58 protein-coding genes, 1 tRNA gene and 4 pseudogenes (1 of these 63 cut by a window edge) are annotated in these 55,768 nt (G+C 63.2%); 42 read left to right on the top strand and 21 right to left on the bottom strand.

The genetic code is table 11. From position 1 onward, the window contains the following. From E4P82_RS05705 to E4P82_RS05620, 18 genes are all read left to right on the top strand, one after another. Positions 1–195: the 3' portion of a hypothetical protein gene (locus E4P82_RS05705; RefSeq protein ID WP_169247996.1), read on the top strand. The gene continues 33 nt to the left of window position 1, outside the view; only the last 195 of its 228 coding nucleotides appear in the window; its start codon lies beyond the left edge, outside the window; its stop codon occupies positions 193–195. A gap of 115 nt (positions 196–310) precedes the next feature. Further along, positions 311–3,943, top strand: a complete 3,633-nt coding sequence (locus tag E4P82_RS05700) for a DUF927 domain-containing protein (RefSeq protein ID WP_169247995.1) — start codon at positions 311–313, stop codon at positions 3,941–3,943. Between the two features lie 16 nt (positions 3,944–3,959). Then, a complete protein-coding gene (locus E4P82_RS05695; protein ID WP_211203041.1) occupies positions 3,960–4,304 on the top strand; it encodes a hypothetical protein in 345 nt (114 codons plus the stop codon). A 57-nt stretch (positions 4,305–4,361) separates the two neighbouring features. Then, positions 4,362–4,892 (top strand): DUF3102 domain-containing protein, encoded by a 531-nt coding sequence (locus tag E4P82_RS05690; protein ID WP_169247993.1) that lies wholly within the window; start codon positions 4,362–4,364, stop codon positions 4,890–4,892. After that, positions 4,858–5,157: a hypothetical protein gene (locus E4P82_RS05685; RefSeq protein ID WP_169247992.1), complete on the top strand. Its 300-nt coding sequence runs from the start codon at positions 4,858–4,860 to the stop codon at positions 5,155–5,157. Before E4P82_RS05690 ends, E4P82_RS05685 begins: the two co-directional genes overlap by 35 nt. Before the next feature lie 83 nt (positions 5,158–5,240). Further along, a complete protein-coding gene (locus E4P82_RS05680) occupies positions 5,241–5,786 on the top strand; it encodes a hypothetical protein (RefSeq protein WP_169247991.1) in 546 nt (181 codons plus the stop codon). A 36-nt stretch (positions 5,787–5,822) separates the two neighbouring features. Then, positions 5,823–6,452, top strand: coding sequence for a hypothetical protein (locus E4P82_RS05675; protein WP_169247990.1), 630 nt, complete (start codon positions 5,823–5,825; stop codon positions 6,450–6,452). A 71-nt stretch (positions 6,453–6,523) separates the two neighbouring features. Next, complete coding sequence (locus tag E4P82_RS05670; protein ID WP_169247989.1) at positions 6,524–6,775, top strand: hypothetical protein; 252 nt, start codon at positions 6,524–6,526, stop codon at positions 6,773–6,775. A gap of 66 nt (positions 6,776–6,841) precedes the next feature. Further along, a complete protein-coding gene (locus E4P82_RS05665) occupies positions 6,842–7,096 on the top strand; it encodes a hypothetical protein (protein ID WP_169247988.1) in 255 nt (84 codons plus the stop codon). Next, positions 7,093–7,290: a hypothetical protein gene (locus E4P82_RS05660; RefSeq protein WP_169247987.1), complete on the top strand. Its 198-nt coding sequence runs from the start codon at positions 7,093–7,095 to the stop codon at positions 7,288–7,290. Before E4P82_RS05665 ends, E4P82_RS05660 begins: the two co-directional genes overlap by 4 nt. Continuing rightward, entirely contained in the window at positions 7,263–7,490 is a 228-nt protein-coding gene (locus E4P82_RS05655) for a hypothetical protein (protein ID WP_211203040.1), read from the top strand. The genes E4P82_RS05660 and E4P82_RS05655 overlap by 28 nt, the downstream gene beginning before the upstream one ends. A gap of 156 nt (positions 7,491–7,646) precedes the next feature. Next, positions 7,647–8,015, top strand: coding sequence for a hypothetical protein (locus E4P82_RS05650; protein WP_169247985.1), 369 nt, complete (start codon positions 7,647–7,649; stop codon positions 8,013–8,015). A 56-nt stretch (positions 8,016–8,071) separates the two neighbouring features. After that, positions 8,072–8,353, top strand: coding sequence for a hypothetical protein (locus tag E4P82_RS05645; RefSeq protein ID WP_169247984.1), 282 nt, complete (start codon positions 8,072–8,074; stop codon positions 8,351–8,353). A 14-nt stretch (positions 8,354–8,367) separates the two neighbouring features. Beyond that, positions 8,368–8,538, top strand: coding sequence for a hypothetical protein (locus tag E4P82_RS05640; RefSeq protein WP_169247983.1), 171 nt, complete (start codon positions 8,368–8,370; stop codon positions 8,536–8,538). 2 nt (positions 8,539–8,540) lie between these two features. After that, the gene (locus E4P82_RS22760; protein ID WP_281383651.1) at positions 8,541–8,663 is read left to right on the top strand and encodes a hypothetical protein; all 123 of its coding nucleotides are present in this window, start codon (positions 8,541–8,543) and stop codon (positions 8,661–8,663) included. 63 nt (positions 8,664–8,726) lie between these two features. Beyond that, entirely contained in the window at positions 8,727–8,948 is a 222-nt protein-coding gene (locus E4P82_RS05630; protein ID WP_169247982.1) for a DUF1902 domain-containing protein, read from the top strand. Continuing rightward, complete coding sequence (locus tag E4P82_RS05625) at positions 8,948–9,142, top strand: type II toxin-antitoxin system HicA family toxin (RefSeq protein ID WP_169247981.1); 195 nt, start codon at positions 8,948–8,950, stop codon at positions 9,140–9,142. Before E4P82_RS05630 ends, E4P82_RS05625 begins: the two co-directional genes overlap by 1 nt. A 96-nt stretch (positions 9,143–9,238) precedes the next feature. Then, positions 9,239–9,673 (top strand): hypothetical protein, encoded by a 435-nt coding sequence (locus E4P82_RS05620; protein ID WP_169247980.1) that lies wholly within the window; start codon positions 9,239–9,241, stop codon positions 9,671–9,673. Here the strand turns inward: E4P82_RS05620 and E4P82_RS05615 are convergent. Then, entirely contained in the window at positions 9,659–9,832 is a 174-nt protein-coding gene (locus E4P82_RS05615) for a hypothetical protein (protein ID WP_169247979.1), read from the bottom strand. The two genes, E4P82_RS05620 and E4P82_RS05615, sit on opposite strands and share 15 nt — an antisense overlap. A gap of 582 nt (positions 9,833–10,414) precedes the next feature. Then, a tRNA-Met gene (locus E4P82_RS05610) sits at positions 10,415–10,491 on the bottom strand. 313 nt (positions 10,492–10,804) lie between these two features. Between E4P82_RS05610 and glyQ the strand changes: the two genes are divergently transcribed. From glyQ to phoU, 5 genes and pseudogenes are all read left to right on the top strand, one after another. Next, positions 10,805–11,728 (top strand): glycine--tRNA ligase subunit alpha, encoded by a 924-nt coding sequence (gene glyQ, locus E4P82_RS05605; RefSeq protein ID WP_169247978.1) that lies wholly within the window; start codon positions 10,805–10,807, stop codon positions 11,726–11,728. Further along, positions 11,721–13,797: pseudogene (gene glyS / locus E4P82_RS05600) on the top strand (glycine--tRNA ligase subunit beta). The gene glyQ and the pseudogene glyS overlap by 8 nt, the downstream one beginning before the upstream one ends. A 188-nt stretch (positions 13,798–13,985) precedes the next feature. Further along, positions 13,986–14,600 (top strand): D-glycero-beta-D-manno-heptose 1,7-bisphosphate 7-phosphatase, encoded by a 615-nt coding sequence (gene gmhB, locus E4P82_RS05595; RefSeq protein ID WP_338140965.1) that lies wholly within the window; start codon positions 13,986–13,988, stop codon positions 14,598–14,600. Continuing rightward, positions 14,593–15,393 carry a lysophospholipid acyltransferase family protein gene (locus E4P82_RS05590; RefSeq protein ID WP_169247976.1) on the top strand — a complete coding sequence of 267 codons (801 nt, stop codon included), beginning with the start codon at positions 14,593–14,595 and terminating at the stop codon, positions 15,391–15,393. The genes gmhB and E4P82_RS05590 overlap by 8 nt, the downstream gene beginning before the upstream one ends. Before the next feature lie 23 nt (positions 15,394–15,416). Beyond that, entirely contained in the window at positions 15,417–16,106 is a 690-nt protein-coding gene (gene phoU / locus E4P82_RS05585; protein WP_169247975.1) for a phosphate signaling complex protein PhoU, read from the top strand. 85 nt (positions 16,107–16,191) lie between these two features. Here the strand turns inward: phoU and murU are convergent, their stop codons facing one another. Together murU and E4P82_RS05575 are read right to left on the bottom strand one after the other, a co-directional pair. Next, positions 16,192–16,899, bottom strand: coding sequence for an N-acetylmuramate alpha-1-phosphate uridylyltransferase MurU (gene murU, locus E4P82_RS05580; RefSeq protein WP_312914211.1), 708 nt, complete (start codon positions 16,897–16,899; stop codon positions 16,192–16,194). Next, complete coding sequence (locus tag E4P82_RS05575; protein ID WP_246327386.1) at positions 16,896–17,894, bottom strand: aminoglycoside phosphotransferase family protein; 999 nt, start codon at positions 17,892–17,894, stop codon at positions 16,896–16,898. Before E4P82_RS05575 ends, murU begins: the two co-directional genes overlap by 4 nt. A gap of 88 nt (positions 17,895–17,982) precedes the next feature. Between E4P82_RS05575 and E4P82_RS05570 the strand changes: the two genes are divergently transcribed. From E4P82_RS05570 to rsmA, 3 genes are read left to right on the top strand one after another with little or no spacing between them, the layout of a single operon-like run. After that, the gene (locus E4P82_RS05570; protein WP_169247973.1) at positions 17,983–20,256 is read left to right on the top strand and encodes an LPS-assembly protein LptD; all 2,274 of its coding nucleotides are present in this window, start codon (positions 17,983–17,985) and stop codon (positions 20,254–20,256) included. Positions 20,257–20,276: 20 nt separating this feature from the next. Next, positions 20,277–21,707 (top strand): peptidylprolyl isomerase, encoded by a 1,431-nt coding sequence (locus tag E4P82_RS05565; RefSeq protein ID WP_169247972.1) that lies wholly within the window; start codon positions 20,277–20,279, stop codon positions 21,705–21,707. An 8-nt stretch (positions 21,708–21,715) separates the two neighbouring features. After that, on the top strand, positions 21,716–22,534 hold the full coding sequence (gene rsmA / locus E4P82_RS05560) for a 16S rRNA (adenine(1518)-N(6)/adenine(1519)-N(6))-dimethyltransferase RsmA (protein ID WP_169247971.1): 819 nt from the start codon (positions 21,716–21,718) through the stop codon (positions 22,532–22,534). 59 nt (positions 22,535–22,593) lie between these two features. Here rsmA and E4P82_RS05555 read toward each other — a convergent pair whose 3' ends face one another. From E4P82_RS05555 to E4P82_RS05535, 5 genes are all read right to left on the bottom strand, one after another. After that, positions 22,594–22,884, bottom strand: coding sequence for a DUF167 family protein (locus tag E4P82_RS05555; RefSeq protein ID WP_169247970.1), 291 nt, complete (start codon positions 22,882–22,884; stop codon positions 22,594–22,596). A 4-nt stretch (positions 22,885–22,888) separates the two neighbouring features. Next, the gene (locus E4P82_RS05550) at positions 22,889–23,443 is read right to left on the bottom strand and encodes a YggT family protein (RefSeq protein WP_169247969.1); all 555 of its coding nucleotides are present in this window, start codon (positions 23,441–23,443) and stop codon (positions 22,889–22,891) included. Beyond that, complete coding sequence (proC, locus tag E4P82_RS05545; protein ID WP_169247968.1) at positions 23,440–24,345, bottom strand: pyrroline-5-carboxylate reductase; 906 nt, start codon at positions 24,343–24,345, stop codon at positions 23,440–23,442. Before proC ends, E4P82_RS05550 begins: the two co-directional genes overlap by 4 nt. A 77-nt stretch (positions 24,346–24,422) precedes the next feature. Beyond that, entirely contained in the window at positions 24,423–24,812 is a 390-nt protein-coding gene (locus tag E4P82_RS05540; RefSeq protein WP_169247967.1) for a hypothetical protein, read from the bottom strand. A gap of 95 nt (positions 24,813–24,907) precedes the next feature. Further along, the gene (locus tag E4P82_RS05535; protein WP_420887066.1) at positions 24,908–25,597 is read right to left on the bottom strand and encodes a YggS family pyridoxal phosphate-dependent enzyme; all 690 of its coding nucleotides are present in this window, start codon (positions 25,595–25,597) and stop codon (positions 24,908–24,910) included. A 138-nt stretch (positions 25,598–25,735) separates the two neighbouring features. Here E4P82_RS05535 and E4P82_RS05530 point away from each other — a divergent pair. Next, positions 25,736–26,781: pseudogene (locus E4P82_RS05530) on the top strand (type IV pilus twitching motility protein PilT). Between the two features lie 22 nt (positions 26,782–26,803). Here E4P82_RS05530 and E4P82_RS05525 read toward each other — a convergent pair. From E4P82_RS05525 to gshB, 8 genes and pseudogenes are all read right to left on the bottom strand, one after another. Further along, positions 26,804–27,313 carry a ferredoxin reductase domain-containing protein gene (locus E4P82_RS05525; RefSeq protein ID WP_169247966.1) on the bottom strand — a complete coding sequence of 170 codons (510 nt, stop codon included), beginning with the start codon at positions 27,311–27,313 and terminating at the stop codon, positions 26,804–26,806. Between the two features lie 2 nt (positions 27,314–27,315). Further along, positions 27,316–28,599: a dihydroorotase gene (locus E4P82_RS05520; RefSeq protein ID WP_169247965.1), complete on the bottom strand. Its 1,284-nt coding sequence runs from the start codon at positions 28,597–28,599 to the stop codon at positions 27,316–27,318. Then, a pseudogene (locus E4P82_RS05515) lies at positions 28,599–29,578 on the bottom strand (aspartate carbamoyltransferase catalytic subunit). The gene E4P82_RS05520 and the pseudogene E4P82_RS05515 overlap by 1 nt, the downstream one beginning before the upstream one ends. Beyond that, on the bottom strand, positions 29,575–30,042 hold the full coding sequence (gene pyrR / locus E4P82_RS05510) for a bifunctional pyr operon transcriptional regulator/uracil phosphoribosyltransferase PyrR (protein WP_211203045.1): 468 nt from the start codon (positions 30,040–30,042) through the stop codon (positions 29,575–29,577). The pseudogene E4P82_RS05515 and the gene pyrR overlap by 4 nt, the downstream one beginning before the upstream one ends. Positions 30,043–30,050: 8 nt before the next feature. After that, complete coding sequence (gene ruvX / locus E4P82_RS05505) at positions 30,051–30,563, bottom strand: Holliday junction resolvase RuvX (protein ID WP_169247964.1); 513 nt, start codon at positions 30,561–30,563, stop codon at positions 30,051–30,053. After that, positions 30,547–31,111, bottom strand: a pseudogene (locus E4P82_RS05500) (YqgE/AlgH family protein). Before E4P82_RS05500 ends, ruvX begins: the two are co-directional and overlap by 17 nt. Positions 31,112–31,156: 45 nt before the next feature. Beyond that, on the bottom strand, positions 31,157–31,420 hold the full coding sequence (locus tag E4P82_RS05495) for an energy transducer TonB (RefSeq protein WP_169247963.1): 264 nt from the start codon (positions 31,418–31,420) through the stop codon (positions 31,157–31,159). A gap of 832 nt (positions 31,421–32,252) precedes the next feature. Next, positions 32,253–33,203 carry a glutathione synthase gene (gene gshB, locus E4P82_RS05485; RefSeq protein WP_169247961.1) on the bottom strand — a complete coding sequence of 317 codons (951 nt, stop codon included), beginning with the start codon at positions 33,201–33,203 and terminating at the stop codon, positions 32,253–32,255. A 266-nt stretch (positions 33,204–33,469) separates the two neighbouring features. Between gshB and E4P82_RS22755 the strand changes: the two genes are divergently transcribed. The 8 genes from E4P82_RS22755 (at position 33,470) to ligA (ending at position 48,306) form a co-directional block, all read left to right on the top strand. Beyond that, the gene (locus E4P82_RS22755) at positions 33,470–34,045 is read left to right on the top strand and encodes a chemotaxis protein CheW (RefSeq protein ID WP_169247960.1); all 576 of its coding nucleotides are present in this window, start codon (positions 33,470–33,472) and stop codon (positions 34,043–34,045) included. 69 nt (positions 34,046–34,114) lie between these two features. Then, complete coding sequence (locus E4P82_RS05475; RefSeq protein ID WP_169247959.1) at positions 34,115–36,181, top strand: methyl-accepting chemotaxis protein; 2,067 nt, start codon at positions 34,115–34,117, stop codon at positions 36,179–36,181. Positions 36,182–36,294: 113 nt separating this feature from the next. After that, a complete protein-coding gene (locus E4P82_RS05470; protein WP_169247958.1) occupies positions 36,295–37,377 on the top strand; it encodes a hypothetical protein in 1,083 nt (360 codons plus the stop codon). Then, a complete protein-coding gene (locus tag E4P82_RS05465; RefSeq protein WP_169247957.1) occupies positions 37,271–41,173 on the top strand; it encodes a hybrid sensor histidine kinase/response regulator in 3,903 nt (1,300 codons plus the stop codon). Before E4P82_RS05470 ends, E4P82_RS05465 begins: the two co-directional genes overlap by 107 nt. A 49-nt stretch (positions 41,174–41,222) precedes the next feature. After that, positions 41,223–41,699 (top strand): chemotaxis protein CheW, encoded by a 477-nt coding sequence (locus E4P82_RS05460; protein ID WP_169247956.1) that lies wholly within the window; start codon positions 41,223–41,225, stop codon positions 41,697–41,699. Positions 41,700–41,728: 29 nt separating this feature from the next. Continuing rightward, positions 41,729–45,232, top strand: a complete 3,504-nt coding sequence (gene smc / locus E4P82_RS05455) for a chromosome segregation protein SMC (RefSeq protein WP_169247955.1) — start codon at positions 41,729–41,731, stop codon at positions 45,230–45,232. Between the two features lie 191 nt (positions 45,233–45,423). Next, a complete protein-coding gene (locus tag E4P82_RS05450) occupies positions 45,424–46,260 on the top strand; it encodes a cell division protein ZipA (protein WP_169247954.1) in 837 nt (278 codons plus the stop codon). A 15-nt stretch (positions 46,261–46,275) separates the two neighbouring features. Beyond that, positions 46,276–48,306 (top strand): NAD-dependent DNA ligase LigA, encoded by a 2,031-nt coding sequence (ligA, locus tag E4P82_RS05445; RefSeq protein ID WP_169247953.1) that lies wholly within the window; start codon positions 46,276–46,278, stop codon positions 48,304–48,306. Between the two features lie 41 nt (positions 48,307–48,347). On the opposite strand, the gene E4P82_RS22750 is transcribed toward ligA, so the two are convergent. The 4 genes from E4P82_RS22750 to E4P82_RS23975 form a co-directional block, all read right to left on the bottom strand. Continuing rightward, positions 48,348–49,112 carry a peptidylprolyl isomerase gene (locus E4P82_RS22750; protein WP_169247952.1) on the bottom strand — a complete coding sequence of 255 codons (765 nt, stop codon included), beginning with the start codon at positions 49,110–49,112 and terminating at the stop codon, positions 48,348–48,350. A gap of 262 nt (positions 49,113–49,374) precedes the next feature. After that, the gene (locus tag E4P82_RS05435; protein WP_169247951.1) at positions 49,375–49,653 is read right to left on the bottom strand and encodes a BolA family protein; all 279 of its coding nucleotides are present in this window, start codon (positions 49,651–49,653) and stop codon (positions 49,375–49,377) included. Next, positions 49,650–49,952 carry a YciI family protein gene (locus E4P82_RS05430; RefSeq protein ID WP_169247950.1) on the bottom strand — a complete coding sequence of 101 codons (303 nt, stop codon included), beginning with the start codon at positions 49,950–49,952 and terminating at the stop codon, positions 49,650–49,652. The genes E4P82_RS05435 and E4P82_RS05430 overlap by 4 nt, the downstream gene beginning before the upstream one ends. Beyond that, positions 49,927–50,508 (bottom strand): inner membrane-spanning protein YciB, encoded by a 582-nt coding sequence (locus E4P82_RS23975; RefSeq protein WP_478219227.1) that lies wholly within the window; start codon positions 50,506–50,508, stop codon positions 49,927–49,929. The genes E4P82_RS05430 and E4P82_RS23975 overlap by 26 nt, the downstream gene beginning before the upstream one ends. 146 nt (positions 50,509–50,654) lie before the next feature. On the opposite strand from E4P82_RS23975, the gene E4P82_RS05420 reads away from it, so the two are divergent. The 7 genes from E4P82_RS05420 to E4P82_RS05390 form a co-directional block, all read left to right on the top strand. Beyond that, positions 50,655–51,275, top strand: a complete 621-nt coding sequence (locus E4P82_RS05420; RefSeq protein WP_169247949.1) for an L-threonylcarbamoyladenylate synthase — start codon at positions 50,655–50,657, stop codon at positions 51,273–51,275. 33 nt (positions 51,276–51,308) lie between these two features. Next, positions 51,309–51,965 (top strand): site-2 protease family protein, encoded by a 657-nt coding sequence (locus E4P82_RS05415; RefSeq protein WP_169247948.1) that lies wholly within the window; start codon positions 51,309–51,311, stop codon positions 51,963–51,965. 27 nt (positions 51,966–51,992) lie between these two features. Further along, positions 51,993–53,003, top strand: coding sequence for a tryptophan--tRNA ligase (locus E4P82_RS05410; RefSeq protein WP_169247947.1), 1,011 nt, complete (start codon positions 51,993–51,995; stop codon positions 53,001–53,003). 48 nt (positions 53,004–53,051) lie between these two features. Next, on the top strand, positions 53,052–53,837 hold the full coding sequence (locus E4P82_RS05405) for a segregation and condensation protein A (RefSeq protein ID WP_169247946.1): 786 nt from the start codon (positions 53,052–53,054) through the stop codon (positions 53,835–53,837). Between the two features lie 9 nt (positions 53,838–53,846). Further along, positions 53,847–54,449: an SMC-Scp complex subunit ScpB gene (scpB, locus tag E4P82_RS05400; RefSeq protein WP_169247945.1), complete on the top strand. Its 603-nt coding sequence runs from the start codon at positions 53,847–53,849 to the stop codon at positions 54,447–54,449. Further along, positions 54,442–55,308 carry a 23S rRNA pseudouridine(2605) synthase RluB gene (rluB, locus tag E4P82_RS05395; RefSeq protein ID WP_169247944.1) on the top strand — a complete coding sequence of 289 codons (867 nt, stop codon included), beginning with the start codon at positions 54,442–54,444 and terminating at the stop codon, positions 55,306–55,308. Before scpB ends, rluB begins: the two co-directional genes overlap by 8 nt. A gap of 64 nt (positions 55,309–55,372) precedes the next feature. Beyond that, the coding region (locus E4P82_RS05390; RefSeq protein ID WP_246327384.1) for an IS630 transposase-related protein at positions 55,373–55,768 on the top strand (396 nt) is incomplete at its 3' end.

Below are 55,768 nucleotides of genomic sequence, written 5' to 3'. Positions count from 1 at the left end.
GCGTTCGAAGCTGGCTCGCTAGCTGCCCGTTCGAGCGACATTGACTGGATTTTGGCCAAATCGGACGACAGCGACATAGCTGTCGCCGACCCCGATGAACTCGCGGCCAAGGCAGGTATCACGCCCGAGCAGTCTGCCCGTTTGAAGCGCGCCGTTACCGAAGCGATGGACTACCGCGCGACCAAAAACGACTAAGGCCAGCCCCGAGTAACTCCGAGACTGGCCTCAGCGGTCATGCCGAAATGAAAGCGCAGCAGGATCTTATCACGGGCATGGTCGCGAGTCAGTCTCGCATTGCGAGCTTTGATCCATGCACGCCACTTTTACAATGATCACCGCTGCTCAGCCGCCACGGCTGAGCAAACTCTTCAACCTCGATCCGAAAACGAACCAACTCGGCAAATTCGCTGGCGGCCAGCTTGCCGAGGGTGAGGCCCGCAAAATGACCGCGACGGTCGCGGAATTCGCGGATCTGCTGACGCGGCTAAACCCGTCGCAAGCGCTGTGTTACGGGGTAAATGGTCATGAACGCGCCCGCGTTCTCAGCCGCGACCGACTGAAAAACGCCCCGCCCGTCGATGCGAACGAAGTCCCGATCATCAGTCGCACTCGGCAGCACATGGGGTTCCCGTCCGACACACCGGGCGTGCTGATGATCGACCACGATCCGAGCGAGCACGGCCCACGGTTCACGGCTGGTGACGGATCCGACCTGCTCGCCACGCTCGCGAAAGTCGCGCCCGGCATCGCCGACGCGCCCACACTGTGGCGCCCTTCGGCGTCTTCCTGTATCTGGCGAACCGACGCCGAAGGCAATCCAGTTGAAGAACTGAAAGGTATCGGCGGGCAGAGGCTTTATCTGTTCGTCCGTGACGCCAGCGATATAGCGCGCGCCGGCAGGGCATTGTTCGAACGCTTGTGGCTAACGCCGGACTTCGGCTGGATGCAGGTCGGTGGGGCGGGGCAACTGCTGATGCGCAGCATCGTGGATGCGTCGGTCTGGCAGCCCGAGCGCTTGGATTTCTGCGGTGGGGCTGCCTGCGGGGCAAGCCTTGTCCAGCGACTCCCCGACCCCATCGCTCGCAACGGCGATGCGGATTTTCTGGATACCCGGACCGCGATTCCGGATCTGGCTGTTTTCGAGCGTGAACGGTTCAAAAAACTGGTCCGCAGTAGAGAGTCGGAACTGCGGCAAGAATCCCAGCGCGTCCGTGAGGCTTGGGTGGCGGCCAAGGTCGATCAACGCACGGCGCAATGGATCGCCGACACCGAACGGACGGAGGAGCCCGACAACGGCGACGCGGCTACCGAAATCCTCATCGCCAAACGTAAGTTGCAGGCCACTTACGAGGCCGCGCTTGCCCAGCGCGGCCTTCTGCGCGCCGATTTCGACCTGACTGTGTTCGAAAACAGCGCGCCAGTGATGGTGACCGTGCGCGAGGTGCTGACCGACCCGCAGCGCTTCAACGAACGGGAAACCCTCGACCCGTTGGAACCCGACTACGACGGCGGCCGCGCCGTGGGCTGGCTCAACTTGAATGCGGACCCGCCCGAGTTGTTCAGTCAGGCCCACGGTGGGCAGCGGTTCGAACTGGTGGGTGATCCGCCCGTTGAGGTCCAGGGCGCGAAAGATCACCCCGCGTGGGAGAGTGCCCGCGAGCACATCGCCGGGTTGGAACTCGAACCGGTCGCGAGGGGTACCGCGCTGGACTTGCTGAAGATCGCCCGCGTCGTTCCGGCCGACGCGAAGCACGGCGAACGGTCGGCGGAGTGGCTAGTCGCGAGCGCCGTTAAAAATGAAATGAGCGGGGACGTCGCCGCGTGGGGGGGCGGATTGCCCGGCCTTCGACGCCGCCCGCGTCATCGTCGATGCTTGGGCGACCGCAAACCAACGACCGAAGGCCCTGGCGCTATTCAAGCGCGGAAAACCCACCACGCCCGGCGCCAGAGGCGGGAAGGCGTGGGTATCGGCTCGCTGCGTAGGGCAGCCCAAACGGAGAACGAAAATCAATCATATGAGGGGGGAGAGCCAGATTTTGCAGGTTACACGGGTTACGAGGATACAAAGCTGAATGGAAAGGAGAAAGCAAGTAACCCAGTATTAAAAGAAGAGGTTACAAGGTTACAAGATAGTAAGATTCCCTATTACTTCATGATTTTGCCCGATGGCTCCCAGATCGGGGGGTTGGGTCGCAAGGATGAATGCAAGCACGGCAAAGCCCCAAGGGGGCCAGGTCTTTGGTATGTCCACGTTGGGAACGTACCCACGCCCGACGGCGGCATGACGCGGCAATACTTTGCGCCGGAGTGGATCAGCGCCCCCTTCGAAGTGCTCGCCACGGCGGACGACGGACGCGGGCATGGCTACGCCGTGGCGCTCAAATTCACCGCTCTGCACGGACAAACCCACGTCTGGACACTGCCCCGCGCGCTGCTGGTTACCGATGGCCGCGAGATTCTCCAGCGCCTATACGACATGGGCTTCAGGGCGACGGATAACCCGGCCCACGCCAATAAACACATCCGCGCCTATCTGAATCGCGCGCGTCCCGAGAAGCGCGCGGTGGCCACGGTCAAGACCGGTTGGACTCAGGGAGTGTTCGTGCTCCCGGATGCCGTGTTCGGGCAGGGTGACGACGAGGTGTTCTATCGGTCCGACGATCCGAGCCCATCGCCCTATTCGCTCGCCGGAACCCTCGATGGCTGGCGCGATGAGGTGGCGCGCGCCGTCGAGGGTTTTGACGTCCCGGTGTTCGCATTGAGCGCGGCCTTTGCCCCGCCCTTGCTGGACCTGTTGAACGTGCAATCCGGAGGGCTGCACTTCATGGGTACTTCGACCACCGGTAAGACTACCTCGCAAAACTGGGCGCTGTCGGTCTGGGGCAAACCGCAAAATCTGCGGCGAAGCTGGCACGGCACGCGCGCCGGCTTCGAGATGACCGCCGCCACGCACTGCGATTCAGTGCTGATGCTGGACGAAATCGGGCAAGCCGATCCGCGCGAGATCGGCGATTTGATCTACATGATCTTCAACGAGGCCGGCCGGATGCGCGGAACCGCCCGTCTGACCGCGCGCGCTTTGCCGCGCTGGCAACTGATTCTGTTGTCTTCGGGCGAAAAATCCCTGCAGCAGATGATGCAGGATGCCGGCAAGGTGCCGATGGCTGGTCAAGAGTTGCGGCTGTTGCACATTCCGGTCGATGCCGGCGATGGCTGCGGGATTTTGAATGGGCTTGCCGATTCCGACGCCCGATCCGCCTTGATCAGGGAAGTCAACGTCGCTGTCTCCCGGCACCATGGTCACCCGATACGGGCGTTCCTTGATCGTTTGACCCGGCGCGAGACGGTGGCGACGACTCCCAACGCGGCGAACCACCTGACGCAATTCGTGGACGCCATGACGCGCGGCAGCATAAGCGACGAAGTCAAGCGCGGGGCGCAGCGTTTCGCCATGGTCGGTTACGCGGGCGAGCTGGCATCCGATTGGGGAATCACAGGCTGGGAGCCCGGTCGAGCCCGAAGCGCGGCGGAAACGCTGTTTCGGCGCTGGCTGGCGACTTGGGGCACGGCAGCGCGCCACGACGAAACCGTGTTTCTTGAGCATCTGGAGGTCTGGCTATCCGGTAATCGACCAGGCCGCTTTGCCGAAGTCGATCCGGTCACGCTCGCCACACTCCAGGCGGCCGAACGCGCCATGACTTCGATGCGCCCGTTCTTCGGTTACGTCGCCGCCACGCCCGAGGGCTGGCGGTATTTTCTGAACGCGGCCGGTTGGCAAGACCTCACCAAGGGCGTCTCGCGCGACCTGGCCATCGATACGCTCCTTGCCACCGGGCGCCTGGAAAAGGATCCACGAGGGACGAAGGGAAAGCTGGTTCGGGTTGGTGACCGATCGAGCCCTGGACGGTATTACATCGTTCGCGAGGGCGGCGACCATGCTTAGCGATCGATGGCTGAAATTGAGCCAACCCACAGAGTCACTCGATACCGCCGGTCAGGCCATGAAGGCGTCAAGACCGATTGAGCAAAACCTGTCTGTGCCCGCGCCCAAGAGCCGCCCGGACGCCCCGGCGGGCGATTGGCGGACCAACACCACCCCACCGCCCGCACCCGTGCCCGAGGTGCGCTGTTCCACCTGCCGCCACGCCCAGCCCGCCACGCCCGGCGATCCCTGGTCCTGGCACTTATGCACCGCCGGCGCTGACCGCGCGCATGGTTGGGGCATGGCGGCACGGCGCTGCGGACGGTGGGAGAGCCGAGAAAGCCATCCGCCAAGGCGTCGAGCAGAAACGATTGCGCCCTGAAATCAGAGAAAGCACCTATCAAATCTTCAAGGTGGTGGGCGGGCTATGAGCGATATAATGCAGGCGGGGTTCGATTACGAGGTACTGCCGGTTGAAATAGCAGTGAAGTCCAGGGCGGCAGCGGAACGGATCAAGCTCAGACTCAAGCGCACCGTGGAGGACATCATCGAAATTGGCCGGGAATTGATGGCGATCAAGGCCGAATTACCCCACGGCCAGTTCTTGCCCTGGATCGCGGCTGAATTTGAGATGAGCCGACAGACTGCCGACAACTTCACGTCTGTATATGAGCGCTTTGGAAATGGGAAATTGCCAATTTTTAGCAGTTTCAAGCCATCAATCCTCTACGCTCTTTCCGCCCCATCCACGCCAGAATCCGTCATTGACCGCGCCATCGAAAAAGCCGAAACCGGCGACAAGGTGACGGTTGCCGACGTGAAGCAGTGGAAGGAGGCAGCGCAAGCCGCATCCCAACGCGCCGAAGAATTCCGGCAAGAATCCAATGAGCGCCGCAAGACTATCCGCGAACTCGAAACGCAAATCGATCTGCGAATTGACCGGCGCCGAACGCAAGGCTTTTGCGGTTGAGGTGGGGCGGCTCATTCTCAAATTGAAAGAAAATTCCAACTGCGACCAAATTCCAGATTGGAATAGCACATGGCTGTTGGAATTAGCCGATAAGTCTGGAATGGGGAAATCCAGCATCTACAACTGGTGGTCCGCCTTCTGCCGAGAAACAGGCTTGTCAATCACACCCAGGCAGGCCAGTGACGAACATCGGAATGCCTTTTTTGCCTGGCTGGATGCGCAAAAGCAGGCCGCTCACCGTGGAATGAAAATCGCCCCGGCTTAAAATGAAACTTACTGAAAAAACGGTTGCAAATAAAAGTTCTCGGTGTTACACCGATAACCAATGTTAATGACGGGATTTTGCTTATGAAAACCCAATCTCATTCCGCCGACTCGGATCAGGACGAACCGGATGTTCGGCTCAACTTCCCGATTCCGGCCGACGTTCACGCCGCGCTCAAAGTCGAGGCGTTTCGAAAAAAAGACGACCTTGCGAGGGCTATTGGTCGCCAAGTTGAGCGAGGCCGCCGAACTCGAACGCATTCGAGGAATTTCGTGATGGATGCCGATTGCTGTCGCCTGTGCGGCGACGTGATCGATGCGAATGGCGGGGATGGTTTATGCAGCGAGTGCTACTTCAGCAATGCCGATGTTGAGTGGCTTGCCGAGCATTACCCCCACCTGCTCGCTGATGACGCCGACGATTCCGCCGACGATCCCAAACCGCGCCGCAATCCACATTCCCAGAGGTCACACCACCATGCCCAAAGGCCAAAATCAACCTACCACGCCGCCACTATGGTCGGGCCTCACCGTGACCAATCCGCCCACGACGCCCGAGGCGATGGACGCGATGTTGGTCAGCCTCATTCAGCAATTTGCCATGCAATTGGCGGCATGGCGGGGCAGTAGGTTGACCGACATAACTCTCAAAATGGAGCCGCTTCAATGATGGACATCCCTATCGAGTTCCAATGGTCACTCCATGCCGCCCAGCCGACCGCGCCGTTTAACTACCTCCGAGCGGGAATGAGCGCCCGCCAACTGAACGCCGCCGCCAAGACGGCGCGGCTGGCCAAGGAGCGGGAGCACGCGCGCTGGTCCCGCGAGTTGGAAGCGGCCGGCAAGGAGGCGGTCCAACTCGCTCAGATCGCTCACCTCAAGCGACCGGGCCAGCCGTGGGACCCGGACAAACTCATGGCGCGGCAAGCAACTCGCGTCAATGTGCTTCGCCATAAGGTCGGCCTGGCGTCAACCCCACCGCTGCCGGGGACCACGCTACGCCGCCGGGAACCGCCGCGTTCCCCGGAAAGCCGCGCGGTGCTGGCCAAGGTGCGTCTGTTCGAGGCGCGCATCGCCGAACGTGAGGCCGCCGCCACTTCGCGCCGTGCCGAGGCCGCGCTGGCGGCCAGCCGGGAACCGCCGCCCAAGGCGTGGCTCGTTGGAGTCGAGCCCTTCGATTTCATCGGGAAAGAGCCGTGCCAACTAAAGCTGACATGGGGCAATGGCGAGCGCATGTGGACCACCCACGAGCGGACCGAGTTCGGGGAGCGAATCTTGGCCGAAGGTCGGGCATAACCCTCTTGCCGGTCGAGCGCATCCTCTTCGCCGGCCGGCCCTTTTATCTCGTTATCTCGTCGGGAGACGACATGATGTTTACGTTTGAGAGTGAAGAGCACGCCCGCGAAATCCAGGCGTGGCTAACCGCCGAGGATCGGGACAGCCAGCCCATGCCCGAACCGTGCAAGACAACCTGGTGTAACTTTTGCCAGAACTGGTACGGCCGCGATTTCAGCCAGCGCCGCGCCGTGTGGGAGAGGCGCAATTCGGAACGTGACAAGCCCCGCCTGGCGGCCTTCCGCGCCACGCACCCGCGCCTGTTTCAGCAGGTCCAGGCATAACCCTTTTTGCTGGCCGGGTTCATCCTCTTGCCGCGCCGGCCCTTTTATCTCGTCGGGAGACGATACATGCCTACCAACAACAAGCCTTGGGACCTTGGCGGTTCTTGCTGGGATGATCACACCAGAGCGATTCACGCCTGGAACGGTTCAGATACGAATCCACTCCCCGCGCCCTGCGAGCGATCAGGTTGCGGTTTTTGTGAACCGTGGTACGGCGTGGAGATCGGCCCACCACGCATCGCCGCTTGGCGCCGCCGCAATGCCGAGCGCGGCACGCCCAAGACCGGCAAAGTCTCCGTCTTTGAGCGGCTCGTGGGATGAGCCCGCGTCCCGGTGTGCACCTGCCCACCCTGGCCCAACTGACCGGTGTGCCCGAATCCACCCTGCGGAACCGTCTTGCTCGAAACGGCGGCAACCTGGCCCAGGCTGTCAGTCAGCCGACCTGCTCGAAACAGGCGGCCGGGCGGATCGGCGCCAAGCGGAGTCCGTGGCGGTATCCGTCATGCGGCAACTGACGGGCGCCGAGCGCTTCCCGATCAAACGGGACGGCCGGTTGGTTCGTGTGCGGCTGGACCGAATGGGATGGTATGAGGTCCTGTGCCTGGCGAATGCTCACCGGCTGGCGGGCGACGAGGACACGGCTGAATCCCTGTTCGACTATCAAGCGCGCCTGCCGCGTGAACCGGTTGAACCGTCGGATCCGAGCGCCGCGTGAACGCCCGCCGGCCATGGGGGGAGGGGGGGTCTTCAATTTTTCACCCTCGCCCCCCTTGGAAGATGCCCGGTAGTCAAATTTTTTTGCCGACAGTTGAATGGTTTCAGGTTGTTTCATGCGTGATACGGGCTAAACCCAGCTAGAGCGTCAAATATCATGCCAAATCCTCGCAAACCCAAGATTGTCAGGCTTTCAGGCCGCCATTACGAAACGCCCCGTCCCGTGGACCGTCCCGAATGCCCGCCCGATCTATATGGCGATGCCAAGGCGGTGTTTGACGAACTGGTCAAGGCCATGCCGGACGGCGTGGCCGCCAAATCCGACAGCCTGTTCATCGGCCTGCTGGCACAGTTGATTGTTGAGTATCGCCGCGACCCGGCCAACTTTCCGGCCGTGCGCTTGAATGCCATGCGGGTGATGCTTTCCGAACTGGGCATGACGCCCAAGGCGCGGCGGCAACTCGAACTGGTGCCGGACCGGAAAGACAATCCGTTCGCTGAAATCGACCGGTTGCGTGGGGCGTAGCGCGGCCGTCTTCCCGCCCAGGTCGTTCACTGGTCACCGGTGCGCCGGCCCGCCGCGTGGCCGGCAACCTGGCTGGCCAGCGTGATTTGCCGTCGCTCAGGTCGGTCGCCAGCACCGTGCAAGCGCCACCCAGCGGGGCGTTCAAGCCGGCCGCCGTGATCAACCCTGCCCGCCGGCCCGCCGTGATCAACCGTCAAGGGCGTGCCCCAAGCGGTCACGGTAGCCGCCACGGTTGGCCCGCCGACCTGAGCGATGTCGAGGTGCCTGGCGCCGCTGGTGGTTCGAGCCCTGACCGGCTGTCCAGGCAAAACTGGATATTGTTTGTAACCGGTTACTAGGCTAGGATAGATACATGGCCAAGACCCGCAGTGAAATCACCGAAGATTACCGCTCGCGGATCCGCGAACGAGGCCACGCCCGCGTGGAAGTCCTTGTGCCCGCCGCCCGTGTTCCCGAACTGAAGGAACTGGCTCGCCAGTGGCGGGCCGAAGCGCGGCGAAAGACGCCAATCCAGGATCGCTAGCCATGACCGCCGACACCGAGAATCTGGTGCTCGACCACTTGCGCCATATCCGTGCCCGTGTCGATCAGATTGCCGACACGGCGACGAAACCGCTGCCCGGCAACAAATCACCATCGACCGGCTGACCGCCCGCGTGGAACGCGTCGAGCGCCGATTGGAGTTGAGCGAATCACCCAGGGGAACCGACCATGCTTGAGATTGCCGCGCAATGGGACGATGAGGCCGAGGTGTGGATAGCCACCAGTGAGGATGTGCCTGGCCTGTGCGTGGAAGCGAGTACCTTCGACGAGTTGGTGGACGTGGCAATGGAATTGACGCCGGAACTTCTTGAATTGAATCACGTAGAGATTTCAGGTCCGGTATCCCTCCACATTACCGCTGAACGGACGATGACGGCGAAGGCCGCTTGATGGCGGCAATGTATGCGGACCTCGTAAAGCACCTCAAGACCCATGGATGCTGGATGGTTCGCACCGGGAAAGGAAGCCACGAAATTTGGTACAGCCCAATCAATGGGAGGACGTTTACGGTTCCGCGCTCGCTGGCATCCGTGCCGCTGGCCAACGCGATACTGAAGCAAGCCGGTCTACCCAAGGCATTTTGAATTCCCCCGAATTCGGGGGGTTTGCGCCCGGCAAGGCGTCTTGCACACGCCTTGCCGGACTTCCCACGGCACACCCTTTGAAGAGGAGGGCACGCCATGAGCAACACCCATTCTATCCCGTCCGTCGCGTCTTTCGACGCCAACCCGCGCTGCATCCTGCCCGACGCAATCATCGATCCGGTATCGGACGAACTCCAAGCCATCGAGAACCTGGCGGAACGGTTGCGCGGCCATGCCGAGGGCCATGTTCATGCGAATGACCCCCGCACGCTGGACCAACTCGACTTGCTGGCCTGTTCCATCGGTATCGTTCGAATCGCGGAAGGCTTGGGGCGGCGCGTTGAATCACTGCGGGAACCGTACAGCCGGCGCAACGAAATCGCCCTGGAACTCACCCAAGCCGAGGCAAATAGCTTGAAGCGCATCGCCGCCGAATGGGGCGTGGACGAAGGAATCGCTGTCGGGCGCATTGTGATGGAGGAATTACAGCGCCGCTTCGGACTGTCGGGAGGGCCGTCAAAGGCTGCTTGACGGTAGCCGATCCGCGCGTTCGCCGGCTGGCGGTGCGATCCACACCACGGTGGCGCCGCTGGCGGTGAACGCGCGATGATCGAGCCCCGCCGGCATGTCCGGGGTTTTTTGTGTCTGGCGACGGGCGAAATCCACCCCTCCCAAGCCGCTTGCCGCCATGCCCTTGTGCGTATTTATTATTTATTTTCAATCTGTTAAGAGAAACACCCGGACTGGCGCCGTAACCCGCAAACAGGCTGGGTTACAGCCGTAACCTGTGTTTTTATGATAAAAATCAATAACGTAACGCTGTAACCGCTGTAACCTCAAAAAACAATAGGGAGACCCCCCTGCGATGGGATCGCCGGTGGCCAGCCAAGGTCCGCATGACCCGCCAAGGTTGGGATGGTTGCCATGGTTGGGATGTTTCGACCGGTCTGATGAATTTCGCACCACGGCCTATGCAAGGTTCTGGTTTCGAGCCACGCCATTCGGTGAAACCTCAAAAAATGTGCCCAAAATTGTGCCCATGCCTCAATTATTGAATGATTCAACCCAGTGGCCAAGCGGCTTATCGCCGATTCGCTAGATTCTGCATCGGACCATCAAACCGGGAATCGTGGATTCATCGATCGAGTCCATGTGATGTCCCCGAATGCCGGTGGATTTCCATGGGCATTTTCGAAAAACCAGGACGGTTATGCTATTGAAACCAGTGCTTGAGATGGAAGCCGGATATCCTCGGATTCCGGAAACTTGATATGGTGGCTATGGGTGGACTCGAACCACCGACCCCGGCATTATGAGTGCCGTGCTCTAACCGGCTGAGCTACATAGCCATTACGGAAAGGATTCAGACAAGGGCCAGTGATTATCCAGACTCGACACAACAGTGTCAATAGCTGGGATTGTCTCAACGTTCAGGTAGCGGGTGCTGGAAGCCTGTTCGTCACTTGCGCCACCGAGCAAGGGATTTTCCGAAATCAATCACTATAACCACATGGCTCAGAAAGATCGGCACTGCCCGAACGCTTGAGACTGGGTCTGGGCGATGAATCCCATCTTGCGTCCAAGCTATACTTGGCATCATTCATTCTCATCAAGCAACACCTGGGGACGGCCTACCGTCCCTTTCGAATTTTGGAGGCGCTTGTGCGCGATGTCTCGACCTTCCAGGGGCTGATCCTGGCTCTGCAAGATTACTGGGCCCACCAGGGCTGCGTGCTGCTGCAACCCTATGACATGGAAGTAGGCGCGGGAACTTTCCATCCCGCCACCTTCCTGCGCGCCATCGGCCCCGAACCGTGGAGTGCCGCCTACGTGCAGCCTTCCCGCCGGCCCACCGACGGCCGCTACGGCGAAAATCCCAATCGCTTGCAGCACTATTATCAATATCAAGTGGTCATCAAACCTTCACCGCTCGATTTGCAGGATCTGTATCTCGGCTCGCTGGAGAATCTCGGCCTCGACCCGCTGATTCACGACATTCGCTTCGTCGAGGATAATTGGGAATCCCCTACCTTGGGTGCCTGGGGACTGGGTTGGGAGGTCTGGCTGAACGGTATGGAAATCACCCAGTTCACCTATTTCCAACAAGTCGGCGGGCTGGATTGCAAGCCGGTCACCGGTGAAATTACCTACGGTCTGGAACGCATCGCCATGTACCTGCAAGGCGTGGAAAGCGTCTATGACCTAGTCTGGACCGATGGGCCGCTGGGTCGGGTCAGCTATGGCGACGTGTTCCACCAGAACGAGGTGGAAATGTCCACCTACAACTTCGAGCATGCCGACACGACCGCGCTGTTCGTCTGGTTCGATACCTGCGAATCCGAAAGCAAGCGCTTGATTGAAGTGGGTCTACCCCTGCCTGCCTACGAAATGACGCTGAAAGCCTCCCACACTTTCAACTTGCTCGACGCCCGTAAGGCCATCTCCGTCACCGAACGCCAGCGCTACATTCTGCGGGTCCGCGCCCTGGCCCGAGCGGTGGCTCATGCCTACCACGACGCCCGCGCCGCGCTGGGGTTCCCCATGTGTGCCCGCGCCGCCGCTTGCCTGGAGGTGACCCATGGCTGACACTCGCGACCTGCTGATCGAGATCGGTACCGAAGAACTGCCGCCCAAGGCGTTGCCCAATCTGTCCCTGGCGTTCGAGCGAGGCATCGCCGAGGGGCTGGAAAAAGTCGGTTTGGCCGGTGGCGCGCTTCGCCGCTTCGCCACCCCGCGCCGTTTGGCGGTGCGAGTCGATCGACTACCCGTGCGGCAGCCCGACCGTCAGCTTGAACGACGTGGCCCGGCGCTGGGTGCCGCCTTCGGTCCGGATGGCCAACCCACCAAGGCCGCCGAAGGTTTCGCCCGCTCCTGCGGCGTGACCGTCGCCGAACTGCAACGGCAGGAAACCGATAAGGGCGCTTGGCTGGTGTATGTTAGCACCGAGCCGGGGGCGCCGACCGCCGATCTGATTCCGTCCATCGTCGAAGCCGCGCTCGCGGCCCTGCCCATCCCCAAGCGGATGCGTTGGGGCGATCGCGACGACGAATTCGTGCGACCGGTGCATTGGGTGGTGCTGTTGTTCGGCACCGAGGTGATCCCCGCGACGATCATGGGGGTTCGCGCCGGCCGGGAGAGCCGCGGCCATCGTTTTCACCACCCCCAACCGATCCAATTGAGCGCGCCCGCCGACTACGCCCGGCAACTGGCCGACGAGGGCAAGGTGATCGCCGATTTCGACGAGCGTCGTGACGTGGTTCGCGCCCGTGCCGAAGCGGTGGCGGCCGAACTGGCAGGTGTGGCGGTCATCAAACCCGAGCTGCTGGATGAGATCACGGCGTTAGTGGAATGGCCGGTGGCGCTGGCCGGCAATTTCGAACGGCGCTTTCTGGACGTGCCGGCCGAGGCGCTGATCAGCACCATGCAGGACAACCAGCGCTACTTTCCGGTGGTGGACGCGCACAGCCGGCTGTTGCCGCATTTCATCACGCTAGCTAATCTGGAAAGTCGCGATCCCGCTCAGGTGCGGGCCGGCAACGAACGAGTGATCCGCCCGCGCTTCAGCGACGCCGAATTTTTCTGGAACCAGGATCGCGGCAAACCGCTGGCGGCACGGTTGGATGTGCTGAAGCAGGTGGTGTTCCAGCAGCGACTGGGTACCGTGGCCGACAAGAGCGCGCGAGTGGCGACACTGGCGCGTTTCATCGCCGAACAAAGGCAGAGTAACGCAGACTGGGCCGAACGGGCGGCACGGTTGGCCAAGTGCGATCTGATGACCCAGATGGTGCAGGAATTTCCCGAATTGCAGGGCATCATGGGCCGCTACTACGCGCGTCACGATGGAGAAGCCCCCGAGGTCGCCCCAAGCCCTGGAGGAACAGTATCTGCCGCGCTTTGCCGGTGACCGGTTGCCGGCGACCGCCACCGGCCAGAACCTGGCGCTGGCCGACCGGCTGGACACACTGCTCGGTATCTTCGCCATCGGTCAGGCGCCGTCGGGCGCCAAGGACCCGTTCGCGCTGCGCCGCGCCGCCCTGGGGGTGCTGCGCATCCTGATCGAGGGAGAACTGGATCTCAACTTGTTGACCTTGCTGGAACATGCCGCCAGCCAGTTCGAACCGACGGTTCGGGCCGGGAGCGCGGTGGAGGCGGTTTTTGACTTCATCGTGGAACGGCTGCGTGGTTACTATCTGGATCAGCAGGTACGTTCGGATACTTTCGAGGCGGTGCTGGAATGTCGGCCGCACCGGCCGCTGGATTTCGACCGGCGCGCGCGCGCGGTCGGCGCCTTCCGCGACCGGCCGGAAGCAGCCAGTCTGGCCGCCGCCAACAAGCGCATCCGCAACATCCTTCGGAAGGTGGATACCGTGCTGCCGTTCGAGGTGCGGCCCGACCTGCTGACCGAAGCAGCGGAGCAGGCACTGGCGGGGCGGTTGGTGGAATTGTCCTCCGAGGCGATCCCGCTGATGGAAGCCGGCCTGTACGGCGATGCCCTGAACCGGCTGGCCAGCCTGCGCGAGCCGGTGGATGCCTTTTTCGATCAAGTGCTGGTGATGGCCGAAGATCCGGCCGTTCGCGACAACCGCATCGCCTTGCTGAACGAATTAGGCAGCCTGTTCCTGCGCGTGGCGGATTTCTCGCGCTTGCAGGATTGAAGAAGAATGAAAGTCGGCGGCGACGGGCCGCGATATTGGGCGGGAGGTGTTTTCCATCGCAGCCCGGCAGCCAACGAGGTTTCATGTGAAACAAAGCCCGATGATGAAAGTAGCCGAGGTAGCGACCGGGATGGAGGCCGAATTGTCGTTTCACATGAGACGAAGTCCAGCGACGCCACCTGTGGTCAATGTCGCCGGTCGGATGGTTTCACGTGAAACATATACGTTGGCTTGCGCGGGTGAAAAAAACACGACCCACCATGAAGCTGATTATTCTGGATCGCGATGGCGTCATCAACGAAGATTCCGATGCCTACATCAAGTCGCCGGAGGAATGGAACCCGATTCCCGGTAGCCTGGAGGCAATCACTCGCCTGAATCACGGCGGCTATCGAGTGGTGATCGCCACCAATCAGTCCGGGATCGGACGCGGGTTGCTGGATCTGGAAACCCTCAACCAGATCCATCGCAAAATGCATCGGATGGTGCAGGAAGTCGGCGGTCTGATCGAGGCGATTTTCTTCTGTCCGGATGTGGACGAAGCCAACCCCTTCCGTAAGCCCAATCCTGGCATGTTGCTAGAGATCGGCCGACGCTTGAAATGCAACCTGCAAGGAGCACCGGTGGTGGGCGACAGCGTGCGCGACATCCGGGCGGCGCGAGCGGCCAACGCCTGGCCCCTGTTGGTGCGCACCGGCAAAGGCGCCCGGACCCTGGAACGGGAAGCGGAAAGCTGCGCCAACGTGCTGGTGTTCGACGATCTGGCCACGGTGGCCGAGTATCTGACGACTGACCATGAATGACCTGCGATTCGATTCGCTGCCCACGCGCGCGGTGGCCAAGCCCGCGGTTGTCGAGTTATGGGTGCGTTCGCTGCTCTTTTCACTCGGCATGCTGCTTTCGACCGTGGTGTGCGGGTTGGCGATCGTTCTTGGTTTTGCCTTGCCTTTCAACCGGCGTTACCGGTTGTCGCAATCCTGGAGCCGCTTCAACATTTGGTGGCTGCGAGTCACCTGCCGAATCGATTACCGGGTGAGCGGAGCCGAGCATATTCCCGACCGACCGGTCATCGTGATGGCCAAGCACCAGTCCACCTGGGAGACCCTGTTCCTGCAACAGTATTTGCAACCGACGGCATGGGTGGTCAAGCGCGAGCTGTTGTGGCTGCCGTTTTTTGGCTGGGCGCTGAAGTTGTTGCGACCGATCGCCATCGACCGTCGGGCCGGCTCTTCAGCGGTCAAGCAGGTGATCCGGCAGGGCATCGAACACTTGCGACGGGGTCAATGGATCCTGATCTTTCCCGAGGGTACGCGCACTGCCCCCGGCGTCCGCAAACGCTACGGCATGGGTGGCGCGGTGTTGGCCGCGCGCAGCCGTTGCCCGATTCTGCCGGTGGCCCACAATGCCGGGGAATTCTGGCCGCGACGGGGTTTTCTCAAACGTCCGGGCACCGTACAGGTGGTTTTCGGTCCCCTGATCGCCAGCGAAGGCCGTTCGCCGCAGGAGCTCAACTGGATGACCGAAACCTGGATCGAAACCACCATGACGCGTATCGGACGGGCGGCGCGGGCGGCGGCTCGACCCGCCGATGAGTGATTCAACCAAAGAGGCGATCTGGCATGGCCTTCACCAATACTCGACATACCGTCAAGCGTTTTGATTCGGAAATCGATAGCCTGATCGAACAGGTGCTGGAGATGGGGCGGGCCGCCGGGCAACAGGTCGAGCAGGCGGTCACCGCATTCAGGGCCGGCGATATCGAACTGGCGCAAGCGGTCGTGGCTGGCGACGATATGCTCAACCGTCGCGACCTCGACATCGATCAGGCCTGTATTCGCCTGTTGGCCCGCCGTCAGCCGGTCAGTACCGACATGCGCCTGGTGATGTCTTTGCACAAGGCCGTCGCCGATCTGGAGCGGATCGGCGACGAGGCCAAGACTGTTGCCGAAAAAGCGCTGGCGATTCAGGCGCGCGGCGGCGCGTTGCATAAAGGCGTTGCGCATGACATGGACTGTCTGGCCCAGGTCGCTCTCCAGCGATTCGTGGCGGCGCGGGACGCGCTGGCCCGGCTGAACATCGAGCAGGCTTGGGAGTTGGTGCGTCAGGAGAAAGATCCGGTGGAGGAGGCGTTTCAGGACAGCTTGCGCTCGCTCAGCGTGCTGTCGCTGGAGGGCGGGCCGATGGTGGCGACGATCATTGACGTGGTGCTGGCGTTCAAGGCCCTCAAGCGGGTCGCCGACCACGCCGACAATCTGGCCGAATACGTGATCTATATCGTCGAGGGGCAGGACGTTCGACACACTGGCTGAGCGGAGCCGGCCGTTGATCGCCGGTGCCCTCGCCGGTACGATCCGACGAAAGGCACAGGCAAGGCGTCGGCGAGAGCCAGGGTATTCAGTCTCCGATGGCGGGGGAGCTTGAAGGCTGTGCCTTGGGTCGGCGCCGCAACTGGTCGTCCAGTTCGGCCAAGCGTTGCGGCGTTCCGATGTCCCGCCAGCCGCCGCGATAATGCTCGCCGGTCACTTGCCCGTCCGTCATTGCCCGCCGCAACAGCGGACCCAACGGAAAGCGGCCGGGTACGCAATCAGCGAACAACTCCGGTCGCAATACGCTGATCCCGCTGAAGGTCAGCCGCGCCGCGCCGGTTTCCCCCACCTGTCCGTCGTCGCACAAAGCAAAGTCGCCCACGGGATGGTGCGGCGGATTATCGACCAGCACCAGATGCGCCAGCCCGACGGGCGCGGCTGGCAGGTGGACGAAGGGATAATCGGTCCACACATCGCCGTTGACCACCAGGAACGGCTCCGAACCGAGTAGCGGCAGGGCTTGGAAGATGCCGCCACCGGTTTCCAGTGCGTCGGGTGGCTCCGGGGAATAGACGATACGCAGTCCCCATGTTCCGCCATCGCCCAGTACCGACGTCAGTTGCGCGCCCAGATGGCCGGTATTGATCACCAGTTCGGCGATGCCCGCCGCCTGTAGCGCGGTCAGTTGGTGAACGATCAACGGTCGGCCAGCGACCGGCAGCAACGGTTTGGGCGTGTGATCGGTCAGCGGCCGCATCCGTTCGCCGCGCCCGGCGGCGAGAATCATCGCCTTCACAGCGCGGGCTCCCAGCGATCCACTCGCCGCGCCCGCAGCAACTCACGCAAGCCGGTCAGTTCGGAGTGGCGGTTCGCCACCTCCAGCACATAGCCCAGAGTCCGGGGAATGTCGCGCAGGTAGCCGGTCTTGCCGTCGCGCAGCTTCAGGCGGGCGAAGATGCCGATGGCTTTGAGATGGCGCTGCATGCCCATCAGATCGAACCAGCGCAGGAACTGCCCGGCGTCGTCCAGTCCGCTCATGCCCAGCGCCCGTAGTCGCGCCCGGTAATCCAGCACCCAGCGTTCGACCTGCTCGCGCGGCCAGGCGATATAGCAGTCACGCAGCAGCGAAACCAGATCGTAGGTCACCGCGCCCACCACTGCGTCCTGAAAATCCAGTACGCCGGGGTTGACCGGATCGGTGACCATCAGGTTGCGGGAATGGTAATCGCGATGGACCCATACCCGTGGTTGTTCCAGGGCGTTATCGGCCAGCAAGGCGAAGACTTGGTCAAGTGTTTGCCGCTCGTCCATGCATAGTTCCAGGCCAAGCAGGCGCTCCAGAAACCAGTCACGGAACAGGTCCATTTCCCGGTGCAGCAGCGCCGAGTCGTAGAGCGGCAACAGGGGCGAATCGGGATCGCCGCCGATTTGCAGACACGCCAGTGCCGCCAGCGCGTCGTCGTACAGGCTGGTCACGCTGTGCTCGTCGAGTTCCGCCAGATACTGACGGCTGCCAAGATCGGTCAACAGCAACAATCCCTGGTCGAGATCGCCGGCCAACACTTCGGGCGTGTTCAGGCCCAGACCGCGCATGGCCTGGCCGATGGCGACGAACGGCCGGCAGTCTTCCTTGTCCGGCGGGGCGTCCATCACGATCCGGGTCTGGCCGTCGTACCAGACCCGGAAATAACGGCGGAAGCTGGCATCGCTGGATGCCGGGGCCATGCGGTCCGGCGCTACCGGCAAGACGGTGTTCAGCCATTCCAGCAGTAGGTGCTCACGGTCGCTCAAGCAGGTTCGCTCCATCTGGGTGAGATTGCAGCCATGGTCAATCTATGCGATGTTAGGGCACTTTAATCGACACGTAAAATCCTGCTCCGTGACGCCGTATTTCCGAGTGCTGGCGACCGGCGCCGTGTTGGCGGTACTGCCGCTGGTCGGTGTCCAGGCGCAATCCACCTTCAATCCGTGGCTCCAGTGCGAAGCCGACGAACTGGTTCAAGAGATCGTGCCGGCCACGCCGAACGCGCCGGCACCGGACGATCTGCCGGTGCGGGCCGAAGCCGGCCGGGTCGAATCCTCATCCACCTGGTCCGTACTGGAAGGTGACGTCAAGTTGTCTCGCGGCGATCAGCGCTTGCGCGCCGAGCGAATGACCCTGGAGCGTCCGGCCAACCGGGTTCGGGTCGAGGAAGGATTCACCTACGGCGATCCCAACCAAGCGCTGCGTGGCACCCAAGCTGAGGTGGACCTGAACGCCGAGACCGGTTGGTTCAAGGATGCGGATTACTATCTGCCAAGACGCAATGCCCAGGGTTACGCCGAGAAGGTGAATGTGGACCGTGCCCAACAGACCAGTCGACTGGAAGACGCCACCTATTCAACCTGCCCGCGCGGTCGGGAAGCGTGGGAGCTGCGGGCACGCCGGCTCAACCTGAACTCGGCGAGCGGTCGCGGTACGGCCCACGATATCGTGTTGGCGTTCAAGGATACGCCGGTATTCTATTTTCCGTATTTGTCGTTTCCCATCACCGAGGAGCGGCAGTCCGGGTTCCTGTTTCCACGCCAAGGTTATGATAGCGAGACCGGCTTTGATCTTTCGCTTCCTTATTATTGGAATATCGCGCCGGATCGCGATATGACCCTTACTCCTCGACTGATGTCCGCGCGTGGCCTGCTGTTGGGCGCGGAGTACCGCTATCTATACCCTGACCGGCAGGGGAAAATCGACGCTGAGTACATCCCCTACGACCGTCGTTACGGCGACGCCCGCGGTTCCTTCAACATCGTCGACCGGGCCACGCCGCTGCCCAACCTCTACACTAACCTGCGGTTCGAATATGTTTCCGACGACAGTTACCTTCGAGACTTAAGCAACAACCTGGATTTCCTGACGGTCAACTACCTGGAACGGTATCTGGATGTGCGCTACCAGGGGGACTGGTGGCGGGCGTTGGCTCGGGTGCAGGGTTACCAAATTCTAAATCCGGCGCTGTTCGCCCTGACCGGCGATCCTTATGAGCGCTTGCCGCAACTGGTTTTCGACGGTGCCTGGCCGACCGGGGCTGGCGGTTTCAACTACCGCCTGCACGGTGAAGTAGTGAGCTTTCAGCAATCCGACTCTGCGGTGGTGACCGGAACCCGCCTGGATCTATGGCCGACCGTGGGTTGGGCGTTGGAAAAACCCTGGGGATACTTGAAACCCCAGGCTGGATTTCGCTACACCAGCTATCAGCTCGACAACACCGCAGCAGGCGCCAACGATGCGCCCTCGCGCGCCGCGCCGGTGCTCAGCCTGGATAGCGGCTTGATCTTCGAACGGCCGTTGCAGGCCGACTGGCTAGGCGTGACGGCCGGGACGCAGACGCTGGAGCCGCGTCTGTTCTACCTGTATGTCCCTTATCGCGACCAGGACGATATCCCCATTTTCGACAGCGCTCGGATGGATCGCGATTTTGACTGGTTGTTCCGCCAAAATCGTTTCACCGGTGCCGACCGGCTGGGTGACGCCAACCAGTTAACCGCCGCGCTGACCTCCCGGCTGATCGACGGATCGAGCGGTCGCGAGCGCCTACGCGCCAGCGTCGGCCAAATCCAGTATTTCGAGGATCGCCGGGTGAACCTGTATCCCGAACTTCCCCCGCAAACCGCAGCCAATTCGGGACTGATCGCCCAGGGAGCGTTGAACCTGTCGTCCCGCTGGTCGGTACAAGGGGGTGTACAACTGGAGCCGGACAACAGCGACTTGCTGCGTACCGCATTCGACTTGCGCTATTTCGCGACTTCGCGTCAGTTCGTCAACCTGTCCTACCTGCGGGATCGCGACCCGTCCGACCTGGGGTTGAGCGATCAAATCCACTCCGTGGATGCTTCGTTGGTGTGGCCGCTAAGCTCGCGATTACGAGTGCTGGCCCGCTGGAACCAGGCATTGAACATCGACCGCAATCTGGAAACCCTGGCCGGGTTGGAATATGAGGATTGCTGCTGGGCGTTTCGCGCGGTCGCGCGCCAGTACCGCGACAGCCCGCTGGAAGTCGATGCGCAAACCGGTTTTTACCTGGAACTGGAACTGAAGGGACTGACCCGATTGGGCGGTGGTCTGGAGACCGTGTTGCAAAGTTCCATCTTCGGCTATCAACCAATTCGTTACTAGCATTCATTCCGATGACACGTATGAACAAACGCTTGCTTGCTTTCTTGCTGTATTTGCCGTTGGTCATCCTGCCGGCCATTGGCCAAACCCAACTGGTGTTCGGTCCCGGACCCGAAGGGACGGGCAGCGCGTTGGATGCCATCGTGGCGGTGGTCAACGACGACGTCATTACCCGCCGGGAACTGGAGGCGGCGACGGCCACGATCAAAATCCAGTTGCGGCAGCAGAAGGTGCCGATCCCGCCCGATTCAGTGCTGGAGAACCAAGTGCTGGAGCGGTTGATTTTGTCCCAATTGCAACTGCGCGCCGCCGAACGCAACGGCATCACCGTGGATGATGCCACCTTGAATGCGGCCATCGAAACCCTGGCTCGGCGCAACAACATGAATCTGACGCAGTTGCGGCAGATGATCGAGAAAGATGGCGCCGATTTCGCCAAGTTCCGCGACGACGTGCGCCGGGAAATCATGGCGGGGCGGCTGCGCCAGAAGCTGGTGGACAGCCAGATCCAGGTTTCCGAGCAGGATGTGGACAGCCTGCAAGCCCAGTTGGCCGGCGGCGGTAATCTGGGCGGTGGCGGTAACAGCGGCGCCGACGGCGAACGCGAATATCATCTGGCCCAGATCCTGATCGCACTGCCGGAAGGCGCTACACCGCAGCAGGTCGAAACCGCAAGGCGTGAGGCCGACAAGGTGTTGGCGCGATTGCGGCAGGGCGCGGATTTTCGTCAGATGGCGGTGAGCGTTTCCGCCGGTCGGCAAGCGCTGGAAGGCGGCGATCTGGGCTGGCGACGCGCCGATCAGTTGCCCACCCTGTTCACCGAGGTGGTCCCGAAATTGCGACCCGGACAACTGAGCGAACTGATCCGCAGCCCCAGTGGATTTCACATTGTCAAACTGCTGGAAGTCAAAGGTGGCGGTGAAACGAAAGGTGGCGGTGAAACGCGTTCGTCCGCACCCTCCAACCTGGTGACGCAGACCCACGCTCGCCATATTCTGCTCAAAACCTCGCCGCAACTGTCCGACGACGAAGCCCGCCAGCGTTTGGCACAACTGCGTCAGCGCATTCAGAGCGGCGAGGATTTCGCGGTCGTGGCCCGTGCTAATTCCGAGGACACCCCTTCCGCCGAGCATGGTGGCGATCTGGGTTGGGTGACGCCAGGGATGTTGGTGCCGCAGTTCGAGCAGGCGATGAACGAACTACAGCCCGGCGAAATCAGTGCGCCATTCAAGACGCCGTTCGGCTGGCATATCGTTCAGGTGCAGGAACGGCGTCAGGGTCCGGCTTCGACCGAAACCGAACGAGCCCGAGTGCGCGAGGCGTTGCTGCGGCGGCGTGCCGACGAGGAATGGGAGCTGACCTTGCGCCGCTTGCGCGAGGAAGCTTATGTGGAAATCCGCCTGCAGCCGGCGGCGGCTTCGGTGGAGAGCTCCGCTCCGCCAACGCAGTGAGCGCTGCCTTGGCGCATCGCCCCCGCAAGCGCTTCGGCCAGCATTTCCTGCGCGATCCCGGTGTGCTTGAACGCATCGTCGCGGCGATCCGACCGGTGCCGGGCGATCATCTGGTGGAAATCGGCCCTGGCCTGGGCGCGCTGACCCGGCCGTTGCTGGCCGCCGTCGGCGAGTTGGACGCAGTGGAACTGGACCGCGATCTGCTGGAACCGCTGCGCGTCCATTGCGCGGATATCGGCAAGTTGCGGCTTCATCACGCCGACGCGCTGAAGTTCGATTTCGCCGCATTGCGTGGCACCGGTCCCCGTTTGCGGGTGGCCGGCAATCTACCCTACAACATCTCCACTCCCTTGCTATTCCATCTGCTGAATCAAGCCAGTCACCTGCGCGACCTGCATTTTATGCTGCAACAGGACGTGGTGGAGCGGATGGCGGCGGGTCCGGGCGAGGAGGCTTACGGCCGACTGTCGGTAATGTTGCAATACCGCTGCCAAGTCGAGCCGCTGTTCACGGTTGGACCGGAAGCGTTCCGGCCGCCGCCCAAGGTCCGGTCGGCGGTGGTGCGCTTGGTTCCACGTGAAACATTGCCCGTTGCGGTGCGAGACGAGCGGCTATTCGCCGAGGTGGTGCGGCGGGCGTTTGCCCAGCGTCGTAAGACCTTACGCAATGCCTTGCGCGGCTGGTTGGAAATTGCCCAGATCGAAGCGGCGGGTGTCAATCCTGGCGCCCGGCCGGAAACGCTGGACCTGGCGGCATTCGCGGCGTTGAGCGCGGTCGCTCCCTGCACCGATCCGGCGGCCAAAATTTACGGGGCTAGCAGTTCTTGAGTCCGCTACCGTGAGCGACGACATCCTTATCACGGTGGAACCGTGGGCGGGCGTGGTTTTCATGGACCCGCGATGCCGGGCGGTAATTGTTTAGGGGCAACGATGCGCCAGCGCTTGTCCCGGCCAGTTTCGCCGGCCAGCAGAGTGACCTGGTTTTTCGCCACCCCGAACAACTCGGCCAGAAAGGCGCGCAAGTGGGCGTTGGCCCGGCCATCCACGGGCGGGGCGACGATGCGGACCCGGAAGCGGTCATCCCACAGTCCCATCCATTCGTCGCGGCTGGCGCGAGGCTGTGCCCGTACCCGCAGCAGCAGCTCGTTACCTTGCCAGCAATACCCGCCAGCGTCCATCGCCTCAGCGCAACCCGCTCCACATCCCCAGCAAATCCTGGAGCAGCAGACTCACGAAAATCAGTGCCACCACCACCAACACCGGCGACAGATCCACCCCGGAAACCGGCGGGAGCAGCCGGCGAGCCGGACGTAACAACGGCGCGGTCAGTTGCGCCAGTACCCGCGCCGCCGGGTGGCGAGGATCAGGATTGATCCAACTTAGCACCGCCTGAATGATCACGCCCCACAGATAGATGTTGATCAACAACTTGAGCAGCTCCATTACCGTCACCAGCAGCACACCGCCGATATCGAGGGACCGCCCGAACAGCGCGGTAACCAACAGGACTTCCAGCAGTTGCAGCGCGAACGCCAGCACCACCGAGGCTAGATCCAGCCCCCGGTAGCCGGGCACGAATCGGCGCAATGGCAGTAGGAGTGGGTTGGTGATGCGCACCAGGAACTGCACCAACGGATTGTAGAAGTCGGCGCGCACGCATTGCAGCAGGAAGCGCAATATCACCGCCAGGATATAAAAACCGAAAACGGTCTGAATCAGGAATACGGTGGCGGTCACGGTTGCCCTCCAAGCAGATTGCCCAGCTCTTCGGAGCGGTGGCGGGCCGCTTCCAGCGCCTTGGCCACTACGGCGTCCAGTTCTTCGGCCAGCAGTTCCGGAGCTTCCAAAAGCGCCAGCGAGGCCGCCAGCGAGCGGGCGATCAACTTGTCGAGCTTTTCATCCTGGAAGACGCTGATCGCCCGCTCGGTGGTGCCGCCCGGCGACGTGACCCGAGCGCGCAGCGCGGCTGGATTCTCGGGGCTTTCCAGTGCCATCTTGGCGGCACCAAAAGCGGTCTGTAAGGTCAGCAACCGCGCCACCTCCGGGTCCAGTCCCAGTTGGACACCCATTTTTTCCAACGCCTCCATCAGCAGGAAGAAGTAGGCGGGTCCGCTGCCGGACAGCGCGGTAACCGCATCCAGCATCCGTTCCTGCTCCACCCAGACCGTCAGTCCGACCGAGCGCATGATCGATTCCGCCAGTTGGCGTTGCTCGTCGTTGACCTGGGTGTTGGCGAACAGCGCGGTGGCGCCGCTGCCGACCAAGGCGGGGGTGTTGGGCATGGTGCGGACGATGGCGGCCTCGCCGCCCAGCCAGCGACGGATATCCGGTTCGCGTACACCGGCGGCGATGGAGATCATCAACGGCCGGCGTGTCTGGACGATGTCGGCCAATGCTTCGGCCACCGAGCACAGCACCTGCGGTTTGACCGCCAGGACGATCACCTCCGACCGGGCGGCGATCTCCCGGTTGTCGGCGCCGGTGTGGACGCCGAAGCGACCACGCAGCAGTTCCCGGTGGCCGGCGTCGGGTTCGGCCACCCAGATGCGATCGGGATCGCCACCGCTGGCCAGCAACCCGCCGATCAGGCTGCGGGCCATGTTGCCGCCGCCGATGAAGCCTATGGGGATGTCTTTCATCTCCACCTCAGTCTTGTGAATGTCCGTGGCGCCCGAAACCTCTGGGGCGCCGGTTTACGGTGGCGCGGGAACCCACCTCAGTGTTTACCGCTCAGCAGCCGGGCAACCTGTTCGCTGATGCTGGCAAAGCGGTTGTCGCTTCGATAGGTCTCGTAGACCTGTTTCCGTTGGTCGGGACCGAGTTGCTGGTAGAACGCGTAGGTTCCCGGCAGGTTTTCGCGCAGGGCTTGTTCGAATGCCACCTGATCCAAGCCCGCAGCCAGTCGGTCGGTTGTTGTATCACCGACTGCGGTCGTGCCTGGCGCGGGCGGGGATGGATCGATCACGAGGCTTGGCGCTTGGCGCTTGGCTTCTTCCTCGATCTCGCGCAGATAATCGTCCGCTCCGAGCAGCAGCGGGATGAGCAGCAATAAGCCGGCCACGCAGCCGTGCGCGCGGGCGGAAAACCGGAGGGTAGTTGACGGCATGATCGTTTTCTCGGGCCTTGGAGCGGTTACCGGGATCGTCGTTGTTCGAGCGTCTCGAAGTCGTGGCCACTGCTAGCATACTGCAAAGATGCCGCTCAAGGGCGGGAGCCGAACAGCGCGGTACCGATGCGGACCAGGGTCGCGCCTTCGGCGATGGCGGCCTCCAGATCGTCGGACATGCCAGCGGAGAGCGTATCCAATACCAGTCCGGTGTCGGCCAGTCGCTCTCGCAGTTTCCGTAGCCGGGCGAAGGGCCGCCGTTGGGCGGCAAACGCAGCCGCTGGGGCCGGAATGGCCATCAAGCCCCGTAAGCGCAGACGCGGCAGCGTGGCGACCGCGTGGGCGACCTCGGCCAGTTCCGCTTCGTCCAGACCATGTTTGGTGGGTTCCCGGTCGATGTTGACTTGTAGACAGACATTCAGCGGCGGCAGGTGATCGGGCCGCTGTGCGCTCAGCCGTTCGGCGATTTTCAGGCGGTCCACGCTGTGGACCCAGGCGAAATGCTCGGCGATGCCACGGGTCTTATTGGCTTGTATCGGTCCGATGAAATGCCATTCCAGCTCCAGCGTGGCGAGCTCGGTCATTTTATCCAGCGCTTCCTGGAAGTAATTCTCCCCGAAATCGCGCTGACCGGCGGCGGCCAGCGCGGCGATGGCCGCCGCCGGCTGAGTCTTGCCGACCGCCAGCAGCCGCACCGCGCCCGGTGGACGCTGGAAGCGTTGCTCGGCGGCGCGAATCCGGCCCAGTACGGTGTGCAGGCGAGCGGCGTAGTCGGCGGTCATCATGGCGGGATTACTCTGACGGATTGGCGCACGGTCAAGAAGGTTTGACGATCGACACTATAATACTATGCGGAAACCGACCCGAACGGGACCATCTCTCGGCGGGACACCCCTCACAATCTCTTGGCAGGAGCGATCATCGTGACCCTTGACGAACTGTTGACCTTTTCCGTGCAGAACAAGGCTTCGGATCTGCACCTGTCGGCGGGTTTGCCGCCGATGATCCGCGTGGATGGCGATGTCCGCCGCATCAATGTGCCGCCACTTGAGCACAAACAGGTGCATGGGCTGATCTACGACATCATGAACGACAAGCAACGCAAGGATTACGACGAGTTCCTGGAATGCGACTTCTCGTTCGAAATTCCCAAGCTGGCCCGCTTCCGCGTCAACGCCTTCAACCAGGATCGGGGCGCGGCCGGCGTGTTCCGCACCATTCCCACCCAGATCATGAGCCTGGAGGAACTCGGCTGCCCGCCGGTGTTCCGGGATCTGATCAACGTGCCGCGCGGCCTGGTTCTGGTGACCGGTCCGACCGGTTCCGGTAAATCCACCACCCTGGCGGCGATGATCGACCACATCAACAAGAACGAGTACGGCCACATCCTGACCATCGAGGACCCGATCGAATTCGTCCACCAGAGTCAGCGCTGCCTGATCAACCAGCGCGAGGTGCACCGCGACACGCTCGGTTTCAGCGAAGCGCTGCGCTCGGCGCTGCGCGAAGACCCCGACATCATCCTGGTCGGCGAAATGCGCGATCGGGAAACCATCAGCCTGGCGTTGACCGCCGCCGAGACCGGTCACTTGGTGTTCGGCACCCTGCATACCAGTTCGGCGCCCAAGACCATCGACCGCATCATCGACGTGTTTCCGGCCGGCGAGAAGCCGATGGTGCGGTCGATGCTATCCGAATCGCTGCGCGCGGTGATCTCGCAGGCGCTGCTCAAGAAGAAAGGCGGCGGCCGGACGGCGGTCCATGAAATCATGGTCGGCGTGCCGGCCATTCGCAATCTGATCCGCGAGGATAAGGTGGCACAGATGTACTCGTCGATTCAGACCGGCGCGCCTTCGGCATGCAGACGCTCGACCAAGGTTTGTTGGAGCTGGTCAAGAAAGGGTTGATCGCCCGCGACGAAGCCTTGAATTACGCCCAGAACAAGGCCTCGTTCAAACAGCAAATGTGAGGAAACCCGATCTCCTTGCCGATCACGACAAGGAAGCGGCGCGGGTCTGGCGGGCCAGCCGATAGGCGTCGGCCAAAGCCTGGGCGGTTGCCAGCAGCGCTTCGCCGCCACAGGCAAACACGGTGACATCGGCCACACCCTGCGAAATATCCAGCCAGCCGCGCGCCAGATCCGTCGCGGTGCCCTCGAAACAGCCGGGCTGGTCTCCAGCCGGACAGGCGATGCGACTGGGGATGCCCCAATCCTCCAGCAGCGGCAGCGCGGCGATGATGCCAACGGGCAATCCAGGAATCATGATCCGCGACGGTTGCGGCCGGAACGGCAGCGGCGGCGCGAATTCGAACAGCGCGAACGGTTTGACCCGAGGCTGCCGGCCGCGCAGCGTTCGGGCCAGCGAAACGATCGGGGCGATACCGCTCTCGTCCGCCAATAGCAGCGCGCGTGCCGTGGTGGCGCCCAGGTCGAACGGTTCGCCGGCCGGCGCCGAGGCCAGCGGAGCGATCATGTCGACGAGCGAAGCGTCCGTTTTCATTTTCACCTTCGCGCCTCACGCGCATGGACCACCTGCCCTTCCAGCAAGGTGTGCGTGACCTGCCCGTGCAGTTCCCAACCCAGAAACGGGCTATTGTGGCCGCGGCTAAGCAAGGTGTCTGCTTCCACCCGCCATTCGGCGTCAGGGTCGAAAACGCAGAGGTCGGCCGGTGCGCCGGTCCCGAGATGGCCGCTGTCCAATCCCAGAATTCGCGCCGGTCCCCAGGTCAACCGCGCCAGCAGCGTTGGCAACGGCAGCACGTCGTCCCGCGCCAGCCGCAGGCTCAGTGCCAGCAGGGTGTCCAATCCGGAGATGCCGGGTTCGGTGTCGCCGAACGGCGCTTGCTTGGCATCCGGCTCGTGCGGCTGATGGTCGGAGCAGAGCGCGCCCAATACACCCTTGGTCAAGCCGGCGCGCAGCGCGTCCAGATCGCGTGGGCCGCGCAGCGGTGGACGTACATGGCAGCAACTGTCGAAGCCGCTCAAATCGATTTCGCTCAGATACAGATGATGGACGGCGGTATCGGCGGTCACCGACAGCCCTTCCGCTTGGGCGCGCGCCACCAGTTCCACCGCCCGAGCGCTGGACAGCCGACCGAAATGCACCCGCACGCCCAGGTCGCGGATCAGTTCCAGATCGCGGGCGATGACGCCGGTTTCCGCCGCCACCGGAATGCCGGGCAAGCCAAACCGGGTGGCGACCTGCCCCTCGTGGGCCAAACCATGGCCCAGTTCAGGATCGAGCGGGGTCAGGAACACGGTCAGATCGAAGGTGGCGGCGTATTCCAGCGCCCGTCGCAGCACCCGGCTACTGGCGACCGTGCGGCCACCGTCGCCGACGCCGACGCAGCCGGCTTCCTTGAGTGCCGCCATCTCAGCCAGTCGCTCGCCGTGCAGGCGATGGGTCAGCGCTCCTAGCGTCAGGACCCGAACCTGGCCGGCGGCCCGGGCCCGCCGTCGGATCAGTTCCACCACCGCCGGTTCGTCGATCACCGGATCGGTGTCGGGCGGACAGACCAGGGTGGTGATGCCACCGCTGGCGGCGGCGCGGGCTTCGCTGGCGATGGTGGCCTTGTGTTCCTGGCCGGGTTCGCGCGGTCGGGCGCACAAATCGATCAGACCGGGACAGACGATCTGACCGCGAGCGTCGATCCGCCGGTCCGGCGTGAATCCGGCCGGCGGCTGGCCGGACCCGGCGATGCGACCGTCGGCGATGAAAAGATCGGTGACCGCGTCGGTCTGGTGGGCCGGATCGATCACCCGGCCACCCTCGATGGCAATACGCATCAAGCGTCCTCCCCGAGCGGTCGGGCATGGTTGCCCAGCGTGATCGACATGATCGCCATGCGCACGGCGATGCCGTTGGTGACCTGTTCCAGGATCACCGAGCGCGGTCCGTCCGCCACCCGCGAGTCGATTTCGACGCCACGGTTGATCGGGCCGGGATGCATGACGATGGCATCCGGCTTGGCCAGTGCCAGCCGTTCCTCGGTCAAACCGTACTGCTGGAAGAATTCCTGTTCGGTCGGCAACAGTGCCCGCTCCATCCGTTCCCGTTGCAGGCGCAGCATGACGATCACATCCACTTCTCGCAGCCCTGCTTTCGGACTGTGGAAAACCCGTGCGCCCAAGCTTTCCACCCAGCTGGCAGCAGGGTGCGCGGGGCGATCACCCGCACTTCGCCGGCGCCGAGGATGTTGAGCGCGTGGATCAGGGAACGAGCCACCCGCGAATGCAGGATATCGCCGACGATGGCGACTTGCAGGCTGGGAAAATCCGGTTTGTGACGGCGGATGGTGAACGCATCCAGCATCCCCTGGGTGGGATGGGCATGACAGCCATCGCCGGCGTTGAGGACCGCGATGTGCGGCTTGACATGGCGGGCCATGAAGTCCGCCGCGCCGCTTTGCGGGTGGCGCACCACGAACATGTCGCACTGCATCGCCTCGATATTGCGCAAAGTGTCGAGCAGGCTTTCACCCTTGGTCGTGGCCGAGGTGGCGATGTTGAGGTTCAGCACATCGGCCGACAGCCGCTTGGCCGCCAGCTCGAAGGTGGTACGGGTCCGGGTGCTGGCCTCGAAGAACAGGTTGACCACGGTCTTGCCGTGCAGGGTCGGCAGTTTCTTGACCCGTCGTTCGGCCACGCCGCGCAACGATTCGGCCGTGTCAAGGATTTCCGTCAGATGGCGGCGGGTCAGCCCTTCCACGGTCAGGAAATGCAGCAACCGGCCCTGGCGGTCCAACTGGAGGTTGGCGGCGCTCATGGCACGGTTTGAATCAGCAGTTGCAGGGGGTCGGGACCGACGAGCTGGATCTGCTGGCCGGGTGGTAGCTTCAGCCGGGTGCCGACCACGTTGGCTTCGACCGGCAACTCCCGACCGCCGCGATCGACCAGCACCGCCAGCAGCACCGACGCTGGGCGGCCATAGTCGAACAATTCGTTCAGCGCGGCGCGCACGGTGCGGCCGGTATGGAGCACATCGTCGATCAGCACCAGGTGACGGTCGTCCACGTCGAACGGCAGCTCCGAGGGGCGAACCTGCGGATTGACGCCGATCCGGCTGAAGTCGTCGCGGTAGAAGGAAATATCCAGCCGGCCGAGCGGCGTGGCGATGCCAAGCCGCTGGTGCAAGCGTTCGGCGACCCAGACGCCGCCGGTGTGCACCCCCACCAGCGCCGGTTCGGCGATGCTGCGTCGGACCAGCAGATCCTGTAGCTGCCCGGCCATCACTTCGATCAGGAATTCGGCGTCGCGCACGATGCGAGGCTCCGTTGTTGGTTGAACCAGCTTTCCAGAATGAGCGCCGCCGCCCGATCATCCAGCGCCGCGCCGTCACCGCGTCGACGGCCGACGACCGGCTCGAAAGCGCGTTGTTCGGCTTCCCAGGAGGACAGCCGTTCGTCGATGGTCGCCACCGGCAGGCGAAAACGGCCATGCAACTGGCGGCTGAAGCGCAACGCGGCCACGGTCATGGCGTTGGCGCTGCCGTCGGCGTGGCGCGGCACTCCGACCACCAGCAGATCCGGTCGCCATTCGGCGAGTAGCCGGTCGATGGCATCCCAGTCTGGGCGCTGTCGGCGTACCGGCAACACCCGCAGGGGTTGGGCCGCGCCGGTGATCGCCACGCCGGTCGCGACGCCGATGCGGGTCCGGCCGAAATCGAAACCCAACACCACCCGCGGGGATTGGCGTGCGTCCGACGCCGATGGAGCGGCCGCCGGTTCCGGCGGATCAGGCGTGGCCGGCATCGGCGGACAGCAGGGTCAGGTCGATCCCCAGCAGGGCGGCGGCGGCCAGCCAGCGTTGGTCGCTGGGCCTGTGAAACAGAATGTCGGGATCGGCGGGACCCGACAGCCAGGCATTCTCCGCCATTTCCTGCTCCAATTGTCCCGGTCCCCAACCGGCGTAACCGAGGGCGACCAGCATCTGTTCCGGGCCTTCGCCCCGCGCCACCGCCTGCAGGATGTCGCGGGAGGTGGTGATGCCGATCCGTTCGGTGACCCGCAGGGTGGCGCCCCAGTCACCGAGCGGGCTATGGATGACGAAACCCTGCTCCGGCTGGACCGGGCCGCCGTGGTAAACCGGCAATCCCGCGATATCGGGTCGGTCGGTGGTGATCTGGAGATGTTCGAACAACTGCCCGAGCGTCAGTTGCAGCGGTCGGTTGATGACCAGACCCAGCGCGCCGCTGTCGTTGTGCTCGCTGAGATAAGTCACTGTCTGAAAAAAAGTTCGGATCCGCCAGCATCGGCATGGCGATCAGAAACTGATTGGTCAGGTAGGTGGGCTCGGTCATGATCATAGTATCGGGATTCGATCCTACCTTGACAAGCCGCCGGCTTCAGCGCGCCCGAATCCGGCCGCCGGGGTCGAAACGCCAGGGACTTTCGATCCGCAGCAGGTCAACCTGTCGGCGCAGTTCGGCTGGAAAGGGGGGATAGGGCGCGGCCAGTTCGACGATGCGCCGGGCCGCCCGATCGAGTTCGGCGTTGCCGGATGAACGCAAGATGCGGACTTCCCGCAAGCTGCCGTCGGCGCGGATTGAGACCTCCAACAGAGGACCGGTGCTGAGGTTCAGGCGCCGAGCCGCGTCGGGAAAATTCATCTCACCGACGCGCGTGACCTTGCGCGCCCAGTCAGCGGCGTAAAAACCAGCCAACGACCGGGTGTCGGCCAGGTTGACCCGCTGGCTGCGTACTCCGGCATTCGCCCGCTGCTGGATTTCCGTATCCAGGCTGGCAATCTGTCCCAGTAGGGCGGTGCTGTTCAGCGGGCCGCGAGCACGGGTTCCACCAGGAGCGGAGGGCTGCTTGGCAATGCGGGAAGATCGAGTCGGTTTCGGCGCGGCGGGTTTCGCCGCAAGTGCTTGGGAGGGATGAGATGGTTTGGCAAGCGGATTTGCCTCGACTTTCTGAGTCGGTTTTTGGAGAGGTGGCGGTTTCGGCTTGGGCGGCGGCCGTTTTGGCGACGTGGCCGGCTGTTTTGGGGGAGGTGACGGCTTCGGCGTTGGGCGGCGCCGGCGGNCGTTTTGGCGACGTGGCCGGCTTGGTGGCGACGGTCGGTTCGATCCGGGTTACCGGAGGGGGAGATTGAGCCGACTCAACCGGTTCGGGTATCGGTTTCGATACGGGCGGGGATAGCTCGACGGGGGCAGTGGGTTCCGGGGGCTGAGCGACCGATGGTGGCGAGGCGGCGGCCGGTGCGGTGGGCTCCGGGATGGAAGTCCCCCTGGCGGGCTTCGCCGGTACCGGGACGGGTGGCAGCAACACCACTTCGAAGCGCGGGGGCTTGGAATAGTGGAGTGCCCACCAATCGGCCGGTACGCCGAACAGCAGGGCGAGGTGCAGACCGGAAGCCAGCAGCAACGCCAGCAGCAACCGGCCGGTGACCTCGGTGTCGTGCACGATTCCGCTCATTCATTACCGAACCGGTGGTCGTCAGCGCCGCAGGCGCCGTTCAATGGCAACCATCAAATCGCCGCCGATATCCAACCCGAACTGGGCATCCAGCTCCCGCGCGCAGGTCGGGCTGGTGACGTTGATTTCGGTCAGAAAGTCGCCGATCACGTCCAGACCGACGAATAGCAGACCCATTTCGCGCAGGCGCGGAGCGACCTGAGCGCAAATCCAGCGGTCGCGGTCGCTGAGTGGTCGGCCCTCGCCGCGACCGCCGGCCGCCAGGTTGGCGCGAGTCTCGCCGGTTTGCGGAATCCGCGCCAGCGCATACGGCACCGGTTCACTGTCGATCAGCAGAATGCGTTTGTCGCCGGCCGTGATCTCCGGCAGATAGCGCTGCGCCATGGTCAGTCGTTGGCCATGCGCGGTGAGGGTTTCCAGAATCACATTAATGTTGGGATCATCCTGTCGCAGGCGAAATACCGAGGCGCCACCCATGCCGTCCAGCGGTTTGATCACGATGTCGGCGTGTTCGCTCAGGAACGCCTTGAGCCGGGTCGGTTCCCGGTCGACCAAGGTCGGTGGACAGCACTGCGGGAAATTCAGAGCGAAGAATTTTTCATTGGCGTCGCGCAGGCTGCGCGGCTTGTTGATCACCAGCACCCCGGCCGTTTCCGCCAGTTCCAGCAGGTAGGTGGTGTAGATGTACTCCATATCGAACGGCGGATCCTTGCGCATCAGGATGACATCTAGTTGCGCCAACGGCAGTTCTCGCTCGCCGTGGAAGGAAAACCAGCCGTTTTTATCGTCCCGCACGCTCAATAGACGGGCGCGGCCGAACGCCGTGTCGGCGCGGGCGTACAGATCGGCCTGTTCGAAGTAATGCAGCTCCCAGCCACGGGCCTGGGCAGCGAGCAGCATGGCGAAAGTGGTGTCTTTCTTGATGGTGATGGTGGCGATGGGGTCCATCACCACACCGAGCTTGATCGTCATGGCCGGCGGGTCCGTAAGGTTGCGTGGATGCGGTCCGAACCATCCGTGCGGGACGGTCGAAGCGCATCCGCGGGGTGTGAAATAGGGACGGATGCGGATTCTGTCATGGCATCGCAGTCATTAGTATGCTAAAAATCACAATAAAAAAACTAATGTGTTGCGGTACGATCGGGCATGTTATCCAGGCTGAAGACGATCCATCGATCCAGCAATCCGGGCCGCGCGAGGCCGTTCGTCCGGCTCCATCCCGCTCAGAGGACTATTTTGTGGCAGATGCGGCAATAACCACCACCCCTGCGACACCCCCTCATCCGTTGCATCCGTTCGACGTTCTGCTGCAACTCGACAAACGCATCCGCGAGCGAGTGCCGGTCGCGGTGACTGGCGCGCAGCAATCGGAGATTCGCGGACGGTTGGCGCTGCGCCTGGGTGCGTGGAACCTGCTATTCTCCATGGACGATGTGGCCGAAATCATCCCGGTTCCCCACATTACTTGGGTGCCTGGCGTCAAGCGCTGGCTGCTGGGAATCGCCAACCTTCGTGGTAAGGTCATCTCGGTGACGGATTTGCGGGATTTTCTGACAGGCCGGCCCACCACGCGGCTGCCGGGCAGTCAAATCGTCGTCGTGCGTGCCGGAGAATGGGATTATGGCTTGCTGGCCGATGAGATTATCGGAATGCGGCATTTCGGCCCGCAGCACCGTCTGCCTTCGCTGGATAACGTCGACGAGGGATTGCGTCCCTATGTTTCCGAGGGTTTTTCGAACAACAACCAGCACTGGTTGGTTTTCGATACCGGCAAGCTGCTGGCCGACCCCGGATTTCTGAATGCGGCCAGCTAGGTTTTCGAGAGTTTCCCCGCAGCAAGATCGGACGGGGTCGGTCAGGATCAAGTTCAACGAGAAATTGAAATGCGTGACTCGCGAGATCATTCGGCGCTGAAAGGATTTTCCATCACTTACCTGGCATTACTGGGCGCGCTGGTGCTGTCTGTCGTGCTGATGGGCGTTACTTTTGTCCTGCTGGAGCGGCAGGACGCGCGCAACGAAACTCAGTTGAAGCTGGCCGGCGAACAGCGCCTGCTGTCACGCTCGATCGTCACCGAAGCCTTGGGGGCCGCTCGCGGCAAGGAGGCCGCGTTCGCCAAGCTCAAGCAAAGCCGGGACCGCTTCGAACAGATACTCAACGATCAGAAGAGCGGCAGTGAATCATTGAACTTGCCGCCGCCGCCGGCCGAGCTCAAGCCGTTTCTGGAGGATCTGAGTGACCGCTGGAATCCGGTCAAGAACGAAAGCGACATCATTCTGGCCGGACGCGAATCGGTGATCTCGGTCAGCAATTTCCAGCCCTTGCTGGAAAGCTCCCTGACTCAGATGAGCACCTTGTCCGATGAGATCGCCAAGAGCATGGCCAACAGCCGCGTCGATCCTCGGCAGGTCTATCTGGCCACCAACCAACTCCAACTGATACAGCGGATCGAAAGCGATCTCAGGCGCATGCTGACCGAGGGCGGCTTGAGCGCCGCCGCCACCGCCGACCGATTCAGCCGCAACGTGAACTTGTTTGGCCGGATCCTCAAGGGCATGCGGGAAGGCGATACCCGGCTCGGAGTCGACCGCGTGAGCATCCCCGACAGCGCTGGCAAGCTGACCGAACTGGCCGATCTGTTTAAAACGATCGAAACCGAAACCACTCGCATCGTCGACAAGGCCTCGGAACTGGTGAAGGTCCAGAGCGCCGCGCAAAGTATCGCGGACAATGGCGACGCCTTGCTGGAAGCGGCCAGCAAGCTGCTCGAAGCCTATGCCAGCGGCAGCCGTCAGGTGCGCCTGCTCGGTATCCCGCTCAGCTATCAGATCGCCTACATCCTGGGGGTGATCGCTCTGGTGCTGTTGATCGTGCTGTTTTACATTCAAAACAATGCAAGCCGGGGCCGTTTGATCGAGGCCGAGCTGCGCAAACAGGAGACCGAGGAGCAAAACCGCCGCAACCAGGATGCCATCCTGCGGCTGCTCGACGAACTGGGCAATCTGGCCGAAGGCGACCTGACCGTGCAAGCCAGCGTGACCGAAGACATCACCGGGGCCATCGCCGATTCGGTCAACTACGCCATCGAGGCTTTGCGCGATCTAGTGTCCACGATCAACAGTACCTCGGGGCTGGTCGCCGCCGCCGTGCAGGAAACCAGCGCCATCGCCGATCGGCTGGCCAAGTCCAGCGAAATTCAGGCTCGGCAAATCGAGAACGCCAGCGCCACTGTCATGCAAATGGCGCACTCCATGGACGAGGTGTCGTCGAAGACCGCCGCCTCCGCCGAAGTGGCCGAGAAATCGGTGGGCATCGCCCACGAGGGCGGCGACCGGGTACGACGCACCATCAACGGCATGAATACCATCCGCGAGCACATCCAGGACACCTCCAAGCGCATCAAGCGACTGGGCGAATCCTCGCAGGAAATCGGCGACATCGTGGCGCTGATCAACGACATCGCCGATCAGACCAACATTCTGGCGTTGAACGCCGCGATTCAAGCCTCGGCGGCGGGCGACGCCGGTCGCGGCTTTGCGGTGGTCGCGGACGAAGTGCAGCGGTTGGCGGAACGCTCCAGTAATGCCACCAAACGCATCGAAACCCTGGTCAAGACCATTCAGGCCGACACCAACGAGGCGGTGATCTCCATGGAGAAGAGCACCACCGAGGTGGTCGGCGGCGCGGGGTTGGCGGAAAAGGCCGGCGAGGCGCTGGAAGAGATTGAGAAGGTATCCGCCAATCTGGCCGAACTGATCGACGAAATCTCCAAATCCGCCGGCCGGGTCTCGGAGATGGCTTCGCGGGTGTCGGGCGCGATGACGTCCATCAACGAAATTACCGGGCAGACTGCCGAGAGCAGCGTGGCGACCGCATCCGCCATCGGTAAATTGAACCAGTTGGCGCAGGAACTGCGGCAATCGGTGGCCGGGTTCAGGCTGCCTGGTTGAGGTTGGCTGGCGAAGCGAGGTTCGGGGATGCAAAAGCGCGCGGTTGTCCCGAAAAGCTCGGGTCCGAATGGCAACGGCCAGTCGGATCGGGTATCCGGCGCGGAGGTAGCGTAATGGTCTCCTCGCATCGTAACGCCGGCAATCCTTTGGTGCATCTCAAAAACGACCTGCTGCTCGCTCTGAGCCGGTTCCGGCCCAATCTGGATATATATCGCGAGGATGGCGCCGATCTGGCGTCGCTGGAAGCGATGCTCGGCGCCATCGAGCGGATCCGCGACCCGTTGGCGATGCTGGAGCATCGCGAAGCGGTCGTCCTGTTGAACGAAATGCGTTCGATGATCTTGGCGCTGATGGATGGAACGTTCCAGCCTCCCGACCTGGCGATGCTACAGCAGGCCGCCGAACATCTGATCGGCTATCTGAATGCCTGTCTCTCTCCCCACGATCAGCACCCGGATGGCCAATTGCTGGAGATGGCTGACACCTTGCGTCTGGCGCGATCGAGCGCGCCAGATACCGATACCGAACCAGCCGCCGATCCCATGGAGGCGTTCACGGCGCTGCACGCGATCATGGATATTCTGAAGCGACTGCGGCAAACCGTTGCCACCGAATTGGAAAATGCCGCCGACCAGCCGGAATCCTGGGCGGCCCTGCGAGACGATCTGCGGACGCTCCATCAGGTGCTGGCCGAACGAAAATGGACCCGCGCCACTGCGGTGCTCGGTCGGCTAAGTCGGATCGTCGAGGTGTTGGCCGGTGGTGCCGCCGAACACTATGGCCCACTGGTCAACGGAGTCTGCGCCGAGATCCTGGTTGGGTTGGGTCACTGCCTGAAACCTCTGAGTGGCGGGGGACCGGCACCGGCGGCGATTTTGCTTGCGGCGGAAGAACAACTGGCTCAGATGGAGACCCTGCTCAATTTACCGGCATTGCCTGAAACATCGGCGTTGTCACCGCCCGGCCTCGTCTCCGACCCGGCCGAGCTGGAGGCGAAACCGGGAATGTCCGAGATCGACAGGGTCGCGCCGTCCATGCCGGAGGCCGCAACCGATGTACCCGGGTTTGAGACTCTGCTCGGACTGACGGATGCCGATCCCGAATTCATCGAGGTTTTTTTTGGAGGAGGCGCGCGGCGAGCTGGCGGCCGTGCGGGAGCAATTGCTCCGCTGGCAGGAAAATTTGCAGGATCATGACGCGCTGGCCATCGTCCGCCGCGCTTTCCATACCCTCAAAGGTAGCGGTCGCATGGTCGGTGCGACCGTAATCGGCGATTTCGCCTGGGAATACGAAAACTTACTGAACCAGATTCTGGCCGGCAAGGTAGCAGCCAGCCAGACCATCATTTCGGCGATTGCCGCGGCGGTGGCGGCGTTGGAGCCGCTGGTGGGTGAAACCCCATTGCGAGGGGGTGAGCTGGACGCCTTGCCGGCACTGGCGGCGCGAGCACAAACCTTGGCCGCCGAAAGCGAAGAAGCCGAAGTCGAAGAACCGATCACCGCGCCGCCGTCGTTCCGGGCGGAACCAGTTACCGCGCCGCCGTCGNTCCGGGTGGAACCAGTCACCGCGCCGCCGTCGCTCCGGGTGGAACCAGTCACCGCGCCACCGTCGGAGCGCGCGGCTGCGGCCGCGATCGACCCGGAATTCATGGAGGTGTTTCTCGAGGAAGCGCGCGGCGAACTGGCCGCTATTCGCGAGTATTCGGTCCTCTGGAAGCGAAACTTGGCCGATCGTCAAGCATTGGTCAGCTTGCGCCGGGCTTTCCATACCCTCAAGGGCAGCGGGCGCGTGGTCGGCGCAACCGCGATCGGCGATTTCGCCTGGTGTTTCGAGGACCTGCTGAGCCACGTACTGAACAATACGGCATCGGCGTCCATGGCCATGGCCGAATTGGTCGAGGAAGCCGCTGTCGCGCTGGAACCGTTGATCGGTGAAGCACCGGTAACGGAAGACGCGTTGGCGGCGTTGGCGGCGTTGGCGGCGCGCGCCGCCGCGCTGTTGCAAGGCACGCCGAACGAAGTCGTCCCGACGGCAATCGAACCGACCAAGCCGACCAAACCGGCCGAGCTGGTCGAGGTCGAGCCGCCGCCGGTTGCGGTCGCGCCGGCTGGCCCGATCAGGATCGAATTGCCGCCGCCCGTGGTCCAGCCCCCGGTGCCGGCCGAACCCGTCGCCGCCGAACTGGAATCGGGTGCGCCCCCGGCGATGGATTTGGAACTGGCCCAGGTCTTCCAGTACGAAGCCACCGAAATTCTCGATGCCAGCGATGCCATCCTGCAGCGGCTGGGTAGCGAGCCCGATCAGCCCGGCCTACTGAATGACCTGCGTCGGGGCATGCATACGCTCAAGGGCAGCTCGCGCATGGCCGGCTTCATGACGGTCGGCGATCTGGCCCACGCCGCCGAATCGGTGTTGGATGTGCTTGGCAAGGCGGGAGGTACGACGCCGGTCGTGCTGGATGTCCTGCAGCAGGCCCTAGATCGGCTGAACCGAATGCTGGCGGAGGCCGGCGCTGGCTTGGAGCCGGCACCCGCGACCAACTTGATTGGCGATTTGCATCGTTTGGCCGAGGCAGCCGCCGCCGGCCGGCCGGTCGAGGAACTACCGCCCACGGTGCCTGCGTCTCTTGAGCCGACCGCGGCGCCGGAGGCCGGCGCGCTCAAGGCCATGACCGAGCTGGATCAAGAGTTGGCCCAGGTTTTCCAGTCCGAGGCGAGCGAAATTCTCGATTCCAGCGATGCCATCCTGCGGCAGTTGCGCGGCGAACCGGATAGCGTGGAACTGCTGAACGACCTGCGCCGGGAAATGCATACGCTCAAGGGCAGCTCGCGCATGGCCGGCTTCATGACGGTCGGCGATCTGGCCCACGCCGCCGAATCGGTGTTGGACGCGCTCGGCAAGGGAGCGCTGCAAGCCGCGCCGGCCATCCTGGACACCGTCCAGCGTGCCCTGGACGGCCTGCATCGCATGTTGCGGGGTGGCGGCGAGCCAGCGCCAGACGTGCAAAACCTGATCGACGAGCTGCACGGCGTACTGGGCGGCAAACCCGTGGTGGCGCCCAAGCCCGTTGCTGCCCCCGTCGCCGCCACCCGGGTCGCGGCGATGGCGCAGCCCACGGAAAAACCGGCCGCCGCCGCGCCCACCGACAGCATCCGCGTCAGCGCCGCGCTGCTCAATACCCTGGTCAATCAGATGGGCGAGAGCAGCATTTTCCGCGCCCGGATCGATCAGGGCGTCAACGCGATGAGCTTCAACCTCAACGAGTTGGAGCAAACCGTCATCCGGTTGCGCCGGCAGGTGACCCATCTTGCCACGCAGGCCGAAGCCCGTATTCAGTCGCGGCAGGATACGGGCGCCAAGGCGCACCAACTGGAATTCGATCCGCTGGAACTGGATCGTTTCACCGAGCTGCAGCAGCTCAGCCGCTCGCTGATGGAAATCGCCGACGACTTGGGCAACGTTGGCAATACCTTGGGCGAACAGACCCGCGAGGTCGGCTCGCTGCTCGACCAGCAGGCCAAGGTCAACAAGGAAATCCAGCAAGGTTTGATGCGCACCGGCATGGTGCGATTCGGCAGCATCGTTCCGCGGCTGCGGCGAGTGGTGCGGCAGGCGGCCCAGGAATTGGGCAAGCGCGCCGAATTGCTGGTCGGTGGCGAGGAGGCGGAAGTCGACCGCACCGTACTGGAAAACATGGTCGCCCCGTTGGAACACATGCTGCGCAATTCACTGGCGCATGGCATCGAGGCGCCGGAACAGCGCCGGACGGTTGGAAAGCCCGAAATCGGCACCATCACCCTGAGCCTGCATCGGGAAGGCGCGGAACTGGTGCTGGAACTGAGCGACGACGGCGCCGGCCTCAATTTCGACGCAATCCGCGCCAAGGGCGAGGAAAAAGGCTTTTTGCTGCCTGATCAGCCAGCCAGTCAGGAAGAGCTGATCGCGCTGTTGCTGCGTCCCGGCTTTTCCACCGCCAAGGCGGTCACCCAGATTGCCGGGCGTGGCGTTGGCATGGATGTGGTCAACGCGGCGATTCGGGCCATGCGCGGCGCCTTGCTGATCCAGACCGAACCCGGCCAGGGATCGCGTTTCATCGTTCGCCTGCCGTTTTCGCTGGCGGTTACCCAGGCACTGTTGGCCAAGGCCGGCAATGCCATCTTTGCCATTCCCCTGCTCAGCATCGAATTGGTGACCCGCATTCAGGAGAGCGCGTTCCAAGCTTATCTGACGGGCGAACAGGTCCAGCACCAGCACAACGAGCGCGGTTACCCGATCCATAATCTGGGCATTCTGGCCGGTAGCGAACACATGCTGCCGTTCGAGGAAGTCAAGGATCGCCGGCCGCCGACCCTGCTGTTCCGCAGTGCCGAGGCCAGCGCCGCCCTGCAGGTCGAAGCCGTACTGGGCAACCAGGAAATTATCGTCAAGCCGGTCAGCCCTCAGTTCAACAACATGCCGGGTATTTCCGGAGCGACCGTGCTGGGCGACGGTCGGGTGGTGGTGGTGCTGGATCTGGCGGCGCTGGTGCGTAATATCGGCTCGCAACAGCAGAAGCAGGCGGAAAGCCGTGCCCTGCGGATGGCGCGGCAGGAGGCGCGGCAGGAAAAGATCGGCATCATGGTCATCGACGACTCGATCACCATGCGCAAGGTCACCGCCCGCATCCTGGAGCGCCACAACATTCAGGTCGTCACGGCCAAGGATGGTGTGGACGCAGTGGCCCTGCTGCAGACCCAAGTGCCGGATCTGGCGATCCTCGACATCGAGATGCCGCGCATGGACGGTTTCGAAGTGCTCGCCCACATCCGCAATCAAGCGCGCCTGCAACACCTGCCCATCATCATGGTCACCTCGCGTGGTGGTGAGAAGCACCGCGAGCGCGCGATGAAGCTGGGCGTCAACGACTACCTGACCAAGCCTTATCAGGAAGAACAGTTGATGCAGTCGATCCGCAAGATTCTCGGCGAGCACGCCCTGGAGCTGATTACCTGAGACGCGCGGACCCGGTCCGGGCACCTCCGCACCTTGCATGGATACCGTAATGGAAGAAGTCTCCGCGAACCTGCGTTGCTTGTTGGTCGCCTTACAAGGCGGTCAGGTCCTCCTGCCGAACAGCTTTGTGCTCGAAGTCCTGCCATTCGCCACGCCCTTGCGGATCGAGGCGGCGCCGCACTGGGTGGTCGGCGCCATGTTGTGGCGAAATCTGACCACGCCGCTGATCAGCCTGGGGCGACTGATTTTCCGGGTGACGCCCGAGGCCGATCTCAATTCCCGCATCATTATCCTGAATACCCTGGGCACCGACACCAAACTGCCGTATTTCGGCATCCTGGGTACTGCGGCGCCCAGGCCGCTTAACCTGACGCGCCAGGATATCAAGCTGGACCCGGAGGTTTCGGCGGAGGATCTGCGCCGGCCGGGCGCTCTGTGTTGGGCGCGCTATCAGGATCAGCCGATCATCATTCCGGATCTGGACGCCATCGAAGCGGTGCTGCAACCGCTGGTCCGCCGGGCCTGACCGGTGCGGAGCCTGCGTCCGACGCACCCATGCGGCTGAGCAAGATCAAGCTGGCGGGGTTCAAGTCGTTCGTGGACCCCGCCGTGTTACATTTGCCCGGCAACCTGCTGGGCGTCGTCGGTCCCAACGGTTGCGGCAAATCCAACATCATCGACGCGGTGCGCTGGGTGATGGGGGAAAGCTCGGCCCGCAGCTTGCGCGGCGAGAGCATGAGCGACGTGATCTTCAACGGCTCGGCCAGTCGCAAACCGGTCGGACAGGCCAGCGTCGAGCTGGTGTTCGACAACAGCCAGGGCCGCTTGGGTGGTCCTTGGGCCAGCTACGGCGAAATCGCGATCAAACGGCTGGTCGGCCGCGATGGCCAGTCCAGCTACTTCCTCAACGGCACGCGCTGCCGCCGCCGGGACATCGCCGACATCTTCCTGGGCACCGGATTGGGGCCGCGCAGCTATGCCATTATCGAACAGGGCATGATTTCGCGGGTGATCGAGTCCAAACCCGACGAGTTGCGCATCTTCCTGGAGGAAGCGGCCGGCATCTCCAAGTACAAGGAGCGCCGGCGCGAGACCGAAACCCGCATCCGCCACACTCGCGAAAATCTCGACCGACTCACCGATGTGCGCGAGGAGTTGGGCCGGCAACTGCATCATTTGCAGCGGCAGGCTCGGGCCGCCGAGCAGTATCGCGACTATCGCGCCGAGGAACGCCGCCTGCGCGCCGAATTGCTGGCGCTGCGCTGGCGCAACCTGCAAGCCGACAGTCGCGACCGCGAACACGCGCTGCGCCAAGAGGAAACCGCGTTGGAAGCGCTGCTGGCCGAACAGCGCCAACTGGAAGCCCAATTGGAGATCGGCCGCGCCCGGCGTCTGGAGTTGAACGATGCGTTCAATGATCACCAAGGCCGTTACTACCAAGCCGGCGCGGAAATCAGCCGACTCGAACAGGCGCTGCAACACCAACGCGAACTGAGTCAACGGCGTGAGGAGGAATGGGATCAGGTCGTGGCGGCGCTGGCGCAGGTGGACGAGCAATGGCGGGTGGATCGGGAGCAACAAGACGAACTGGCGACGGCACTCGCCGCCGCTGAACCGGAACTGACCCGGCTGCTGACCGAAGAGGCGGATGCCGCCGCCGCGCTGACCGCCGCCGAAACCGACCTGCACGAGGGACAAGCCGCCTGGGAAACCTTCAATCGGCGCCATGGCGAAGTGCTGCGGCAGGCCGAAGTGGAGCGGACCCGGATCGAACACCTGGAGCGGCAACTGTCGCGGAACGAGCAGCGCTTGGAGCGGCTGCGGCTCGAACGGGAGCAACTGACCGAGGCCGATCTGCATGTAGAGCTGGCCGAACGACGCTCGGCCGAACAGGCGGCGGCCGCCGACCTGAAACATCGTCAAGAGCAACTGGCGCGGATCGAAACCGACCTGATCGCCAACCGCGAAGCCCAGCAGCAGGCCGATCCGGCGCTGCGGGAATTGCGGGAACGGCTGCTGGCCGGACGCGGCCGGCTGGCCTCGCTGCAAACCTTGCAGGAAGCGGCGCTGGGTCGGCATGAAAGCGAGTCGGATACCTGGCTGCGCGCCCGAGGGCTGGCCGAAGCACCGCGATTGGCGGAGCAGTTGGAAGTGGAGCCTGGTTGGGAAGCAGCGGTGGAAACGGCGCTGGCCGGCTGGCTGGACGCAGTCTGCCTGCCTAGTCTGGACCCGCTGGCGCACGCCGCCGTCGAACTACCGCAGGGCCGGTTGACTCTATTGGAAATCTTCCCGGACGAGTTCGGGGACGCGGCACCGCCGGAGGGCTTGGCCGCGCGGGTGCGCGCGCCGTGGCCGCTCGCCGCCTTGCTGGGGGTCGATACCGCTGCCACCCTGACGGAAGCACTGGCGCGTCGTGCGGAGCTGCGCGACGGCGAGGCGCTGGTCACGCCGGATGGCGTGTTATGCGGGCGTCGCTGGCTGCGGCTGGCGCGGGAAGGCAGCGACGGGGTACTGGCGCGCGAGCGGGAAATCCGCCGGCTCGCCGCCGCGCTCGATGCGGACGCAGTGACACTGGAACGGCAAACCGCGCATCTGGAGCAGCTCCGCGCCCAGCAGCGCGAACGCGAACGCGAACGCCGCGATCTCCAGCAGACCGTCAATCAGGATCATCGCGACCATGCCCGCTTGCAGGGAGAATGTAACACCGTGCAGGCTCGCTGGGAGCAAGCCCGCGCCCGCCGGGCCACGCTGACCGAGGAACTCGCCGAACTGCGCGATCAATGCGAGCAGGATCGGGAACAGGTGCAACTGGCCCGGCTGCGATTGGAGGAAACGCTATTGGCGCTGGAGAATCTGAAGATCGAACATGCGGCGCTGAGCGGAGACCAGGAGCGACTGCGCGCGCGGATCCAACAGTGCCGCGCCCGAGCGGATACCTCCCGCCAGGCGGCGGCCCGCCAGGCAGCAGCCATCGAAACCCTGCGGGTGCGGGCGAGTGCCGCCGGCCAGGCCATGGCAAGGCTGGATACCCAACGGCAACAGTTGCAGGCGCGGCAAGCGCGGTTGATCGAGGAACGCGCCGGCGATGACAGCGCGGCGCGGGCCGCCATCGAAGACGAACTGGCCGGCTGGCTGGAAACCCGGCTCACGGTCGAAGCGGAACTACGCGAGGCTCGCCACGCTCTCGAAGCCCAGGACGCGGCATTGGAAGCCGGTGAGCAGTCCCGCGCCCGTCGCGAGCGGCAGGTCGAAACCCAGCGCCAGCGGATCGAGGAGCAGCGGCTGGCACTGGGTGAGGCGCGAGTGCGCCGGCAGAACCTGCGCGAGCAATTGCACGAGCTGGCCGCCGAACCGGAGGCGGTATTGCCCACCCTGCCGGAAACCGCAGCCGAAGCTGACTGGCTGGCGCGCTTGGAGCAGATGGAGCGGCGTATCCAGCGACTGGGTCCCATCAATCTGGCGGCCATCGAGGAGTTCGCCCAATTGTCCGAGCGCAAGCAGTATCTCGATGCCCAGAACGCCGATCTGCTGGAAGCGCTGACCACTCTGGAAAACGCCATTCGCAAAATTGACCGCGAGACTCGCGCTCGCTTCCAGGACACCTTCGAACGGGTCAACGCTGGCTTGAGTGAACTGTTTCCCCGACTGTTCGGCGGTGGCCAAGCCCATCTGGAACTGACCGGCGAGGACGTGCTGGACGCCGGAGTGGCGATCATGGCCAAACCGCCGGGCAAGCGGGTCGGGTCGATCAGCCTCTTGTCCGGCGGTGAGAAAGCATTGGCTGCGGTCGCCCTGGTGTTCGCCATTTTTCAGCTCAACCCGGCGCCATTTTGCTTGCTGGACGAGGTGGATGCACCGCTGGACGAAGCCAATGTCGGCCGGTTCGGCGCGCTGGTCCGCGATATGTCGACGCGGGTACAGTTCGTTTTCATCACCCACAACAAGGCGACCATGGAGATTGCCGAGTATCTGGCCGGTGTGACCATGCAGGAGCCTGGGGTGTCGCGGTTGGTCGCGGTCGATGTCGCGGCGGCGGCGCGACTGGCCGTGGCCGGCTAGCCGCTCTCGACGCGTGGGCCGCCTCCGGGCTGGGCGCGGCGGATGTCATTTGTGAAAGCCCAGGGATTACAGTATAAACGGAGGCTGTAACCCCCAGTCCGCCGATGGCGGCAATGGCGGTTTGACAGTGTGGTCTCTTATCGCGACATAATCTCATTATTGCGACAGGCGCAATCTGAGGCTTTCGATTCATGGAATTGGACAAAACACAATTACAGTGGTTGCTGGCCGTCATCGGGGCCGTCATCGTTATCCTGATTTACCTCTGGGGCATCCGCTCGCATCTGAAGGAAGAAATCGGCAACCGCCGACATCGGCTCTCCAAGGAGCCGGTGCTGGGCGACACGCGAACGCGAACGCCGGACGAAGAAGAGGTCGATGGGCATGATTTTGGCGAGTTGGGCCGCATCACTCCCAGTCACCCTCTGGCCGACAAGGTGCTGGTGGATGTGGAAATTCGACCCATCAATCGCCAGGGCTCCACGACGATGGTCGAAGCGGAGGCGCCGGTCGACGATAGCGAAGCGTGCCCGTCCACCACGCTAGCACCCCCACCACAAGAGTCGCGGCAGGAACCCACCGCGCCGCCGCGCTCGCCAAAAATGACCCTGGTGCTGACCGTGATGGCATCACGGCACCAGCTCTTTCACGGCCCCAAAATCCAGGTCGTGGCCGAGGCGCTGCGATTTCGTCTGAATCCTGCGGGGTTGTACGAGCTGTTCCCGGAGACGGAAGCCGCCGATGTCCCGATCCTCGGCCTCGCCCATCTGCGCAAGCCCGGCTCGTTCGAGCCGCAAACCTTGCAGGAACTGCATACGCCGGGCCTGCTGCTATTCATGAAGCTACCCGGACCGCTTGAGGAAATGAAGGCGTTGGACCTGCTGGTCATTACCGCCGACCAACTGGCTCAGAGGTTGGGCGGGTTGATTTGTGACGAGCAACGCAACCGAATGACCAATCAGGCGCTCGCGCGCTTGCGCGACGAAGTCGCCGAGCTGGAGCGGCAGCGGCGCGCACAGCCGCTCTGATGGCGCGAGAGCGACATGGCGCTTTTCACCGATCCGCGACATCGGGCCGCTTGGCTGCGCGAACGGCTCAACTGGCATGGCTACCGCTACTATGTGCTGGACGATCCGGAAATTCCCGACGCCGAGTACGACCGGCTGTTTCGGGAGCTTCAGGAGTTGGAAACCACCCATCCGGAGCTGATCGCCGTCGATTCTCCGACCCGGAGAGTGGGTGGCAAACCGCTGGCGGCATTCGTACCGGTGCGACATCGGGTTCCGATGCTGTCCATCCGCACCGAAACCGACACTGGCCCGGACGGCGCGGTGGCCTTTGATGCCCAGGTACGACGCGAGCTGGATCTGGGCGACGATGCGGAACCGGTCGAGTACGCCTGCGAGTTGAAATTCGACGGCTTGGCCATCAGCCTACGCTACGAACAGGGCGCACTGGTCCTGGCAGCCACCCGTGGCGATGGCGAGACCGGCGAGGATGTCACTCAGAATGTGCGCACTATCAGGGCCGTGCCGCTCCGGTTGCAAGGCGCCGCGCCCGAGGTTTTGGAAGTACGCGGCGAAGCGTACATGAGCCGCGCGGACTTCGAACGCTACAACGCCCGGCAACGCGCCGCGGGGTTGCCCACCCTGGTCAATCCCCGCAACGGCGCGGCGGGCAGCATCCGGCAACTCGACCCGAGTTTGGCCGCGAAACGGCCGCTGTCCTTTTTTGCCTACGGGTTGGGCGAGGTGCAAGGTTGGGAGATCCCGACCACCCATGGCGCGATGCTCGATGCGCTGGCCACGCTGGGACTGCCGGTATGCGAAGAACGCACGGTGACGCGGGGCGCGGAGGGTCTGATCAATTTTCATCATGCCATCGCCGAGCAGCGCGATACGCTGCCCTTCGATATCGATGGCGTGGTGTACAAGGTCAACCGCCTCGCCTGGCAACGGCAACTGGGTTTCCGCACCCGCGAACCACGCTGGGCGGTGGCGCATAAATTTCCGGCTCAGGAAGAGCTGACCGTGGTCGAGGCCATCGAGGTACAGGTTGGTCGCACCGGCGCGATCACCCCGGTGGCGCGGCTCAATCCGGTGTTCGTCGGCGGCGTCACCGTCACCAATGCGACATTGCACAACGCCGATGAAGTATCGCGCAAGGATGTACGAGTGGGCGATACCGTCGTCGTGCGTCGGGCCGGTGACGTCATTCCCGAAGTAGTCGGCGTGGTATTGGAGCGCCGCCCGCCCGGCACGCAACCATTCACGATGCCGGCCCTCTGCCCGGTATGCGGATCGCGGGTTATCCGCCCGGAAGGCGAAGCGGTCGCTCGCTGTGTCGGCGGCTTGTATTGCCGCGCCCAACGCAAGGAAGCGATCCGCCATTTCGCCTCGCGCCGGGCGATGGACATCGATGGACTGGGTGACAAGTTGGTGGAGCAACTGATCGAGCGGAACCTGGTGCACGATCCCGCCGATTTGTACGCGCTCGATGCAACGACGCTGGCCGGTTTGGAACGGATGGGCGCCAAATCCGCCGCCAATCTGGTCGAAGCACTGGAACGCAGCAAGGATACCTCGCTGGAACGATTCCTGTATTCGTTGGGAATCCGTGAGGTTGGAGAAGCCACGGCGCGGGCTTTGGCGCGGTATTTGGGTACGCTGGAAGCGCTGCTGGCGGCCGATGAAACCCGCTTGCTGCAAGTGCCGGATGTCGGTCCGGTGGTGGCCGCCGCCATTCTTGCCTTCTTTCAGGAGCCACACAACCAGGAAGTGCTGGCTCGGTTACTGGCCGCTGGGGTACGGTGGCCAGCGATGGCCGTGCAAACCAGTACCGGGGAATCCCTGACGGGCAAGAGCTTCGTGCTGACCGGCACCTTGGAATCGCTGACTCGCGACCAGGCCTCCGAACGGTTGCGGGCGCTGGGCGCCAAGGTGGCGGGCAGCGTGTCGAAGAAAACCGATTACGTGGTGGCGGGCCACGACGCAGGTTCCAAATTGGACAAAGCGCGGGAACTGGGGGTGCGGGTGCTGGACGAGGCAGGACTGTTGAGTCTGCTGGAGGGATAGCAGCCGGCTTGCCGGCTGCCATCTCAGGCTGACTCGGGCAGTTATTTCTTCTCGGTCTTGGCAGGTTCGGCCTTGGCGGGTTCGGTCGCGCTGACCTGAATTTCCTTGATTTCGATCTTGGCGCCGGCGCGCAGCTTTTCCAGATAGTCGTTCACCATCCGGCTCTGCAACATCTGAGCGATCTGTGGCCGCAATTCGTCCAGGGTCGGCGGCTTGGCGTCGCGGACATCTTCCAGCAGGATGACGTGCCAGCCGAACGGCGTCTGCACCGGCTCCTCACTGTACTTGCCCTTTTCCATCTTGGCGACGGCCTGCGCGAACGGTGGCACCATCATGCTCGGCGTGAACCAGCCCAGATCGCCGCCGTTGGCCGCGGAACTGTCGCTGGATTTGGCCTTGGCCAGTTCGGCGAACTTACCGCCTTTCTTGAGTTCGGCGATGACCTCCTTGGCCTTGTCCTCGGAGTCCACCAGGATGTGGCTGGCCTTGTACTCCTTGCCCTTCATCGCCGCGACGGCGGTTTCATACTCTTTCTTGATGGCATCTTCGCTGGGCGCGTTTTCGCTCAGCATCCGCCGCACCACGGTACTGGCCAGCAGGCTGCGTTGGATCATTTCCAACTGTTGCTTGATTTGCGGGTCATCTTCCAGCTTCTGCTTGTTGGCCTGCTGCACCAGCAGTTCTTCCATGACCAGTTGGTCGACCAGCGACTTGCTGGCATCCGGCGAATCGACCTTGGCCTTGCCGCGCAACTGCTGGGCATACTGCTCGAAGGCCGCCTTGGAAATCGCCTTACCGTTGACCACCGCGACTGGATCGGGGATGGTGAACGCAGCTTGCGGCGCGGCGGGCGCGGCGGGCGCGGCCTTGGACGGCGGCGGGCGTGGCGGCGGGGGCTGCCTCGGCTTTTTTTGTCGTCGGCGGACAGCGCCACGCTGGACAGCAGCAGGCCGGAGGACAGCGCCAGTAACGGAAGAGTCAACTTGTGCGGTTTATTCATTTCGTTGTTTCCAGGGGTTGGGTTGTTTCCAGAAGAGGACTATTCGACCGGGGTCGCGTACTTTGTCGTCAATGCAAACCTTGCTCCGCCGGAGAAATCGCGGTTTTGATGCTCAAGGCGTGGATTTCCCGGCGCATCAGGTCGGCCACCGCCGCGTTGATGAGGCGGTGGCGCTGAATCAGCGTCTTGCCGGTAAAGGCCGATGAAACGATGTGAATAGTGAAATGGCCGCCCTCGCGCGCGCCGGCGTGACCGGCATGGGCAGCGCTGTCGTCAATGATTTGCAGGCGTTCGGGAGCCAGCGCGCCACGCAGCCGTTCCTCGATCAGGGCGACGCGGTCGGTCATGCCGGCAGCACCTTGCGGAACGGGTAAATCTCGACGGCCGCATACACACCGGCGGCCACGTAGGGATCGGCGTCGGCCCAGGCTCGGGCTTCTTCCAGCGCGGCGAATTCGGCGACCACCAGGCTGCCTTGAAAACCGGCTGGGCCGGGATCGGGGCTGTCGATGGCCGGCAGCGGTCCGGCCAACACCAGCCGACCCTCGGCCAGCAGGGCGTTCAGGCGTTCCAGATGAGCGGGACGAGCCGCCAACCGCTGTTCCAGAGTACCCGGCACATCACGGCCGATGATAGCGTATAGCATGGATCAGGACTCCTTTGACGGGGCATCGTCGGTTTTGAGATGACGGCTCATGTAAGCCGCCTGCACCAACACGAACACCAGAGTCAGGCCCAACATCCCGAACAGTTTGAAATTGACCCAGGTGTTTTCGTCGAACGTGAACGCCACATATAGATTGACCACGCCCATGACGAAGAAAAAAAATAGCCCACATAAACGTCAGGTTGATCCAGATTCGGGCTGGAAGTTCCATTTGACCGCCCAGCATGCGTTCCAACAGGGTTTGCCGGCCGATGAAACGGCTGCCGATAAAGGCCAGGGCGAACAGCCAGTTCACCACCGTGGGTTTCCATTTGACGAAAACCGGATCGTGCAGAATGAGCGTCAGGCTGCCCAGTACCAGCACCAATCCGGCGGTAAATAGCGGTAGTTTCTCGACCCGGCGTTGCCGCAGCCAGATCCAGCCGACCTGAGCCAGGGTGACGCCGATCAGCACGCCGGTGGCGACGTAGATATCCGCGAGCTTGTAGGCGACGAAGAACAGCAGGATGGGCAGAAAGTCGAACAGCAGTTTCATGCCGGTAGCGAGGTTCCATGGAGTGTGGGAAACGGCGGCGAGGGACAAAAAAAGAGACGGCTTTGCCATCGCCGTCTTGACCGGGCAACGCCAGGCTGGCAAGTTGCCTGACCGATTGTCATCCACGAATTGGAAATAGTAGGGCCATGAGCCGCGTTTTACAAATCCATCCCGCCAACCCGCAGCCGCGCCTGATCGCGCAGGCGGTGGCGCGACTGCGCGAAGGCGACGTGATCGTCTATCCCACCGATTCCAGCTATGCGCTGGGTTGCCAACTGGGGGACAAGGCGGCGGCGGAGCGCATCCGCGCCATCCGCCAGACCGACCGCCATCACAATTTCACCCTGGTCTGCCGCGATCTGTCCGAAATCGCCACCTACGCCAAGGTGGACAACCGGCGCTACCGCTTGCTCAAGGCCGTCACGCCGGGGGCGTTTACCTTCATTTTGCAGGCCACCCACGAGGTCCCGCGTCGCTTGCAGCATCCCCGTCGCAAGACCATCGGCATCCGGGTGCCGGACAACGCCATCGTCAGCGCCCTGCTGGCGACACTGAGCGAGCCGATCATGAGTTGCACGCTGATCCTGCCCGGCGACGACTGGCCGCTGTCCGACCCCGAAGAGATCGAGGAACGCCTGGCCAACGAGGTCGATCTGATCATCGACGGCGGTCCCGGCCAGCGCGAACCGACCACCGTGCTCGACCTGACCGAAGAAGCGCCGCAACTGATCCGTCAGGGGTTGGGCGACGCCAGCCCGTTTCTCTAGTCCGCGCCCGGCCGGGCTGCGTATAATCGCGCCATGCAAGAATTGACCACGGTTCAACTGCTCATCGTGCTGGCGCCGCCGCTGCTGCTGGCCATCACCCTGCACGAGGTGGCGCACGGCTGGGCGGCGTTGCGCTGCGGCGACACCACCGCCAAGGCCCAGGGCCGACTCAGCCTGAACCCGTTGCGGCATATCGACCCGATCGGCACGGTGCTGATCCCGGCGCTGCTGGCGGTGTTCGGCGGCTTCATCTTCGGCTGGGCCAAGCCGGTACCGGTCAACTACCATCGCCTGCATCAACCCAAGCGCGACATGGCGCTGGTGGCGCTGGCCGGACCGAGCGCCAATCTGCTTATGGCCCTGGGCTGGGGATTGTTGATGGTGGTGGGTTACCACCTGCAAGCCGGACTCCCATGGTTGGGCGAACCGCTGCTGCTGATGGGCGGGTACGGGATCAATATCAACATCATGCTGGGCGTGCTCAATCTGGTGCCGATTCCGCCGCTGGACGGTTCGCGGGTGCTGGCCGGCGTGCTGCCGGATCGCTTCGGTCTGGCCATGGCGCGGATCGAGCCCTATGGCCTGATCATTCTGGTGCTGTTGTTGGGGGCCGGCCTGTTCAACGTGCTGATGCCCATCGTCAACAGTATTCGCCACCTCATCCTGACCCTGTTCTCCTCCTTCTTCTAATCCCGAACCAAGAATCTTGCGGCCATCATGGAAATTACCCTTACCGGCATCACCACCACCGGCGCTCCGCATCTCGGTAACTACGTCGGCGCGATCCTGCCCGCCATCGAGGCCAGCCGGCGGCGGGACGTGCAATCGTTCTACTTCCTGGCCGACTATCACGCCCTGGTCAAATGTCAGGACCCGGCGCTGGTGCATCGTTCCCGGCTGGAAGTCGCCGCCACCTGGCTGGCGCTGGGACTGGATGTCGAGAACGTCATCTTCTACGCTCAGACCGACGTCCCGGAAATCCTGGAGCTGACCTGGATCCTCACCTGCGTCACCGCCAAGGGATTGATGAATCGCGCCCACGCCTACAAGGCGGCGGTGGCCGACAACGTGGCCGATCCCGACAAGGACCCCGACAAGGGGATCAGCATGGGGTTGTTCTGCTACCCGATTCTGATGGCGGCCGACATTCTGATGTTCAAGGCCAGCAAGATACCGGTGGGCAAGGACCAGATCCAGCATCTGGAAATGGCCCGCGACATCGCCGCTCGCTTCAACCACCTGTATGGCGAGCATTTCGTCCTGCCCGAAGCGGTGGTGGACGAAAAGGCGGCGGTTCTGGTCGGGCTGGACGGGCGCAAAATGAGCAAGAGCTACGGCAACACCATCCCGCTGTTCGAGCCGGAAAAAGCCTTGCGCAAGCTGATCATGCGGATCAAGACCAACTCGCTGCCGCCGGAAGCGCCGAAAGACCCCGACACCTGCACGCTGTTCCAGATCTACCAATCCTTTGCCACGGCGGAGGAAGCGGCGGCGATACGCACCCGTTACGCCCAAGGGATTGGTTGGGGCGAAATGAAGCAGTTCCTGTTCGAATATCTGAACGCCCGGCTGAGCGAACCGCGCCAACGTTACCAGGAGTTGTTGCAAGCCCCCGCCCACATCGAGCAGATCCTCAAACGCGGCGCGGCGCGGGCGCGCGAACACAGCGTGCCGTTCTTGCAAGAACTGCGACGCGCGGTCGGCATCCTGCCCTTGGATCAAAGGTAGGGGCGCGATATGCCGCGCCCCGGCGGATCGTCGTCGATTCCCGGTTGAATGGACGCCATCGCTCAGCCGCCGCTCGCCCGAGTCGACGGTGAACCCTATACGCAATTGCCGCGGGATCTCTACATCCCACCGGACGCCCTGGAAGTCTTTCTGGAAACCTTCGAGGGGCCGCTGGATCTGCTGCTGTATCTGATCCGACGGCAGAATCTCGACATCCTGGATATTCCCATTGCCACCGTCACCCGGCAGTACATGGACTATCTGGCGTTGATGCGGGAACTGCGGCTGGAACTGGCGGCGGAGTATTTGCTGATGGCGGCTTGGCTGGCGGAAATCAAATCGCGCCTGCTGCTGCCAAAGCCGACCTTGGCCGAGATGGAGGAAGACGATCCGCGCGCCGAGCTGGTGCGCCGGCTGCGGGAGTACGAGCGCTTTCAGCAGGCTGCCAAGGTACTGGATGCCTTGCCGCGATTGGAGCGCGAAACCTTCGTCGCCAGCGCCGAGCCGCCTTGCCGGGAAAGCGTTCGTCCGCCACCGCCGGTCGGTCTGAACGACCTGCTGGCCGCCCTGCGCGAGGTGCTGACCCGCGCCGAGCTGTTCGGCCACCATCCGATCCGGCGTGAAACCTTGTCGGTGCGCGAGCGGATGAGCCAGGTGCTGGAACGGCTGGATACGCTGCGGTTTACCGCCTTCACCGAACTGTTCCGGCCGGAAGAAGGCCGGATAGGTCTCGTGGTGACGTTTCTGGCGGTGCTGGAGTTGCTACGCGAGGCGGTTTTGGAACTGGTGCAATCCGAACCGTTCGCGCCGATCTATCTCCGCCGGCAGGGTTGAGTACCTGCGATGCCGGCGTTGAAAACCATTCTGGAAGCGGTGTTGCTGGCCGCTGGCGAACCGTTGCCGCTGGAACGCTTGCAGAAGGTTTTCCCGGAAGCAGAACAGCCCGAACGGGAGGCGCTGCGTGCCGCGCTGGCTGAATTGACGGTCGATTATGCCGGACGCGGGCTGGAACTGATCGAAGTCGCCAGCGGTTTCCGTGTGCAGGTACCCGGCACTTTCTCGCCCTGGGTGTCGCGGTTGTGGGAAGAACGGGCCGCCACCTACTCGCGCGCGCTGTTGGAAACCCTGGCGCTGGTCGCCTACCGTCAGCCGGTTACCCGTGGCGAAATCGAGGAAGTGCGCGGCGTCAGCGTAAGCAGCAGCATCATGAAAACCCTACAGGAACGCGACTGGATCAAGATAGTCGGTCACCGCGAGGTGCCCGGTCGTCCGGCCCTGTATGCCACCACCCGCGCTTTTCTGGATTATTTCAACCTCAAGAGCCTGAGCGAACTGCCGCCGTTGGCGGCTCCGCGCGATCCGGATGCGATTGGCGCCGAGTTGGATCGCCGCATTGCCGTCCCGTCCTCGGACTCCACCACCTCAACGGAATCGCCCGATGACTGAACGCCTGCAGAAATTTCTCGCCCGCATGGGACTGGGTTCTCGCCGCCAGATCGAGGACTGGATTCGCCAGGGTCGCATTACCGTGAACGGCGTGCCGGCGCAACTGGGCGCATCGGTCAACGGCGCGGAGAAGATCGGGATCGACGGCAAGCTGATCCAGGTACGCGCCTTCGGGCAGCAGCGACGAGTCTTGGCCTATTACAAACCGGTCGGCGAAATCGCCAGCCGGCACGATCCCGAAGGCCGGACCACGATTTTCGAGCATCTCCCGCCCTTGCGCGATGGGCGCTGGATCGTGGTGGGTCGGCTTGACTTGAATACGCAGGGATTGTTGCTGATCACCAACGACGGCGAGCTGGCCAACCGGCTGATGCATCCTTCGTCCCAAGTTGAGCGGGAATACGCGGTGCGGGTGTTGGGCGAGGTCACGCCGGACATGCTCAAGCGCTTGCGGGAAGGCGTGCCGCTGGAGGATGGGCTGGCGCGTTTCGACGAGATCCGCGAGGCGGGCGGCGAGGGCGCGAACCATTGGTATCACGTCGTTCTGAAGGAGGGGCGCAACCGCGAGGTGCGGCGGCTGTGGGAATCGCAGGGCGTGGCGGTCAGTCGCTTGACCCGGGTGCGTTTCGGGCCGGTGACCTTGCGACGGGGCCTGCATCCGGGACATTGGGATGAACTGGACGAGGAACGAATGACGGAGCTGCTGCAAGCCGTGGGCTATGCGCCCCGGCCTGCTCCCAAACCGGAACTGCGTCGACCCCCGGTTTCCGGGCGGGTTTGGCCGGATCGGCCACGCGGCGGGCGTGGCCCGGCATCCGGTCCGCGTCGCCCGCCGAAGCCGGGACGGTCCGACCGGTGATGCGTCAGGCCATCCGAATCGCGTCGTTATAGCAAAACAAATTTATTTTGATCATATTTAACGAATGGCCTACTCAATTGATTTTCGTCGTAAAGTGCTGGGTGTTCGGGAGCGGGAACAGTTGTCGATCACCCAAGTGGCCCAGCGGTTTGCGGTGGGGAAAGCGAGCGTGATGCGCTGGCTGAAGCAGGTCGAGCGCAAGCCATCAGGGTTTCGGCGACGCAAGCTGGACGTGGCGGCGCTAGAGCAAGACCTGCGGGACTACCCTGACGCCTACCAGCGCGAGCGAGCGGCCCGACTCGGCGTGACGCAGAATGCAATTTGCTATGCGCTGAAGCGGAAGCTGCGCGTGTCGTATAAAAAAAAACGTTTCGGCATCCGCGCGCGGACGCCGCTGGACGGCACGCCTTTCAAGCCCGTCGCGCGGCGTATGAAGCCGCCGGCCGAACGCTCGTCTGGA

It is taken from the genome of Candidatus Competibacter phosphatis, from assembly GCF_012939995.1.
GTDB lineage: Bacteria > Pseudomonadota > Gammaproteobacteria > Competibacterales > Competibacteraceae > Competibacter > Competibacter phosphatis.
This window is presented reverse-complemented; position numbering and strand designations above follow the sequence as displayed.

Bases quoted from the DNA above. Each gene is read 5' to 3' on its own strand.
- smc (WP_169247955.1), top strand. From the start codon at position 41,729: ATGCGGCTGAGCAAGATCAAGCTGGCGGGGTTCAAGTCGTTCGTGGAC.
- E4P82_RS05630 (WP_169247982.1), top strand. From the start codon at position 8,727: ATGCTTGAGATTGCCGCGCAATGGGACGATGAGGCCGAGGTGTGGATA.
- E4P82_RS05420 (WP_169247949.1), top strand. From the start codon at position 50,655: ATGAGCCGCGTTTTACAAATCCATCCCGCCAACCCGCAGCCGCGCCTG.
- phoU (WP_169247975.1), top strand. From the start codon at position 15,417: ATGGCCTTCACCAATACTCGACATACCGTCAAGCGTTTTGATTCGGAA.
- ligA (WP_169247953.1), top strand. From the start codon at position 46,276: ATGGCGCTTTTCACCGATCCGCGACATCGGGCCGCTTGGCTGCGCGAA.
- gmhB (WP_338140965.1), top strand. From the start codon at position 13,986: ATGTCGCCGGTCGGATGGTTTCACGTGAAACATATACGTTGGCTTGCG.
- E4P82_RS05590 (WP_169247976.1), top strand. From the start codon at position 14,593: ATGAATGACCTGCGATTCGATTCGCTGCCCACGCGCGCGGTGGCCAAG.
- proC (WP_169247968.1), bottom strand. From the start codon at position 24,345: ATGAAAGACATCCCCATAGGCTTCATCGGCGGCGGCAACATGGCCCGC.
- E4P82_RS05700 (WP_169247995.1), top strand. From the start codon at position 311: ATGCACGCCACTTTTACAATGATCACCGCTGCTCAGCCGCCACGGCTG.
- E4P82_RS23975 (WP_478219227.1), bottom strand. From the start codon at position 50,508: ATGAAACTGCTGTTCGACTTTCTGCCCATCCTGCTGTTCTTCGTCGCC.
- E4P82_RS05540 (WP_169247967.1), bottom strand. From the start codon at position 24,812: ATGCCGTCAACTACCCTCCGGTTTTCCGCCCGCGCGCACGGCTGCGTG.
- E4P82_RS05450 (WP_169247954.1), top strand. From the start codon at position 45,424: ATGGAATTGGACAAAACACAATTACAGTGGTTGCTGGCCGTCATCGGG.
- rluB (WP_169247944.1), top strand. From the start codon at position 54,442: ATGACTGAACGCCTGCAGAAATTTCTCGCCCGCATGGGACTGGGTTCT.
- E4P82_RS05680 (WP_169247991.1), top strand. From the start codon at position 5,241: ATGAAAACCCAATCTCATTCCGCCGACTCGGATCAGGACGAACCGGAT.
- E4P82_RS05435 (WP_169247951.1), bottom strand. From the start codon at position 49,653: ATGACCGACCGCGTCGCCCTGATCGAGGAACGGCTGCGTGGCGCGCTG.
- E4P82_RS05670 (WP_169247989.1), top strand. From the start codon at position 6,524: ATGATGTTTACGTTTGAGAGTGAAGAGCACGCCCGCGAAATCCAGGCG.
- E4P82_RS05475 (WP_169247959.1), top strand. From the start codon at position 34,115: ATGCGTGACTCGCGAGATCATTCGGCGCTGAAAGGATTTTCCATCACT.
- scpB (WP_169247945.1), top strand. From the start codon at position 53,847: ATGCCGGCGTTGAAAACCATTCTGGAAGCGGTGTTGCTGGCCGCTGGC.
- E4P82_RS05665 (WP_169247988.1), top strand. From the start codon at position 6,842: ATGCCTACCAACAACAAGCCTTGGGACCTTGGCGGTTCTTGCTGGGAT.
- E4P82_RS05495 (WP_169247963.1), bottom strand. From the start codon at position 31,420: ATGAATTTTCCCGACGCGGCTCGGCGCCTGAACCTCAGCACCGGTCCT.
- gshB (WP_169247961.1), bottom strand. From the start codon at position 33,203: ATGACGATCAAGCTCGGTGTGGTGATGGACCCCATCGCCACCATCACC.
- E4P82_RS05415 (WP_169247948.1), top strand. From the start codon at position 51,309: ATGCAAGAATTGACCACGGTTCAACTGCTCATCGTGCTGGCGCCGCCG.
- pyrR (WP_211203045.1), bottom strand. From the start codon at position 30,042: ATGGCCGGGCAGCTACAGGATCTGCTGGTCCGACGCAGCATCGCCGAA.
- E4P82_RS05555 (WP_169247970.1), bottom strand. From the start codon at position 22,884: ATGGACGCTGGCGGGTATTGCTGGCAAGGTAACGAGCTGCTGCTGCGG.
- ruvX (WP_169247964.1), bottom strand. From the start codon at position 30,563: ATGCCGGCCACGCCTGATCCGCCGGAACCGGCGGCCGCTCCATCGGCG.
- E4P82_RS05640 (WP_169247983.1), top strand. From the start codon at position 8,368: ATGGCCAAGACCCGCAGTGAAATCACCGAAGATTACCGCTCGCGGATC.
- E4P82_RS05660 (WP_169247987.1), top strand. From the start codon at position 7,093: ATGAGCCCGCGTCCCGGTGTGCACCTGCCCACCCTGGCCCAACTGACC.
- E4P82_RS05625 (WP_169247981.1), top strand. From the start codon at position 8,948: ATGGCGGCAATGTATGCGGACCTCGTAAAGCACCTCAAGACCCATGGA.
- E4P82_RS22760 (WP_281383651.1), top strand. From the start codon at position 8,541: ATGACCGCCGACACCGAGAATCTGGTGCTCGACCACTTGCGCCATATC.
- E4P82_RS05520 (WP_169247965.1), bottom strand. From the start codon at position 28,599: ATGCGTATTGCCATCGAGGGTGGCCGGGTGATCGATCCGGCCCACCAG.
- E4P82_RS05615 (WP_169247979.1), bottom strand. From the start codon at position 9,832: ATGGCGGCAAGCGGCTTGGGAGGGGTGGATTTCGCCCGTCGCCAGACA.
- E4P82_RS05410 (WP_169247947.1), top strand. From the start codon at position 51,993: ATGGAAATTACCCTTACCGGCATCACCACCACCGGCGCTCCGCATCTC.
- E4P82_RS05460 (WP_169247956.1), top strand. From the start codon at position 41,223: ATGGAAGAAGTCTCCGCGAACCTGCGTTGCTTGTTGGTCGCCTTACAA.
- E4P82_RS05620 (WP_169247980.1), top strand. From the start codon at position 9,239: ATGAGCAACACCCATTCTATCCCGTCCGTCGCGTCTTTCGACGCCAAC.
- E4P82_RS05430 (WP_169247950.1), bottom strand. From the start codon at position 49,952: ATGCTATACGCTATCATCGGCCGTGATGTGCCGGGTACTCTGGAACAG.
- E4P82_RS05525 (WP_169247966.1), bottom strand. From the start codon at position 27,313: ATGAAAACGGACGCTTCGCTCGTCGACATGATCGCTCCGCTGGCCTCG.
- E4P82_RS05405 (WP_169247946.1), top strand. From the start codon at position 53,052: ATGGACGCCATCGCTCAGCCGCCGCTCGCCCGAGTCGACGGTGAACCC.
- E4P82_RS05535 (WP_420887066.1), bottom strand. From the start codon at position 25,597: ATGATGACCGCCGACTACGCCGCTCGCCTGCACACCGTACTGGGCCGG.
- E4P82_RS05690 (WP_169247993.1), top strand. From the start codon at position 4,362: ATGCAGGCGGGGTTCGATTACGAGGTACTGCCGGTTGAAATAGCAGTG.
- E4P82_RS05470 (WP_169247958.1), top strand. From the start codon at position 36,295: ATGGTCTCCTCGCATCGTAACGCCGGCAATCCTTTGGTGCATCTCAAA.
- E4P82_RS05675 (WP_169247990.1), top strand. From the start codon at position 5,823: ATGATGGACATCCCTATCGAGTTCCAATGGTCACTCCATGCCGCCCAG.
- E4P82_RS05650 (WP_169247985.1), top strand. From the start codon at position 7,647: ATGCCAAATCCTCGCAAACCCAAGATTGTCAGGCTTTCAGGCCGCCAT.
- E4P82_RS05565 (WP_169247972.1), top strand. From the start codon at position 20,277: ATGAACAAACGCTTGCTTGCTTTCTTGCTGTATTTGCCGTTGGTCATC.